Genomic DNA, 57,671 nt, shown 5'->3' with positions numbered 1-57,671 from the left:
ATTGCCAATGGCGGGACGCAAGCCGGAGTTTGATAAGGCGTATGCGCTGGAATCAGCAACGAAAGTCTTTTGGAAAAAGGGCTATGTGGGCGCCTCAATGGCCGACCTGACCAAGGCTATGGGGATTAATAAGCCAAGTCTGTATTCTTCTTTTGGCAATAAAGAGAAACTGTTTGTTCTTTCATTGGGGCAGTACCTGGATAGATATGCCAAAGATCGTATGCAGTTCCTGACGGAAGAGGGAGTGCCGTTGCGGCAGCGATTGCATAGTTATTTGCTGGCTACCGTTAAAGGTCAGGCCGGGGAGGGAACCCCGAGGGGTTGTTATCTGGCGTTTGGATTATCGGAAACTGCCGGTGACGCTTTGCCTTCTGATGCCATTGACGCTTTAAAAGCTGCTGACGCAGAAGCGGTAAAGCAACTGGTTGACTTGTTTCGTTCTGATAAAGAGTCCCAGGCTATAGGGCTGGATCGACGTGCTGAGGAGTGCGCTATGTACCTGATTACCTTGTTGCATGGCACAGCATCGGTATTGCGATCCGGGCGAGAACTCAAGGAGGTGGAACCCTCTTTGGAGCTTGCGCTCAATGGATTGGGGTTGGAGGCGTGATGGAAGTGAAAATTTAGACCCCTGAGTATTCAGAGGTCTAAATTGAGCTTTAGAAGCGGCGACGGAACATGGGCAGCGGTTGGTCTACCCCTGTTTGGTAGCTATCGCCAAAATCGCTCATCGAGTCTTTAAGGCTTGCCAGAGGCTGCTCGCCTTCAAATGCGTAGGCATTGAAGCCGCAGCGTTGTAAATAGGTCAGCTGGTCTCGCATAAACCCGCCTACTGCGCGTAACTCTCCGGTAAAGCTGTAGCGCTCGCGCAGCATACGGCCTGCGGTAAAGCCCCGACCATCGGCAAATGCCGGGAAGTGCACGGCAATTACCGGCAATTTGGCGGCTTCTTCCGCAATCTGCTCGGCACCTTCTTCACTGTCCAGCCAAATACCGACTTCTTCACTGCGGGATGCTAGCGCATCGCGATGCGCCAGCCACTGTCGCAGTGGCAGGATAATTTTGCCGGAGGGCAGGGTGCTTGGGTCCAACTCTTCCCCTGCTTCCAGTTGGGGTACCAGCTGCCATTCGTTGGTCTTTACTTCACCATCGATGATCAGTTCTGCGGGGTTGCCCGGCTGTGGGCCCAGTTTAGCTGGCTTTGGCATAAACTCTCTCCTTGAAGGGCTGAAGGCCGATGCGGTTGTAGGTGTCGATAAAGGGCTCTTCCGTTTGGCGTTGCTCGACATAGAGGTCGAGGATTTTGCTGATCACGTCTGGCACTTCAGCGCGGGAGAAGCTGGGGCCCAATACTTTGGCCAGGCTGGCCTCGTTGGATGCACTGCCGCCCAGCTGGATCTGGTAGAACTCTTCGCCTTTTTTGTCGACGCCGAGGATGCCGATATGTCCCACGTGGTGGTGGCCACAGGCATTCATACAGCCAGAGATATTGAGGTTGAGGTCACCCAGGTCGTACAGGTAGTCCATATCGTCAAAGCGACGCTGGATGGCTTCGGCTACCGGGATGGACTTGGCGTTGGCAAGTGAGCAGTAGTCACCGCCGGGGCAGCAAATCATATCGGTCAGGGTGCCGATATTCGGTGTGGCGAAACCGTGCTTGCGGGCCTGTTGCCAGAGTTCAAACAGTTTGTCCTGTTCGACGTCTGCGAGTACCACATTCTGGTCGTGAGTTACCCGAGCTTCACCAAAGCTAAAAGTATCGGCAAGATCGGCAATAGCCTCTAATTGGGCATCGGTTACATCACCTGGGGGTACACCAGTGGGTTTGGTGGACAACTTAATCGCGCGATAACCGGGTACCCGGTGCGGGTAGGTGTTGCGTTCAAGCCAGCGGGCAAAGGCTTTGTCGCTGTCAGCTTGGAGTTGCAGTGCAGCTTCAGCAGCTGATCCGTCAAACTCGCGATATTCCGGGGCAGTGAAGAAGGATTTAGCCCAATCCAATGCTTCCTGGGTTAACTTTTCAGCGCCGTCTTTAATGTGTTGCCACTCTTCTTCCACGCGGCGGCCGAACTCTTGCGGGCCGAGGGCCTTGACCAGAATTTTAATGCGCGCTTTGTACTTGTTGTCGCGACGACCCAGCTGGTTGTAAACGCGAACAATCGCTTCAAGGTAAGAGAGCAGGTCTTCTTCCGGCAGGAAGTCGCGGATGGTCTCGGCAATAACCGGTGTGCGGCCCTGACCGCCACCTACCAATACCTGGAAGCCAATCTCTTCACCGCGCTTGACGATCTGTACACCGATATCGTGTACACGGATGGCGGCGCGGTCCTGTTCTGAACCACTGACCGCGATCTTGAACTTGCGCGGCAAGAAAGCGAATTCCGGGTGGAATGTAGACCATTGGCGAATCAGCTCGCAGTAGGGGCGCGGGTCGGCAATCTCGTCGAGCGCAATGCCGGCGTAGGGGTCCGAGGTGGTATTTCGGATACAGTTGCCGCTGGTTTGTACCGCGTGCATTTCCACTTCCGCCAGCTCATCGAGAATAGCGGGTACATCTTCCAGCTGCGGCCAGTTGTATTGGAGGTTCTGGCGCGTAGTGAAGTGGGCGTAGCCTTTATCGTAGTCGCGGCTTACGCGAGCGAGACGGCGTAACTGGGCACTGTTGAGCAGGCCGTAGGGAACGGCAATACGCAACATGGGGGCCAGTCGTTGAATATAGAGGCCATTTTGCAGGCGCAGCGGCAGGAATTGCTCCTCGCTCAACTCGCCGGCAAGGTAACGTTCCGTTTGGCCGCGGAACTGGGCTACGCGATCGTTGATGATGGCGCGGTCCCGGTCGTCGTATCGATACATAACAGCTTGATTCCATTGCCTTTGTGCGCTGATGGTGGAGAAAGGGGCAGGCCCCGGACGATTCTCCGCTGGCGCATAACATACCAGCGCTCTTATGCAATAAATAACAATATTTTCCGCTATATCTGTAACTAACAGTTATAAGAGGTGGATGGTCCCTTCTATTCTTGTTAGCTGCTAAGTATTGGTGAAGCGCTGGCGGCTTGGTGGTAAAGGATTTCAGCCCGCTTTTACTGTAACTCAGTCAGTTGAGTGTAGCGACGTTGCCGGTGAGCTGATGTAACAAAACAAATTCGGGTAGGTGTGAATTGGTACCATCTTTCAGATTATAAGCGGTGATATAAAGTGCGGATGATCAGTCACATTTTGAAATTCTTGTAGATGAGTCGGTGGCTGAGTGCTTTTAGCAGTTAAAAAGGGCAATAAGATGGCTAAAGATATCCTTGCAGCGATGATTGAATTTGATGATTCATCAAAGTTCATGGGCGTAAGTAACGCTAACTTCAGTGTATTTGAAGGGGCAGTAGTTCGTGCCAAGGCCATGATGCAGGACTACCCTGACGATAAATATATCAAGATGCTGGTTGCGCCAGAGTACTATTTTTCAGGATATTCTTCTAAAGCAGTAACCAATCATATTGACTCTTTGAGCAAAAGCTCCAAGAGCGACATCTATTCCGGCTTACGCAGGGTTTCTCGTCAATACCCGAATATTTTGATTGTTGCAGGGACAATTGCTTATACAAAAGGAGGGGGTTGCTGTTTTTCTTCAGCCTCTTACTTGAGCATTGCTCCTATTCTGGCTGGTGGTAATTTCTTACTGAAAAAATATAAAGTTGGCAATGACCAGTATCAAACTGCTGATGCTTTTGCGACTAAGCAAAGTGACAGTACCTTCACTTACAAGGGCTTAACGTTTGGCATTGATATCTGTCTCGACCACAATAATAAAATCCTAAAGAAATCATTGGATGGAAAGTCTGTAGATGTCCATATACTGATCTCTGATGGCTCAAGTCCCACTCCCAACTCCCTGGCAACTAATAAAAATGGTGGCGGGGCCGTGGTATTTTGCAATATGAGGAGCATTAACAAGGGCAAAGGTGTGAATGGAATCATGTCAGTGTCCCCAAACAAGTTTGGCAACCTGAATGTCAATGTTGACAGTCGTACACAAGTCGCTAAAACGGGGCAGACCCTTGCTGGAGGGTTTCATATTGCCCTGTATTCTGGTCAGGCTTAATAGGTTAATTGGATGGTTATACTTGTTGCGAGGTTCCACCTTGCAACTGGTGGCTTGATTTGCTCTACTTGAGCTGTCGCTACTTGCGACTCAACTACTTTAAATAACAATAAAAGAATGGTCGGAGAGATTCGATGAATGATGAAGTAGCTGTAGTTTCTGAAGACGATAATGTAGTAGATGCGATTGCCGCTGTAGCACTGGTCGCAATTTTCGTAGCCACCTGTGTTTTTTGGGTGGCCACACGCTAGTTATTTCTGGCCTGGAGCCGTGCAGTCCCAGGCGGTCTTAATTGGTATTTAGTAGCAATAAAATAGATAGTATTTTGTTTATTTTATTGCTGCTTATGTAATAAAAATCTGGGTGCTCTCAGCCCATATTACTGAGAACTATTTTCACAATAAGTGCCAATCCGATTACAAATACGGCGGTAAAAACAACGCCGGCAATAACGTACGTCATAATACTGCCGCTTTGAAAATCCCTTTCGCGGTTTTTATCACTCTGCACGCCAATTGCGGCGGCCAGGGTACTGACTACCACCTGGCCAAAATTGGGCTTTTTCGCTTTCTTATTATTATCTTCCACGGGCTCACTCCTCGAGGTTGGGACGTAGCCAGCGCTCCAATTCCGGTTCGCTGACCCCTTTTCGTTTAGCCAGGCTTTGCAGCTGATCCCTGCCGATCTTGCCCACATTGAAGTACTTTGCCTGGGGGTGGGCGAAGTACCAACCGCTCACCGCAGCTGCGGGCATCATGGCAAAGTGCTCGGTAAGGCTGACGCCTGCATTTTGCTCCGCTTGTAGCAATTTGAACAGGGTAGCTTTTTCCGAATGATCGGGGCAGGCGGGATAGCCCGGGGCTGGGCGGATGCCCTGGTAGGCTTCCTTGATCAGCTCCTCATTGCTCAGAGTTTCGTCTTCGGCATAGCCCCAATATTCTTTTCGCACCAAACGGTGCAGTGTCTCAGCAAAGGACTCTGCCATACGGTCTGCCAGGGCCTTTACCATAATGGCGTTGTAATCGTCGTGCTTGGCTTCGTAGGTGTCTGCCAACTCGTCTGCGCCGATGCCAGTGGTAACCGCGAAGCCGCCCACATAGTCTATTTGGCCGGACTCCAGCGGCGCGACGAAATCTGCCAGGGAGCGGCACAGGCCATCGCCTCCGCGTTTCTGTACCTGTTGGCGCATATGGTGAAGGCGAGCCAGCTCCTCACTGCGGCTTTCATCCTTGTAGACGATGATATCGTCGCCGACGCTATTGGCGGGCCATAGGCCGAATACAGCCCGTGCGCGCAATAGCTTTTTATCGATAATCTCTTTTAACATGCGCTGGGCGTTGTCGTAGAGATCGGTAGCGGCTTCTCCCACAATTTCGTCTTCAAGGATTGCCGGGAATTTACCTGCCAAATCCCAGGAAATAAAGAAAGGCGTCCAGTCCATAGTGTCGAGCAGTTTCTCCAGAGGGAAATCGTCGATCACGGTAAGGCCCAGCTTGTTGGGTCGTGCTGGCTGGTAGTTTTTCCAATCAAATTCCGGGGCAGTATCCCGCGCTTCCTCGTAGGTTAAGCGGGTGTCATTGCGCTTGCGGTTGGCGGTGCGGGTGCGCACCTTGTCATACTCTGCCTGGATTTTTTCCACAAAGGCTGGGCGCAGCTCATTGGAAATCAGGCTGCTGGCCACGCCTACGGCGCGGGATGCATCGGCTACATACACCACCTGGTTGCGATGGAATTGGGGATCAATTTTTACGGCGGTATGGGCTTTGGAGGTAGTGGCTCCGCCGATCAATAATGGGATATCAAACCCCTGGCGCTCCATCTCGGCGGCTACGTGAACCATTTCATCCAGGGATGGGGTGATCAGGCCGGACAGGCCGATAATGTCACACTCCTTTTCCTTTGCTGTTTGCAAAATGGTTTCCGCTGGCACCATCACGCCGAGGTCGATCACTTCATAGTTGTTGCAGGCCAGCACCACGCCCACAATATTTTTGCCAATATCGTGCACATCCCCTTTAACCGTGGCCATCAGGATACGGCCGTTGGAGCGGCTGTCTTCGGTTTTTTCCGCCTCAATATAGGGTTGCAGGTAGGCTACCGCCTGTTTCATAACCCGGGCGGATTTCACTACCTGGGGCAAGAACATTTTCCCTTCGCCAAACAGGTCGCCGACGATATTCATACCGTCCATCAGTGGACCTTCGATCACATCCAGTGGGCGTGAGGAACTTGCACGGGCCTCTTCGGTATCTTCCTCGATATAGTTGTTAATGCCTTTCACAAGGGAGTGTGCCAAGCGTTCCTTCACGGGCAATTGGCGCCAGCTCAGGTCCTCTTTGCGCGCGGCTCCACTGCCATCCCCCTGGTATTTGGGGGCAATGTCCAACAGGGCTTCAGTGGCATCTGGGCTGCGGTTGAGGATCACATCCTCAACTTTTTCCCGCAGCTCCTGTGGGAGTTCGTCGTAAACGGCCAGCTGTCCGGCGTTCACGATACCCATATTCAGGCCGGCTTTAATAGCGTGAAACAGGAATACTGAATGAATGGCTTCACGTACCGGATTGTTGCCCCGGAAAGAGAAGGAAACATTGGAGACGCCGCCACTGATCTGGGCACCGGGCAGGTTTGTGCGAATCCAGCGGCACGCCTCGATAAAGTCCACCGCGTAATTATTGTGTTCCTCAATACCGGTGGCGACAGCAAAAATATTCGGGTCGAAAATAATATCGGTGGGATCGAAGCCGACTTCATCGACCAGCACATCGTAGCTGCGTTTGCAGATCTCAATTTTGCGCTCGAAAGTATCCGCCTGGCCATCTTCATCAAAAGCCATCACCACCACAGCTGCACCGTAGCGCAGGCACAGTTGAGCCTTTTCGATAAACTCCTCTTTGCCTTCCTTGAGGCTGATAGAGTTCACAATGGGCTTGCCCTGGATACATTGCAGGCCGGCCTCGATCACCTCCCACTTGGAGGAGTCCACCATAAATGGCACCTTGGCGATATCCGGTTCGGTAGCGGCAAGGTTGAGGAAGCGGCGCATAGCGGCGAGTGCATCCAGCATCGCCTCATCCATATTGAAGTCGATTACCTGCGCCCCATCTTCCACCTGGGCGGCAGCCACTTGCAGGGCGGTGTCGTAGTCCTCTTCAAGGATCAGGCGCTTAAATCGGGCGGAGCCAGTGACGTTGCAACGCTCGCCCACATTGACGAATAAGGCGTTTTCATCGGCGACAAATGGCTCCAGTCCGGACAGGCGCAGAGCAGGTTTTATTTCCGGCTGCTGTCGTGGGGGTATATCGGCCACTGCATCGGCAATTGCACGAATATGACCGGGGGTGGTGCCACAACAGCCGCCGAGGATATTAATAAATCCGCTGCGGGCAAATTCCGCTACGATTGCGGCGGTCTGCTCAGGGGTTTCGTCGTATTCGCCAAACTCATTGGGCAATCCCGCATTGGGGTGGGCGGAGACATTAGAGGTACAGGCGCTCGATAAGGCTTCCACATAAGGGCGCAATTCGGTGGCGCCCAGGGCACAGTTGAGCCCCACAGAAATTGGCTTTGCGTGGGCAACGGAATAGTAAAAAGCTTCGGTCGTTTGGCCGGAAAGGGTGCGGCCAGAGGCATCGGTAATGGTGCCGGAAATCATAATTGGCAGTTCGAAACCCAGCTCCTCAAAGAGCTGCTGCATGGCATAGATAGCGGCCTTGGCATTGAGGGTGTCAAAAATGGTTTCGATTAAGATCAGGTCGCTGCCGCCTTCGACCAAAGCACGGCCCGCTTCTACATAGTTTTCTACCAGTTCATCGAAAGTGACATTGCGTGCCCCTGGATCATTGACGTCTGGTGAAATACTGGCGGTGCGGGAAGTGGGGCCGATGACCCCGGCTACCCAGCGCGGGCGCTCTGGGGTAGAGAGTGCATCTGCTGCACGGCGCGCGATCTCTGCGGAGGCCCGGTTGATCTCTACCACCAGGTGTTCCATATCGTAATCAGATTGGGACAGCTGGGTTGCGTTAAAAGTATTGGTTTCGATAATGTCCGCGCCCGCCTCAAGGTACTCCCGGTGAATCTTTTCGATCAGCTCCGGGCGGGTCAGGCTGAGCAGGTCGTTATTGCCTTTCAAGTCGCGTGGGAAGTCGGCGAAGCGCTCACCCCGGTAATCGGCCTCTTCCAGCTTCTCCCTCTGGATCATCGTCCCCATAGCGCCATCCAGGATCAGGATACGCTGCGCAAGCGCGGCATTAATTTGCTCGAGACGTTGGTCGCGGGACTGCTGGGACATTTACCAATCCTTATATTGTCGATCTTTTGCCGATGGTGGGAATGGCGCCAATCTTAGCACAGTCACGCCCACTCACTGGCTGCGACTTACGCCTTTTTGGTTGATCCACCACAATAACAGAGCAGTTTTGATTAAAGTTGAGCAATTTATAGATACTTCACAGCGCCTAATCACTATAAATCCCTAGACGACCGGTCTAGTTTTGCGTAGAGTGCTAGGCATGAAAAGCAGCTATGAAGATACTCGCCAACATTTGTTGGATACCGGTTATACCGTGATGGCCGTAAAAGGTTTCTCCGGTGTGGGTTTGAGTGAAATTCTCAAAACCGCCGGTGTGCCAAAAGGGTCCTTTTATCACTACTTTAAGTCCAAGGAGCAATTTGGCGAGGCTCTGCTGGAAGATTATTTTCGCAGCTACCTGGAACAGATGGACGTTGCCTTTTCCTCCCGGGATCAATCTGCCGCCGATAATTTATTGGCCTATTTTGATGCTTGGCAGAAGAGTAGTGGGGAGCGTTACGATGCACACCGCTGCCTGGTGGTTAAGCTTAGCGCTGAGGTGGCAGACCTGTCTGAATCGATGCGGGTTATCCTCAGAGATGGGACTGAGCATATTATTCAGAAGCTCCAGAACTGTATTGAGCTGGCAGGGGAAGACGGTTCTCTGCCTAGCACCCTCAATGCCCGTGCCACCGCAGCTTCCCTGTACCAGCTGTGGCTGGGAGCCAGCCTGTTGGCCAAGTTAAACCGCAACGATACGCCAATGGCAGAGGCGATGCTGGCGACCCAGGAGATACTGGGAAAACACTGAGTTTTTTACTGAGCCCGCGAGGGGAAAACCGTTGCGGGTATTTTTATAGCGCCTTTCTAGACGACCGGTCTAATTTGGCGACTTTGACTTCCATTTTACGAAGTTATGGAGAATAGAGAATGCAATCGAGCGATATAAACCGCCGCCTGGTATTGGCATCCCGCCCCGAAGGTGCCCCTACGACAGATAACTTCCGCCTGGAGCATGCCCCTGTGGTCAAGCCGGAGGTCAGCGAGGTGCTGTTGCGCACAGTATTCCTATCGCTCGATCCCTATATGAGGGGGCGAATGAGTGATGCGAAGTCCTACGCAGAGCCTGTTTCACTGGGAGAGACCATGGTTGGAGGGACGGTGAGCCGTGTGGTCGAGTCCCGGTTGGATGGCTTCGAGGAGGGGGATTGGATACTCGGCTATAGCGGCTGGCAGGATTACGCCATTTCTGATGGTACCGGGTTGATTAACTTGGGTAAAAATCCGGATTACCCCTCCTTCTCCCTGGGAGTGCTGGGTATGCCGGGAATCACCGCCTACTTTGGCTTGCTGGAAATTGGGGAGCCAAAAGAAGGGGAGACTCTGGTGGTTGCAGCTGCTACCGGTCCTGTGGGTGCAACGGTAGGACAAATCGGCAAGTTGCAAGGGTGCCGGGTAATCGGTGTTGCTGGAGGTAAGGAAAAGTGCCGCTATGCGGTAGAGGAGTTAGGCTTCGACCTGTGCCTGGATCACCGAGCTGAAGATTTTACCGAGCAATTGGCTGCGGCTTGCCCTGCCGGTATCGATATCTATTTTGAAAGCGTTGGTGGCAAGGTCTTTGATGCGGTGCAACCGCTATTAAATGATTTTGCGCGGATTCCTGTATGTGGGCTTATCTCTCAGTACAACGCAACCTCATTGCCGCAAGGCCCGGATCGCACCAGTTTGTTAATGCGGGATGTACTGACCAAACGCTTAAAAATCCAAGGCTTTATTATTTTCGATTACTACGAACGTTTTCATGAAGCGGTACGTACATTAAGCCAGTGGGTTGCGGAAGGCAGTATTAAATATCTTGAGGATATGGTCGAAGGGTTGGAAGAAACACCCAATGCCTTTATCGGGCTTCTGGAAGGAAAGAACTTCGGCAAGTTAGTTGTGCGCATAGGAAATGATGATTGAAGCAAAGCTGACAAAGTTTATAAGGACAGAAATATGAAAATACTGATGGTTCTGACTTCCCACGATGAACTGGGGAATACCGGTAAGAAAACGGGGTTTTGGCTGGAGGAGTTTGCTGCACCATACTACACCTTCAAGGACGCCGGTGCTGAAGTGACCCTGGCCTCTCCAAAAGGCGGGCAGCCGCCTCTTGATCCCAAGAGCGATGAACCAGATTTTCAGACGGAGGCGACTCATCGCTTTCAGGCTGACGCCGATGCTCAGCAGGTTCTGGCCAATACCCATAAATTGGCTGATATGAATGAGTCTGATTTTGATGCAGTCTTTTATCCCGGGGGCCATGGTCCCTTGTGGGACCTTGCGGAAGACCCGGTCTCAATTACATTGATTGAGAACTTTTTTGCCGCAGACAAGCCGATCGGTGCTGTGTGCCATGCTCCGGGCATTTTCCGTCATACCCGCCGCCAGGATGGCGCTTACCTGGTGTCGGGAAAAGGCGTGACCGGATTTGCCAACTCGGAAGAGGCTGCAGTTGAACTGGTGGATGTCGTGCCTTTCCTGGTTGAGGATATGCTCAAGGGAAATGGTGGAAACTACTCCAAAAGTAGTGATTGGGCACCCTACGTAGTGGTAGACGGCAAACTGGTAACTGGTCAAAATCCAGCCTCTTCAGAGGAAACCGCCCAGACTCTTATGGGATTTATCCCGACCTAGGAGGGAGGGGGAGGCCGGTCGGTCGAAAGGGTTCCAACTGACCGGTTTCCCTTGAGTCTTTCTGAGAGTAGAATACCCGACAAAGAAGCTTGGTTATTTGAGAGCCTATATGTCTGATTTGAATGTCACTATTACTGAACCCGCTCAGGAATACCTGAAAGAGCTGTTGGCCAAACAGGACTGTGAGGGAATTGCCATTCGCATGTTTGTTTCCAGTCCCGGCACGCCTAACGCCGAGACCTGTATCGCCTACTGCCGCCCGGGAGAGGAGGAAGAAGGTGATGTGATGTTGGAAATGAACGGTCTCAAAGCTTACTTCGAAGGACGCAGCGTTCCCTATCTGGATGATGCTCGGGTCGATTACTCTTCGGACAAGATGGGCGGGCAGCTGACGATTCGCGCGCCCAACTCCCGTATGCCGAAAATTACCGATGACAGCCCTATCCAGGACCGTATTAACTATGTTTTGTACAACGAGGTTAATCCGGGCCTGGCAGCTCACGGTGGCCAGGTAAGCCTGGTAGAAGTGACCGAGGATATGTTTGCTGTGTTGAAGTTTGGTGGCGGCTGCCAGGGCTGTGGCATGGTTGATATGACTTTGAAGGAAGGCGTGGAAAAGACTCTCAAAGAGAAAATCCCCGAATTAGCTGGCGTGAAAGATATTACTGACCACACCGACAAGTCCCAGGCCTACTACTGAGTTCCTGAGACCATTCTGAGTCGGCCAAGTGGCTCAAAAGAAAAAGGCGAACCTTGTGTTCGCCTTTTTTATTGCTGTGAACCTCTCAGGTTAGATCCCGCGTAAGCCTCCCTACGAACTACTCCCACACTGTATATATTTGAAATATTCCTCGGTGCTTTTGAGGCGCTGGGGCAATGTAAAGTGCCGGTGCAGCGATCTAGTGATTGGTCATGCTCGTGATTGCTTGTGCGCCAACTCCAGGGAAGAACAATCTATGTTTGACCAAGTGGTGTTTGCCGGTGGCGGCGTGCGCTGTACCTGGCAGATCGGCTTTTGGGAGTCGGTTGCAAAGGAGATTGATCTAGAACCGAGGGTAGTCAGTGCGGTATCTGCCGGTGCCCTAGTTGCAAGCTTAGTTTTGATGGGGAGATCGCTTGACGGAGTGGATTACTTCGTTTCAGCATTTAAAGCCAATGGGAAAAATGTCCATTGGGGCAATATGTTTCGTAAGGACCCAGTATTTCCGCACTATACAATTTATCGTCAAGCATTAAGCGACTTATTTTCTGGGGGCTTTGATCAACTTAGGGAAGCCGCAGACTTACGTATTGGAGTCAGTACTTCGCCGAAATGGCTGCCTGGTCCGATCGCGTTAATGATTGGGGCAGCTATTGATTACTCTGATACTTATATTTTCCCGAACCTTCACCCCACTACTGCACTGAAATTGGGCTTCCGCCAATCTTTTTATAAGGTTCGCCACTGTTCGGATCCTTCCCAGTTAGAGAAGCTGGTTATTACTTCATCCTGTACGCCACCTCTGACACCGCGCCTGAAACAGGGCGGTGCAGAGGTTTTGGATGGAGGGGTTGTAGATAGTGTGCCTATTGGTGGGCTGGATACTGCTGAAGGACGGGTGCTCATTTTGCTAACCCGACGTTTCCCGCAGCTGCCGGACCGTTTTACGGTACAAAAATTTAACCAGGAATGGACATATGTTCAGCCCTCTGGGCATGTTCCACTTAATGTGTGGGATTTTGCCAGTCCGGAAGAGGTGAAGGATACTTTCCGTATGGGAGTTGCAGATGGGCGTGCATTTTTAGCGGCAATTAGTGGCGAAGGGCGGTTAATTGAGAGTCCTCCCTGACGTGACTGGGGAGATCTTGAATTACTGACCGGAAGATTACGATCTTAGGATTAGGATTAGGTTTGCACTGAGTGTTGAGATAAAAGCGCCTTCTGTCTCAATACCAACTTGGTTTGAAAAGTGAAGTCTTTTTGATATCTATTTGTATCAAGGTGGTTAGCAAGCTTGCTGATTGTGATGTGTAACAGTTGGGAGAGAGTCATTGGTTGCGATCTCGCTTTAACGCCTAGTGGCGATAGAGGCAAAGTTCCCTGGTCTAAGTTAAATTCAAAAGTTCCCGTATTTATTCCGATAGCCTCACTTAGAGGGTGTCGTCATGTTTAATCAAATGGTATTTGGTGGCGGCGGAAGCCGTTGCACTTGGCAGCTTGGTTTTTTGCTATCGCTAAGCCGTGAATTACCGATCCGGCCGAAAGTTGTTTGCGCTGCATCCGGAGGCAGTATGGTGGCGGCACTCATGCTTACGGATCGTTGCCGTGAGGGTGTCAATTACTTTCACTCAGCTTGCAAAAAAAATGAAAGGAATTTCTACTGGAATAATTCATTTCGCAAAGAACCAATTTTCCCGCACTTTGAGATCTACCGCAAAGGAGTGCATGAATTTTTTCACGATAGTCTTGAGTCTCTGCGTCAATCTGCCGACCTCAGGATTGCAGTGACTTATCCCCCGGAATGGTTGCCTGTGCCGCTCGCACTGACGCTGGGGCTGGCAATTTTCTACTCTAACAAACATATCTTTCACGACTTGCATCCAAATACAGCGTTACATCTGGGGTTTCGCCAAATGTTTCACCCCGTGAGTAAATGCAAAGATGGGACAGATCTTGAGCAGCTTATTTTGAGTTCCTGCTGTGCCCCTCCTATATCCCCAAGGCTGTCGCTTGGTGGTGCCGAGGTACTGGATGGAGCTCTGGTAGGTAATGCTCCGGTCGCCGGCTTGGATGCTAGCAAAGGGCGGGTTCTGATTTTGGATACAGGGAGCTTTCCACACCTACCGAACAGTTTCAGCGTGCAAAGGGGGGATCAGGTGTGGACTTATGTGCAGCCTTCCAGTCCGTTGCCCATCGGGATGTGGAATTTTGCTGACCCTAGTGCGATGAGGCACACCTTGAAAATTGGGGTTGCAGACGGTTATTCCTTTCTCGATGCGCTTGTGTCCGGTAAGGAACGCCTGGTGGAAATTTGAGTATTCAGTGAGTTCAGGGTCAAGACGATCAGTTGCACAATACTTGTGATTCGATTAGCTTATGCAATTAGTTGCATATTGTTGTCGTCATCAATATGTCATCATGAAGGCTGAAACTAATTGGTCATAAGTGTCGGCGGTAACGCAGAGAGCGGCCTGAAACTGCACTTGAGAGGATGTAAAACACAGAATGGACTCAGGAAGTTCCAGCCGGAAGGCTGCTGCAGGGAAGCGAGATCATGTTTGACCAAGTTGTTTTTGCCGGTGGTGGTGGGCGGTGTACCTGGCAGATTGGCTTTTGGGAGTCCATAGCCAAAGAAATTAGTCTTTCTCCGAAGGTGGTTACTGCTGTTTCGGCAGGGGGCCTAATGTCGAGCCTGGTGCTGATGGGTAAGACGGAGGAGGCTCGAGAGCATTTCTGGACCGCGTTCGAGACTAATGAAAAAAATGCTTATTGGGGAAACCTTTTTGGTAAAGAACCTGTGTTCCCCCAATATGGAATCTACCGCAATGCGATGTTAGAGCTGTTTTGGGATGGACTGGAGACCCTTCAGCAGGGCGCAGAGTTGCGAATTGCGGTTGTTCACCCACCAAAAGGTCTATCTGGAGGTTTGGCTTTTGGAGTGGGGGCCATGGCCTACTATGCCGATAAGCATTTTTTACGCAGCCTTCACCCCAAGATCGCCCAGCGCTTAGGTTTTAAGCAGCAATTTTATCGAGCCCGGGATTGTTCCAGTATTGAGGAGTTGGTGGACCTGATTTTGTGCTCCTCCTGTACGCCGCCATTCACGCCAAGACTTAAGTTGCGGGGGCGAACAGCACTCGATGGTGGGGTGGTAGATAATATCCCGGTGGCAGGATTGGATGATGGAAAGGGAAGGGTGCTGGTGTTGTTGACCCGTCGTTACGACCAGTTCCCAGACATATTTACACAGCGTAAAGGCGATCAGGATTGGACTTATGTCCAGCCCTCGAAACCGCCATTTATCAGTGTTTGGGACTACACAAGTCCAGAGCTGGCCCAAAAAACTTACGAGTTGGGGTGTGCTGATGGGAGAGAATTTTTACAAAAACAAGTGAGTGAAGAGGAAGTCTCCAATGAACAATTCCAATAAAAAAATAGCGGAATCTATTGCCCTATGGCATGAGATGGTCGCTGCACGAGATCTGAGTCGCTTGCCCGCGATCGTTGCAGAAGATGCTGTTTTCCGTTCACCGGCATTTTTTAAGCCCTACCACAGCTCCGCTGCTGTGTGCCTGATTCTCAATACGGTGATGCAGGTTTTTGAGAGCTTTGAATACGACCGTGAATTTACTACCGAATCGGGACACGATCTGGCTCTTGAATTCGCAGCCTCCATCGGTGATAAGAGCTTGAAGGGGTTGGATATTATCCGCTTTAATGATGAAGGCAAGATTATTGAATTTGAGGTGATGATACGCCCGCTCAACGCCCTGCAAAAATTGGCAGAGGAAATGTCCGGGCGGCTTTCCCAGTATGTGACTCAGTATAAGGATACTCAGCAGGCTTGATTTCTAGCAAGCAATAGAAAAGCACACAACTACTCAATTTATGGGTAATTGTGTGTTTTTCGTCAGTTTATTAATGCTTAAAATCAGCTGGTGGACTTTTGTCCAAAGCTTGATATTTCGCAGCTTGCAGAATCTGACTCTACATAGCGAACAAACATCTTTGAGTTAGCTGCTTTAGCAGCTAAGACTGTTGACCAGAATCGATTTTTACTTTCAGTGGTAGCTGAATCCAAATGGAAGGATGTACAGATGTTATTGGTGTCATCTGCAACATTGAAGACTTTAATTGCTCCGTTATCGGTGTAATTTTCAAGCTTCCAGTCTGATGGTATTACATCTATCTCTCCTGCAAACGCGGTAGATGAAAAAATAACTGTAAGTACTATCGAGTTAAGAATATTTTTATACATAGGATTTTTTTGAATCAATTTGTATGCAGGGTTGAGATGATATAAATTTTCTTGGGGGTTGGCTAGAATCTTATTCAGTTAGCAGCCAAGTATCATGTAATTTTCAGTTGAACTAATGAATATCAACCATATGAGGCGTTGTCGTGCTTTTCCTCGTTGGAATCGTGCTGCAAACAACATCATCTCTTCTCTTTCTACAAAGCAGACTTTTTCCCTTTATCACCCCTCAATGTCTTCGGAAGTGGTCTGTAAAACCCTTTCTGAGGTTGCTTGAAAGTTGGTGACAATTTCATTGCAGTTAACATAGGTCTCCGCATTTCTTGCTAACAAAAAGCTTGTAAGTAATATGCTCTGTAAGCGTCTACTTATAAGTTGTTTTCTCTTTGTATTCTGCAAGGTGCAGTGAGCATTATATAAGTGATTTGTTGAAATCAGGGCGATAGGGGTTTCAATAAGGGGGGGTAAATTTTAATACAGGAGTTCCATTTGGCTACTTTACTATGTAATGCCTGTGTTTGGTTGTTCTTATTCGTCTATTTGTTCGGGTGAACGGTCATTGTACGAATAGGGCTAGCCTTAATCGGTTGTTTTGGGGGCCGGTCTCTTTTGGGCGGTTAGTAATCGCTTGAATCGAAGTATTCAAATGCATCGATTCCATCCATATAGGCCCCATCGAATCCAGCATCAACGATCATATAAATGTAAGAGTCATCATTGCCGAAAATAATTTTTTGCCAGCCCTGTTGCCAATACTTCACGTAGTAATTACCGGGTTCACCTGGTACTTCTCCCAGTAACCATTCGGGTGGGGTGTTGTACCAATAGGACTTCCAATAGTAGCGATAATCTTGTGCTTCGCCGATATTGATATAGGCCAGCACCAAGCGCCGTCCACCATTTTCTTTTTCTTTGAGCTGCTCAATTTGTTCCTGGGTGTAAGTTTCGCCGTTAAAGAAGAAATCGATAATCAGGATGTCGTAATTGGTTTCACTTAATGCGTCGACAAACTCTTCAGGTGTTGAGTAAAGGCGTGGATTGATAATGTTTATAAAGTTGCTGGCTTCTCCGAGGCTATCAATGTCACGTGAATTTACATTGAATGGCTCATCGGGGTATGGAGGGATATTATCCAGGGCTTCACTGTCTGCAGCAAAAGAAATATACCCTGCATCTTCATTATCCTGATATGAATCGTCAACATTCCGGATAATGCTGGCAAAATCCGTTATTAGGATTCGATCTCCTTCATCTTTTGCCAAATCAAGATAAGTTTGCAAGCGCCGGGTTTCAGACGTGCTGGTTGGTTCATCGACAATGCCATTTGCCCCAAAAAACAGGGCTTCCTGAGCAATGCCGTCTGTGGCATTCAGGTAGGTTTCATCCACAGGCCCCGTGGTAGTTGTCGTCGTCGTAATTAACTCAACCCCATTTTGGGGAACAATGAGAAAGTGGCGATTGATATCCTTGGCGTAGGTGCTTATATCTTCTACCAGATAACGCATTTCCTTGTCGTAATCAGTAGATTTTTGATTTATGTCATCGGGAAGGTCATCAAGACTACAGCTTAGTATCATTAGCGGACTAAAAAATGACAAAAGTATCCGGCGCAAAATACATCTCCATTGCTACAAATGATAGTTTTTCTGACCTTAAGATATTGCTGTAGGCCAAAATCACTGGCACAAGCTCCTATCTTATGCTGCGGGGTAAGCTATCTAATTAATGCTGAATGATAACTTAACCGCCGCTCAGAAAAACTGTTTTTCTGCCACTGCGGCAGGAAATTGAAGAGGGTTATTTCCCCATATCCATTCTCTTCTTCGTCTTTGTAGTAGCTTTAGCCGTCAGAGGATCATCGGGCCAGTAATGTTTCTGGTATTTAATACGCAACTCCTTTTTTACCTCTTGGTAAGTATTGGCCCAGAAATTCACCAAGTCACGGGTAATTTGAACGGGGCGACGTGCCGGAGAGAGCAAATGAATCATCAGTGGATAGCGATTCTTTAAAATTGTTGGAGTTTGTGCCAATCCAAACAGTTCCTGCAGGCGCACTGCCAGAATAGGTGGGGTTTCTCCATAGTCGATACTAATCCGGGAGCCGCTAGGGACCAGGTAGTGGGTGGGGACCAAGTCATCAAGTTTTTGTTGTAGTCCCCACTCAAGCTGTCCTCGCAAGATGTTATGCAAGTCCAGCTGCCCCACCTGCTCAAGCCTGCTGAGCCCCTGCAAATGAGGAAGCAGCCAATTCTCCATGGTCTCCAAAAGAGCGTCATCACTCCAATTTGGTACTAAAGTGTCGCCTAGTAAATCCTCACACTCTTTACTTTGGCGCAGAAATTCAATTCGAAAGCGCAATTGGTTAGTTTCTGTATTCCAGGGGAGGGAAGACAGGCCTTTCTTACGTATGGCTTCCAGTAATGCGCGGCTGAGGGTTTCCTGTGGGATATCTGCAGCCGGCCGTTGGTGTAAAACCAGTGCCCCCAATTGCGTTTGCTGGAGGGCGATAGCCCGGCCGCTAGTCTCGTCCCAGCGAACTGAAATCTCTTCTTTGATTTGTGTGGCGAAGCACGACCGTAAAGCGGGCAAGGAGATTTCAGCTGCCAGTTGGATGCGTGCGTCGCGGCCCTGGCCATCTAGATCAGCAATGACCAGGTATTCGTTCAAGGAAAGGGCGTCATCATGGGAAAAGTGTGCACCTCTGCCACTGGAGAGTAGAAATCGACGGGCAGAGTCCTTGCGAGTTTTTGCGATCCGGTCTGGATAGGCCAGTCCAAGCAAGGCGCCAATTTCATCTGAATGGTCGATGGGTGGTGAAACGCAGTTTGCGCTTGGCACAATCTTCTTTAATTGAGAGCCCCAGCTTTTGGATTGCTGGCGTACTCTATGCACCGTGCCGCGATCTACCCGGTAATCAGAGCCTTGGGATTGAAGAGCCTGAATTCGCTTATTGATATCCCGATCCCATCGGGCCTCGCCACGGAAAATATCCCGTTCTGATAGCAGTGCTGCCAGTAGACAGGCCTGCTCCTGCAGGCCCCAGCCCACACTGCCAACTAACATATGTGCGAGGCGGGGATGGGCGCCAAAGGCCAGCATGGTGCTGCCGTGCGGAGTGATGCGCAGTTTGTCATCCAGAGCACCGAGTTGCTGCAAGAGCTGCTGAGCCTGAGCCATGGGGCCAGGGGGCGGCGTGTCGAGCCAGCTGAGCTCGCTGACATCAGTAACTCCCCACTTGGCTAATTCAAGTGCTAGGAGGGCGAGATCACTGCGGGTTATCTCCGGTGTATTTTTGGCGCTTAGTGACCGCTGCCGACCCTCGCTCCAAAGTCGTAGGCAGTATCCCGCATTGAGGCGCCCAGCCCGCCCTGTACGCTGAGTAGCTGAAGCTTGTGAAATCGTACTGGTCACCAGGCGGTTCATGCCGCAGTTGGGATTAAAGCGCGATTCGCGCATCAGCCCTGAGTCGATAACTATTCGAATACCTTCAATAGTCAGACTGGTTTCGGCCACGTTAGTGGCCAGCACAATCTTTCGTGTACCCGGAGCAGTTGGCGCTATTGCCTGGTCCTGTTGCTCGCGACTCAGGTCCCCGAAGAGTGGAGAGATAGTGATGGGCCCCTTCGGGGTCTTTTCCGTCAGGCGTTCCTTCAGCAGGTCTTCAACCTGCTTGATTTCCGCGACACCAGGCAAAAAGGCGAGAATACTGCCTTCTTCTTTATCTAAGGACTCGATAATTTTTCTGGTCATCAGCGCGGGGAGCTGACGCTTGTCTTCAAGCTCTTCTTTTGGATTCAAATACTCAATATTGACGGGGTAGCTGCGCCCCTCACTGGAAATGATAGGCGCGTTATTTAGTATCGAAGAGACACCGCTGGTATCCAGTGTGGCTGACATCACCAGAATCTTCAGGTCCTCGCGAAGATACTCCTGGGATTGTAAGCATAAGGCGAGGGAGAGATCTGCCTGCAGGCTGCGCTCGTGAAATTCATCGAAAATTACCAGGGCTGTTGCTTGAAGCTCCGGATCTGCTTGCAAAAGCCGAGTAAGGATTCCTTCGGTGACAACCAATATCTTGGTTTTACCGGTTGCTCGGCGCTCCCCTCGAACCTGGAAGCCAATAGTCTCGCCAACCTCTTCTCCTAGCTGAGCTGCCATACGAGCTGCTGCTGTCCGCGCTGCCAGGCGGCGCGGTTCTAACATAATAATTTTCCTTTCGTTTAACCATGGCGCGTCTAAAAGAGCGAGTGGTACAGCAGTTGTTTTGCCTGCCCCTGGTGGCGCCTGAAGAACAACATTACTGTGCTCATCTAATGTTTGGAGCAATTCGGGAAGGGTGCTTTGAATAGGTAATACTGACATGGGCGGGATTATAGTGACTTCACGATGTGGGGGATACCAAATTCAAGAACGATATCTGGCCCGAGCATAGATTTTTCAGCTTTGAGGAGCATGTGCGGTGGGCTGGCAATACTGGGACTAAAAGTGCATAAAGGAGGGGCTACTTTGTTGGTGCTATATTGCCCTCAGGCACCGCCATAATAGTTAAGGACAGCGCTATGACATTAAATATTCGCAGAGTGGTAACCGGGCATAATTCGCAAGGTGAGCCTGTGGTATTAATGGATGATCGAGGCTTATACACAAGCCAATGGCGACCCCAGATGTCTCAACAGCAGTTGTGGACAACAGAGGATCTACCTGTAGCGCTAGTAGACGATGGTGAGGACAAAGGGGCGCGCGATGTGGTCGGAACCACGATTCCCGGTGGTTCTGTCTTTAAGGTGGTGGAATTTGGTCCTGGAGTTACCCCTCGGTTACATCGGACCGATAGTATTGATTATGCAGTTGTACTTTCCGGTGAAATTGAGATGGAAATGAGGAAGGGGCTATCGGTAAAGCTATGCGCTGGAGACACGCTTGTTCAGCGTGGCACGGTTCACAACTGGGTCAACAGGGGTGAAAAACCCTGTGTAATCGCATTTGTTTTGTTGAGTTCTACAGGCCATGCTGCTTATGGCTAGGTTGTGTGGGCCTATGGTGAGCCTAATTCTTCTGTAATTAGTTGTTATTGATAGTTGGGTTGCTATTAGTTAATTTGGATTGTTTAGGCTAGAAAAAGCCAGCTTATAATAATTTTTTGGGGTTTATTTTGTCTTACTTGTTTTTATTTTTTGCGATTATCACTGAAGTTACAGCTACCTTGCTGCTTAAGGCTTCCAACGGCTGGGAAAAATGGTGGTTGGGAATGGGGTCTATATTTTTTTATTCTCTGGCGAGTCTATTTCTAGCTTTTGTGCTAAAAAATATGAATGTTGGGATGACTTATGCTATTTGGTCTGGTGTGGGTATTGCGCTTATTTGTGCAGCCTCTGTTTTTATTTGGCAGTAAAAATTTGATGTCTACGCTATCTGTGGTGTTGCTCTGATATTTATGGGGACGGCTCTGATTACGATAAAATCTAGTGTGTTTGAACATTAGGTTTTTTAGGTGAATATTTTTGGGTGGTTTTTAGAGGCGCGTTGCCTGAGAAAAGTTGGTGGCGTTGGTTTTGTAAAGTATGTGCATTGGTAGACTTTCTGGGCTTTTCCTAAAGTTGGTTTCGGGGTGAATTTTGACGTTCCTCTATTGTCACTTGGCTGAGTCTGGCTTTCATTAAGAGTGCTTGAGGTGTGAGGTAGATCTTATAACGCATGACGATGAGGTTGTCCTATTATATAAGTGGTTCTGAAATCTTACAAGATCTCTCTCAAGAAATGGGCATGCATTGGCCGGGCTAGGGATGGTTTATATGAAACAGGATGCTTGTGAAAATTATGAGACTGCAGTTGATTTGCAGCTAGCCTTGATTCGGATTTATATCGGATTCACTTTTATTCATCACTTCGCTGAGAAGTTTGGCCTGCTGGGCGCAGACGCTTACAATAATGTTGTGCATTATTTTGAAGGTATTGGATACTCACCTTCAATGGTAATTATTTCTGGCATTTTTGAATTTTCCGCATTTGTTGGATTTACCTTTGGTTTATTCACAAGATTTGCCGCTGCTGGAACAGCATTCTATTTGATAATTGCCTTATTTGAGGGGAGGCATAACCTTGCGGGTTTTTCATGGGTAAGCCATGTCAGTGGTATAGATATTAATGGCAAAATACAAACAGTTTATGGTGGTTGGGAATATCCACTTTTTTGGGCGTTTATTTGCTTTTCTTTTGTACTGACGGGGGGCAGAAAGTGGTCTGTAGATCAATACTTGAGGAAGACGAACTCTTTGATATTACAATTTCTCAGTAGGTGACGCGAGTTTTCTGTGGAAATGAGTGATTTGTAGTTAATCATGACTTGGTCAATGAGAGAGCTTTTGGACATTGATGATTAAACAAGGGATCTATAATGGAAAAAGGTGAGTCGATTTTCCAGGAGTTCTATCATCTTTGGTGTGATAGAAGTGGAGGGTCAAGGACCACGGTAGAGTATTTGACAGGCTTTGATTTAATGCAATATTCCAATCCAGTACCTGAATATCATTGCCGTGATGTACCAAAAGTTAGTCGTAGTGAGTTTGCAATTTTGCCTCCGGGGTGGGAAAGTGATTTTCACTCTACTCCGAACCCTCAGTGGGTTATTACTTTATCTGGTCGCTGGCGTACGACAACTCGAGATGGTGTTGTGGCAACCTATATGCCAGGAGATGTTCATTTTGGAGGGGATATCCTTGTCAGTGGGACAGATGTTGATCAGCAAGGACACTGTACAGTTAATCCCTCTAAAACGGATCCTGTAAAACTGCTTATATTAATTGTTGATTCATTGCTTGCTATTCCTGAAGAGTAAACATCCGTTTATTTGATAGATTCTAGGTTATATTTCATGTGGCTATTGAAAGTTTTTTTTGATTTGAAAATAGCATATTTACATTCATTTACTTCCCTGGTTTAGTGGGATACGATTTTCCTCGATATAATTTTATTTGTAAACTTTGGCTTTAAAGGCTGGGGAGGGTTTATGTCGGCAAAGGAGTTTTTTCGTAATGTAAGAGGTGCTTTGAAAGATTATTTTGGTAATAAGGCAATCGCACTTTGGCACACTTTTGATGATTCTGAGGTGGCGGCAGCTGGATATTACCAGTGTGTAGACCTTGACGGACGCGCCTGGTTATGGACTCCTCGTGGGATGGCAACAAACAGGTTAATTATAACCGCTCACGGGCTTCGCAGAACCAACACCAGTTTCAAAATAGAGTATAACGTTAACCTACATTTTTACTCGCGCGATAAATTTAGTGTAAATGACCCAGGTCTCGCCAGGTTTTATTCTCGAGGAGCCAATTCAGTTGAAGATCTAGGGATTAATGATCCTTGCTTTAACTACATTCTTACAAAATATACTAGTAGCGCTACAAATAGGCACAATACTAATAATGAAACTTATACTTCGGTTAATGCAATTATGTCGCACAATAATAGTGATAGTCGAAGACGTAGAATTCAAAATGCTAATAACATCGGAATGGTTGCCAAGGCGAATAGTATCCAGTCCTTTCAGCCGCCCAGTATTCTAACCATTAGAAATAGACAGTTTATGGCAGCAGTAAACCTGAAATGGGTTCTGGATACTCTGGAGAGAAAAGGGCATCATTTTAATGATATTGATTGTCTTTTCTGTAGAAATACTCTTTGGACAGGAGCAGTAGCTGTGATGTCCGGACTGTCTGGAGGGGATAAATATAGTGATGATGTTGCAATAAATTAGTACTAGAAGGATTTATTTTGTAGTGCCGGTAGGGTCTGTTTTTCATGTGGTAAGAACATTTAGTGATCTACTCGGTGCTTTGAGTTATTTCGTTGACATTTCTTTCTTTGTTGGAACTGTATGTTGATTACATAAAGATTGCTAGTAGGGATAATATGACCTTACTTTCTTCACCGAAAGTAAGGTTTTTATTTAAAAAAGAAAATTGGGGTGATTTCAATAAAGAAGTTGTTGTTGGGGGTATTTTAAGCGTTTTGTCATTCGGGGGCTAGCAAAGGACAGTAAACGTGAAAGCGTTAAAGAGCTGCTGGAAGTATCAAATGCTGAGGCCATGGTCGATACCATCTATGCGCAAATGGACCAGATGTTTGGAACTTCGTCAGTCAATTGGCGGTAGGGTCTTCAGAGCGCGAGCTTTTTGAGCAGCATATGAAAAAACTTGTACTTTTGTGAAGGAAGAGATGAATTGGGAGAAAATTAAAGAGCTAATGATTGATGTATGCCTGAAACATTACTCCGAAGAAGAAGTTCAAGATATACTGTCTTCCAGACTGAAACTGGCCAGTCGATGCTGGTTAAAATGCCTACGGTGATGAATGACTCAATGGCTATTTCGCAGCAGCAGATGGTGCAAAGTTTTATACCAAAGCTAAGGGAGCTTTCTATGGCCTTTAAGGCGGATTTAGAAGAACAAAGAAGCGTTGCGAGTGAGACAGTGCAAAATTGATACTTCAATACTTTCTAGGGGCTTATAAAAGTGGGGGGCCTAGAGAACCAGTGAGGGGAACCCCCTTACTTTATACCCCTAAACTGTTCAATTTGATTAGATTTGTAAGTGAGAAGGGATCGGATCGTCAGTGTCCCGCGGGTTAGCTAGTGCGGCTTCAATGGCGGCCTGTATCCCAAGGGCGGCAGTTTCTTTTGACATGCTGGGATTACCGATATTTTCGGGCAGTGCGGCAATCTGGGGTAGCTGAGGAAGGTGTATCCAGCCGGCGGGGATATTCAGCTGATTAGTCGCGATATAGTGAAGCGCGCCATACATCATATGGTTGCAACAAAAAGTACCCGCAGTATCAGAAATGTCGGCAGGAACACCAATATTGCGCATTGCCATAACCATTGCGCGGATAGGGAGTGTGCTGTGATAAGCGACAGGACCATTTTGTACAGTCGGCTCACCCTGCATTTCAACTCCCCGGTTATCTTTCAGGTTATATCTGGTGGAATCATTATAATTTTGTGCAATTCTCTCAGCCGTAATGATTGCACGGCCACTGTATTCTCCTAACATCACCACTAATTGCGGTTCTATTTTTTCAATAGCATCCGTGACAACTTCAATGCTTTCAAAGAAGTTGTTGGGTATCAAAAGACCATGAATATCACCATTGGCTATCCGTGTTCCGTCCAGCATGCGCATAACTGATTCCGCTGGATTTATCGGTGTGTTACCGAAGGGCTCAAAGCCAGTCAATAAAACTTTTGTCATAGAGATGTTATCGTAAATAGATACAGAAAGATTGATATATTGTTATTTGTCAAAGGTAGCGTTGTCTAGGCTACCTTTGACTGGTTCGTGGTCGGCTATTCAACTAAACCTAATTGCTCCAGGAAAGTGTATTTATCCCAGTCCACCCAGCTTTCCACCATTTTTCCATCTTTATATTTGTCGGTATGTACGCCAGTCCAACTACTGGTTTTTCCAGTTGCTTCATATTGTAGAAACTTTCCAGTATGGGTAGCGGTTATTCTCCAGCGAGTGCAGACGTAATCTCCCTCGGCAATTTGCAGCAGAATTTCCAACTTGGTAGTGGAGAACCCTTTGTGAAAATCTGTGACAAGTTCCTGCCACTCTTTTACTGATAGTGCTGAAGTATTGCCACCAGCATAGGGCATTTGATGATTTTTATAATCTGGTGCTAAATAATTGGTTGCTTTGTCGGGGAAGTTGTCCCCCCACAATTCCAGTATCGCTTTTGATGTCTCTTTGTGATTGTTCGCCATTTTTGTCCCACTGTAAGTTAGGTCGGAATTTGGTAGCCCAAGCATAGTTCAGTGAATTTAAGGGGGGAGCGAATCGAAGTGGGATTGGATTCAATATTGATAGTCGATTGATATGAGTTGGCGCAGATTACATGATAAATAAATATATTGAGTAACTACTTTAAGCTTTATAGGGTGTTGTGCGTTCTGCGAACTTTAATAGAGTATTCAACTGCTGGGTTTTAGAGGCACTAGGCTTTTTAAGGTCTGGTTAGGCCAGTTCTTTGTGGGTAAAACTATGACAAGTAGCGCAATCAAAGCCTTACTAAAGCGTCGTCGAATGCTACCCGTTTTGATACTTGGTGGAATTTTAATGGCTATGTCTCTGGTGGCCAGTCGACAGAAACCACAAAGATACGAAGGGCAAGTTCCGGAGCTGCTGGTGGAAGCCATCGAAGTGAAGCAAATGCCTATTCGCGCTGAAACTGTTGCTTTTGGAGAGGTGATGCCGAGCCTTATCCTTGAGGCAAACTCTGAAGTTGGTGGTCGAGTGGTTTCAGTGTCGGCTGATTTGGAACCTGGCGCAATAATATCTGCCGGGGCACCAATCCTAAATATTGACGAAACCAGCTATCAATTGGCCGTTGCTCAAGCGGAGAGTGACCTGGCTGTTTATCGCGCAAAATTGCAAGAACTGGAGGTTGAAAAGGCTAATATCCAGCGTTCGTTGGAAATAGCTCAGAGGACACTGGAATTAGGGGAACAGGAATTACAGCGAAAAGAGCAGTTGGCGGTTAAGGGGATTGTTTCTCGCTCAGCGGCTGATGCGGAGGAGCAACGGGTATTGAAGTTGCGACAAGAAGTTGAACTTCAAAAGGGTAATCTCTCCCTATTTACCACTCGTAGGCAGGTGATAAAAGCCCAGATAAGTCGTGCTGAAGCGCTGTTTGGTGAAAGTCGCTACCAGTTATCGCGAACCCGGATAAGCCTGCCCTATAACGTGCGGATCGGTGATGTCTATGTGGAGGCTGGCCAGTCTGTTGCCCATGGGACACCGCTGTTTGTCGCTTATGGTATGGATCAGGTGGAGGTTTCGGCCGAACTGACAATGGCTCAAATAGTGCCTCTTTTTCGGAGTATTGAATCTCCCAGTGATCAAACTCTCTCGCCTGACGACTTCTCAGATGCCTTATTGGGATTGGAGGCCAGGGTTGGATTGGTAGGTGGTATTAAACCGGTGGAATGGCGGGGTAGGGTAGTGAGAGTTGGAGGTACCATGGATACCACAAGCAGAACTCTATCCGTAGTGGTTGCAGTGGATAACCCTTATCGAAATATAGTAGCCGAGGGTCGGCCGCCCCTGTTTCGTGGTATGTATGCCCGGATTAAGCTTATTGCACCTCCTTTGCCAGCTTTGGTTATCCCTCGCAGTGCCATGCATGAAGGGCGGGTCTACTTGGCTGAAAATAATCAATTGAAGATTCGCACCATAACGGTGGACTACTACCAGGGTGATCTAGCTGTTGTGCGCTCTGGCTTGATGCCTGGAGATCAGGTGATAACTACTGATGTTATCCCAGCAATCAGCGGGACGGCAGTATCTGTCATCGATGTCAAAAAGGGAGTTTCAGACCTGACCGTGACAGTAGAGGAAGTTGGCGAGTGATTCGCTTTTTTGCGATCCACCCAACTGCTGCCAATTTGCTTATGGTGGGTTTAATGCTGGCTGGCTTTTTCGTATTGCCGTCGATGAAGCGAGAGACTATGCCGGAAATCGACAAGTTCGAAGTACAAGTCTCAGTATTTTATCCTGGTGCAGCTACCGCTGAGATCGAAGACAGTATCTGCCTCCCCCTCGAAGAGGCAACGGATGGCATCCCATTTATTGATGAGCGCCGTTGTGAAGCTGCAGACAATCTTGGCGTGATGAAACTGAAAATGCAGGAAGCAGGTGATATGGGGCAGTTTCTTGCCGACATTGAATCTGCAGTAGATGCGATAGACTCCCTTCCTGCTGAGAGCGAAAGGCCAGTAATAGAAGAGCTGGGACGTACCCAGCCGGTGGTGAGTGTTGCCCTAAGCGCAGATTTGCCTTTGATCCAGCTCAACCAATTGGCCGAGCACTATCGCCGAGAGTTGCTTCGTCATCCGTTGGTGCCCATTGTCAAAATTTCCGGTTTTTCAGACCATCAATTGCAAGTGGAAATTTCAGATTACAATTTGCGACAGTATGGACTGAGTGTTGCCGATCTTGCCGCAATTATCGATAAGCAGGCAATTGATATGCCCGCCGGTAAGGTAACTGCACCTGATCGGGAGTACCAGGTTCGTTTTACCGAAAAGCGGCGCACCGCAGCAGAGCTTGAAGAACTTATTGTTGTCAAAGGAATGGATGGCGCAGAGGTGCGATTGGGCGATATTGCCACTATCCAAGACAGTTTTGAAAAGGAGGAGGACAAAATCACTTTTGATGGGCAGCGAGCCGCATTGCTTGTTGTTCAGAAAAACAGCGTGGATGACAGTTTGAGGGTGTTGGAAGCGGTTCGCGAATTTGTCCAGGCGGAAAATGCCCATTTGCCGGAAGAAATGCGGTTGATTCTTACTCAGGATAGTGCCTCAATTGTTGCTGATCGTTTAAGGATGATTATTACCAACGCCTGGCAAGGGCTTATTCTTGTTGCGCTGACCCTTTATTTGTTTTTTAGCGGGCGATATGTGTTTTGGGTGGTTATGGGCCTGCCCGTTTCATTTCTCGGCGCCTTTGCTGTGATTACTGCTTTGGGTATATCCATCAATATGATCAGCTTGGTGGGGCTGCTGATTGCAATTGGCATCTTGATGGATGATGCCATTGTGCTTTCGGAAAGTATCGCCACCGAATACCGGGATGGCCGTACACCTCTTCAGGCGGTGGTTATCGGAACCAAGCGTGTTGCAAGGGGGGTTATCTCCTCATTTGTTACTACCGTGATCGTTTTTTCTGGATTAGCTTTTATCAAAGGGGACATGGGGCAGGTCCTCAAAGTTTTACCAGTTGTTTTAATCTCTGTACTAGTGGTTAGCCTGATTGAAGCCTTTCTTATTCTCCCCGCCCATTTGCGTCATGCCCTTTCGTACAAGGAAAACCCACCAGCCTGGAAAATCGCTTTTGCTCAGCGATTTGAGTTGTGGAGAGAGTATGTAGGGCGTGTCGCTGATAAAGCGGTGGAATACAGATATGCTTTTGTCGGCGGCGTAGTGGGACTATTTTTTGTTACGGTGAGTTTACTTCCTGCGGGGTTAGTTAAATTCCAAGGGTTTCCTACATTGGAGGGAGATTTACTACAGGCCCGAATTCTAATGCCCCAAGGAACCTCCCTCGTAGAAATGGAAAAGCTGGTGGCATATCAGAAGAAGGCCCTGTACTTAGCTGCTGAAAACCTCTCAGGGAAAGAGGTAGCGCCTCTTATCGAGCACATTAGTGTTACTTACGGGGTGAATGGCGATGCTTTTGAGAGTGGAGCTCATGTAGCCACAATAAATGTCGACCTACTGGCTGCAGAAGTTCGCCATACAAGTATCAGTGAGTTACATCAGGCCTGGAGTAAGGCTGCTGGTGATATCCCTGGTGCGATCGCGATTTTGTATAAGGAGCCATCGCCTGGTCCAGCTGGACGAGCTATTTACCTTCGCTTGGCCGGGCTGGATATTGATCAGCTAAAAGGAATATCTATACGTCTACAAAACTGGCTGCGCAGTTACGAAGGAGTGGTGAATGTACTGGATGACCTGCGTCCTGGTAAGCCACAGCTGACGGTCCGAATGCGGGAGGGAGTTTATGCTTCTGGTATTGATGCCAGTGTTGTGGCCACTCAACTGAGAGCTGCCTATCAGGGCACAGAGATTGATGAAGTGCAGTATCAGGGAGAGACTTACGAAATTCGTGTTCGAATGGATGAGCCATCTCGCAGTGCGCTGTCACGATTTGACGAGCTTGTCATTATCCACCCTGAAACAAGGCAGCGTGTACCCTTGATGGCAATTGCCAATATTGAAATGCACCGGGACTATGCGCGTATCCAGAGAATAAATGGTGAGCGTGTTGTTACGGTCTTTGCAGATGTTTTTACAGAGAGGGCCAATGCCAGTGAAATTCTGCTGGATACCCAACAGAACTTTTTTGCACCATTGGAGCAGGAATTTCCGGGCCTAAGGGTAACCATGAAAGGAGAGATTGAGAATAGTCTCATTACAGGTCTATCGATGGGTAAGGCCTTGTTGATCGGGGCAATAGGAATCTATTTACTACTCTCGCTTCAATTTCGTAGTTATACCGAACCTGTAATTGTGATGATGGCGATTCCCCTGGCTTTAATAGGTGTAGTCTGGGGACATATTATTATGGGGCAGAATATGACGATGCCCAGCATGATGGGATTTGTCTCTCTCACAGGAATTGTGGTGAATGATTCAATCCTGTTAGTAGAGTTTGTGAAGCTTCGTGTCCGAAAGGGAATGGACGTTCACTCGGCGGCGAGTCAAGCCAGTCGCGACCGGTTCAGGGCTATTTTCCTTACCTCACTGACAACAGTGGCCGGATTGTTGCCACTGATGTTCGAAACCAGCCTTCAAGCCCAGATACTGATTCCACTGGTGACCAGTATTGTATTTGGGATAAGTAGTTCAACCGTTTTGATTCTGTTAGTCCTGCCAGCCCTTTATGGCATTCTTAAGGACTTTGGCTTAACTGAGCGAATTCAGGAGCCGCTAGATCGATTACCTGAAGATGTCGCCGCTTCTACGACTTAAATAATCTTAATTGTTGAAGTGAAAAAGCAGCTGGAATGAGTGGTAGAAGAAGGAAGATAAAGAGAAAGCAGTGGTAATACTTTGAGCTCCGGGAAGAATTATTCATCAATTCTTAATTAGCGCACTTGTACGAGTATCCAATACAGGGTTTCGGAGTTGGTTTAAGTAGTCGAATGTTTCATGTACGTCACGGAATAAGTAGCGAATAGTCCTTGTTGTCCCCTTTACTTCAATTGATAATCAGGAAGATAAATTTGAACTTGCCTTCTTTTGTACAGATTCACTCTCAAAATGATTAGAAAATACAATAAAAATGACTATCCAAGTGTGCTGGATATATATGCCCGTTCAAAACTTGATGAGCTACGGTTTGAAAACCGGAGTTTTAATCTGTTGCCGCTGGATAAAGATCAAAAACGTTTGGCCCAGCTGATGGAGTCGGATATTTATGTGTACGAAAAAGGTGATGTTCTTGGCTATGGTGCACGGTATAAGAATGAGATTCGTGCACTGTTTGTGCATCCATCGTTTAGAGGTCAGGGGATAGGGCGGGAATTGCTGGAGTACCTGTTAGGGGAAATCAGTGGCTCTGTACATCTGCAGGTTGCCAAGACCAATGACCCGGTGAAAAACCTGTATAGGAAATATGGTTTTGTGGTGACCAGGGAGCTGCAAACTACCTACAGCGGGGTCCCTGTACTTGCCAATGAAATGGTTCGCCCCCCCAGCGCCAACTAAATATACAAACGCCTATGCTACAGGAGTGTCAGCAGGCGTTGTTCTCAAAACATTCCTCCAGAAACCTCCAAAAGGCATCCAGCTTGGCGGAGGCGGCTCTTCTCTGCTGATACACCGCAAAAAGTGGCCTGCTTGATTGCTGCCAATCCGGCAGAACCTGAACCAAGTTACCCGCCGCAATATCCCGCTCTACCAAATAATCGTAAAGGCAAGCTATACCGGCGCCAGATAGGGCTGCTTGATAGAGGGAATAGTAGTTATTACTTGAAAAGTAGGGCTTGGGGGCAATCGTGATCGATTCCTGCCCCTTCTTAAAAGTCCAGGAAAGTGGATCGCGGCTGTACTTGTAACACAGTAGTTGGAATTTATTGAGTTGGTCCGGGGAGGAAAAGGACTTAATCCTTGCCAGGTACTCAGGAGATGCTACCAGGAGCCGATCGTGCCGGCCGATTTGATGAGAGTAGAGCGTTGATTGGGGCTGTGCAGGTTGGGATCGCAATGCCAGGTCAAACCCTTCACCGGTAAGATCCCGAAGCTGATCATCCAGAATCAGGTCCAAACGGATATCTGGGTGCTCAGTTGTAAACTTCGGTAGCCTAGGTGCCAGCCAGAACTGCCCCAGAGCCGTTGGGGCGGTAATCCGCAACAATCCAGAGGGCTGCCCTTTGGAGCTGGTTAGTCGCTCTTCCACTTCCCGTAGATCATTAAGGACACGCTCTGTGGTTTCCAGGTAGTCCCGCCCCGCATCCGTAAGGCTTTGGGATCGGGTAGTACGGTGAATTAGCCGAGTACCCAGTCGCTGCTCAAGCTGTTGGATGGCCTTGCTCACAGCGGACACCGTGGACCCCAATTCCCGGGCGGCACGGGTAAATGACCCCAATCGCGCCACCGTAGTGAACACCTGAATTAAGTGGAACCGGTCCAAAGGAACCTCCAATAATTTCCTGGCAGGAAAAAGTGAATATCAAAATTATGCTATTAACGCATTTATAGGAAAAAGTCACAATATCTTGGCAGATCGACAAGTTAAGAAGGGTTTCTGATGAGAGTGATTGTATTGCTATGCCTGATTTTGGTTCCCAGCGCTTTTACGCTGGCCGAGGCACCGCCAAACAGCCAGCCATTTCACGTCAAGGGGGGTGATTTTAAGTTGCCAGTGGGTTGGCACTTTGGGGAGGTTGCGGGGGTGGTCCGCAGGGAGAATGGCCACTTTGTTGTGTTTCATCGAGGGTCTCATTCGCTGTTGGAGTTCGATGGACAGCGGCGTTTTGTTCGCGAAATTGGCGCGGGACTGTTTGAAAATCCGCATGGTCTTCGTATAGACCATAAGGGCAATATTTGGACTACCGATACTGCCACGCACCTGGTATTGAAATTTGCACCTGATGGCGAAGTAGCCATGGTATTGGGGAAGCGAGGTGCAGCCAGTGAAGGCTGGTTTGATCGCGACTACAACTTGGTGCTGTTCGATCAGCCCCAAGATGTTGCAGTGGATAGAAATGGATTTATTTATGTGGTGGATAAAGGCAACAGCCGCATCGTAAAGCTGGATAAGAATGGCCTTTTGGTAACCACCTGGGGTGGTCAGGGGGAGGCCCCTGGAGAGTTTAATTTCCCTCACTCCATTGTGATTGATTCTGAGGGGCAGTTATATATTGCCGATCGTGAAAACCGCAGGGTACAGATCTTTGATTCAAAGGGTAAATATTTAACTCAATGGAGAGGAATAGGTTACCCCTATGTCCTGTTTCTCAAAGGTGATGCTTTGTGGATGACAGATGCGCGGGCCGAGGAAGTGCGACAGTACGACCTGTCTGGTGATCTCAAGATGCGCTATCAGGGCCAGCCTGGGCGGGGACAGAAGCAATTTGGCTTCGTACATGGGATCTATGTGGATGACGACGGACTTTGGGTGTCCCATATCTTGAATTGGAGCATCAATCGCTTACTGCCAGCGGATACACTACCCGCTCCGGTCATGTAGCTTTTCTTTCAAAATTTACCTGGGAGTATTTATGCCTCACTGTGTTATCCAGTGTCCTTCTAACCTACTTGAGTCGGTAGATGTTGATAGCTTACTGACTTCTATCCATGCCGCTGCAGATCAGTCTGCACTCTTTGAGCCGGGGGATATTAAAGTTCGTTTGTTACCTGTCGAGCACTATTTGGTTGGACCTGAACCAGCACCGTTTGTACACCTGGAGTGCAGTCTGCTTTCAGGTAGAAGTATTGAGCAGCGACAAAGCTTGGCTCATTTACTAGCCAAGGCCCTATGTGCAGCCGTGCCCGATGTGGAGATGGTTTCTGTAGAGGTCCGCGAGATCGTGCGAGCTACATATTGTAATCGCGCTGCATTGGGGCTCGTTGCGTAGCTTATTTCCCATTTTTAAGTGTGCCGGGTTGAACTACAAGAAAGCTTCGGCAAAAGGTACTCATTCGCACAAGTGGAGGGCTTGGCCCCCACTTGCGCACTTTCAGGCCGGTTAGAGGCAGTAGCCCCCATCAACCTTCAGGTGTGCATTTCGCATACCGACTGAGTGATCTGTGGCCAGGTAGTGGATTGCTGGCACTATGTCATCTACCTCAAGTGCACGGCCCAGTGGCGTTACCATCATACTCTCTGTGAGATTTTGAATGTCTGATTGGCTCATGCCGGCTTTTTCCTGGATTTCGGTCAGTGTGACTCCGGGGCGTACGCTATTTATACGAATACCCCTCACCGCTAACTCTGCATTCAGGACCTGGGCATAACCTTCAATGGCAGACTTACTCGCGCTATAAGCGGAAGTTCCCGAAAAGGTTTTCTCTACGGCAATACTTGAAAGCAAAACCACGCTGGAGGGGTTATTCATCACCGGTAGTAATTTTTGCAGTGTGAAAAAAGGTCCCTTCACATTGATATCAAAAGTGTGATCGAAGAGGGCCTCATCGGTTTCTTCAAATATCCCAGGCCTGAAAATACCGGCATTCAAGATAAGGGCATCCAGTTTAACCTCATCGTTTTGTAATTTTTTTCCCAGTTGCTCAATTTGGTCGAGTTTTCCACTATCACATAGGTGGCATGTCAGCTGGCCGCTACTCCCAAAGAGGCCCGCGATATCCTCGGCTGTTTGTTCCAGTTTTTCAGCATTTCGGCCCGTGATGATGACTTGCCAGCCCTCGGATAAAAATTGTTTAGCTGTTGCGAGTCCAATACCGGCAGTGCCACCAGTGATTGCGATGGTTTTTGTTCTCTGCTGGTGTCCCATAGATCCTCTCTTGCGATTGTAATGGTGCAATGAATGGCAGTTGCCAAGATTAGGCTTAGGAGGATATGTTGTGAGACTGGTATCAATAAGGCACCGTTAGGGCAACACTTTGGTTCTAATTTGGAAGCAATGAGGCAGAATGCAGCATCTACATCAATACTTGGGACATTTGTACGTCTTCCGGTTGGTCATTGAGCAAGGCAGTTTTCAGGGGGCTGCTAATCAGCTGGGCTTACCTCGCTCATCAGTCAGCAAGAAGCTGGCACAGCTGGAGGGGTTTGTTGATCAGCGTCTATTGCATAGAAGTACACGGCAATTGCGCCTTACGGATGCCGGTGCTGCTTTGTTGGAAGCAACGGAGACTATGGCTCAGCTAATGAGCAATACCGAACACCTGATCCTCTCCCATCAGGATGAAGCTGTTGGTAGAGTTAAGATAAGTTGCTCTACCTTAATGGGGCAGAGGTACTTATTGCCATCCCTACCAATACTAAAGCAACGCTACCCAAAAATTACTTTTCAAGTGAACTTAAGCGATAGGGTTGTGAACTTATTGGATGAAGGCGTTGATATTGCCATTCGCACGGGGCACTTGCCGGACTCTTCATTGGTAGCACGCCGAATAGGTGAAAAGCGTTGGGGGTGGTTTGCCAGCCCGGATTATTTGGCGAGTAGGGGGGAACCTAATTCTCCGGATGATTTAAGTCAGCATCAATGCTTAGTGTTTAGTAACCAAACAACAACCATTGACCACTGGCACTTTTCTAACGATGGTAACGAAATAAAGACCATTGCCATTGATCCGGCGATGGTAGTCGATGATGGCCGTACATTGGTTGAATTAGCTACAATGGGTCAAGGTATAGTTATGATTGATCCTCTTCTGGTGCGCCGGGAATTAGCGGAGGGCAAGTTGATGCCTATCTTTCAGCAATGGAGAAGCCCTGAGCTGCAACCGATCCATCTAGTGTGCTTGGGAAGGTCTATAAGAAGTAAAGCGGTAGAGGTAGTTTGGCAGGCATTGGTTGAGGGCTTGCAGAGGGATTTAATTCAGCCTTAAAAGCAAATATGGCAGGGTTTTACGTATCATCTCTTTTTTTCTTTTGAATTTCCTGAAGCTTCTTTCTTTTTAATTCTCTTTTCTTTTGGTAGTAGCGCTTATCGACATATCTAAGCAGTAGCCATAAGACAAGTGCAGCAACAATGCCAATCAGGTACCCTTTCCCGTACATGCTATATGCGACCTTCTGCTGGCCAGATTGAAACCAATCTGGCCTTTCTCAAAGATGGATATCTAGTAGGCAAAATAGGGCAGGTAAGAACTCCAGTCGGTCCATGCGAGATGTTGGACGGTTCTGTTTATGCCATTGGTTTGCATATAAAAGTTCCACCGGCCCGCTTCCTTAACACCAATTACGTTTTTATTTTGGAGATTAATGGCCGCAAAGTTTGATTGAATCAAAATATAACGATTAGGGTCCAAGCCGCCAATTTTAGAGGCATCGATCAGCTGGGTGACATCAGTTCGTAAATAGCTTCTCTGCGCGCTAGCAAATACACTGAGAGGAGTATTATTAATGATTCCTTGATTTACCTGGTTATAACTATTAAATGGATGGGGTTGCAAATGCCCCATAGATAGCTGGCCGCCACCCCAGTCAAGAATAATCAAGCTGCAGCCAGTTTGGCGCTCAGTTACCCAAAAATCTGCATTTGCTGTATTGGGCCGCAATAGTGCTGTATATCGATTGACAGAGCTGTGCCCGCGGGTCGGAGTGGTGAGGGCCTGAATGTAGATCCTGCTGTCATTATTCGCTGCGCCGGGGCCGATACTGATATTCCCCATGTTTAGAGAAAATGGCACTCGAGCCAGCTGCGTTTGATGCCCTGGCTGGAGGCCGATCTGTAATCGGTAGTTTTGTAGGGCAGTTTGAGGGTCAGCTTTCAATGCCCTGAGTGCGTTACGTGAATTTATTTGATCTTGTAATGGCATGGCTTCAAACTCCTTTTCAATTATGTTTGTCATAATACCGCATTTTTTTGGCGGTTTCTCAAGGGTTTGAGATTGAGTCAATTACACATCATTGCGAGGTCATGAAATTCTTGATTAGTGAATAATTTTTGAATGGCGGTGTGTTAGGCGATGCTCCATATAGTTATGTATTTAAAATAGAAGTTTTTTGTATTGGGGGAGCTTTTGTTTGGATGTAGGGTGCTAATTGGACGGTGAGCGTCTTTATTGGTGCTTATATGTTTATGTCCCAGGGTGGCTTTGTAGGTGTGGTTTATAGAGATGTTAATACGCTCAGTATGAGTGATTTTGACATGTGTCACACTAAGGGGGCTTGATTTGGTATCTATAAATGTGGGGTGGTGGGTTGTTAATTGGTGCATGTTATACTGCGATTTAAATATTTAGCTATTTAAACTGGGGCTCCAAGAGTGATGTTGAGTGCGAGAAGGTTGATTGACAATTATGAAAGCAAATCAGGGAAGTATTTCTCTATATTTATTCAGTGTTTGATAGTCGCATCGTTAGTTTCATTTTCAATTAGTACTATCCCGGATTTAACTCAAAGTCAGAAGGGTTTTTTGCATGCCTTTGAGGTTTTCTCGGTGATAGTTTTTACTGTGGAATATCTAGGTCGAGTATATGTCGCAAAAAATAAGTTGAACTTTATATTTAGTTTTTATGGTTTGATTGATCTTCTGGCATTCTTGCCATTTTATATTGCTTCGGGGTTGGACTTAAGGGCGCTTAGGGTTGTTCGGTTATTTCAAGTTTTTAGGGTTCTTAAGCTATTGCGTTATAGTAAAGCTGTGGCTAGATTTAGCCGTGCATTTCGTATGGTCAAAGAGGAGTTAGTTCTGTTTGGTGTGACTGCACTGATTTTACTTTATTTGGCTGCGGTGGGTATCTATTATTTTGAGAATACTGCCCAGTCAGAACAATTTAAATCTATCTTTCATAGCTTGTGGTGGGCAGTAACAACCTTGACCACAGTAGGATATGGCGATATGTACCCAGTTACTCTCGGAGGAAGAGTATTTACTTTCTTTGTTCTTTTGATTGGTTTGGGAGTGGTTGCGATTCCCACAGGGCTCGTTGCTTCCGCCTTATCTAAAGCTAGGCTCGAGGAAATGGATGACAATTAGGCGCGGTAATAGAGTATGGCCTCGTAGATTGGGAGGCCATACTTGGGTTTAATCAAATTCAATAGCTTTGTTGTTAATGAATAGTTGGGTATCGACCGGTGTCGCGCTAGCAACGGTTTGAAGGGACATGCAGGCTTGCCGGCAACAATGCATAAATTCCACCAGTTTTTCTTCGGGCTCATCGCTTTCAATAATTAAGTGTATCTCTACCTTGTCACCTTTACCGAATACGTTTTCAGGTCTGATGCCCCCCAAGTTTAAAGTCGTTGAGAATTCAGTTTTCTGTTCTAGCCTTACATTCTTTAGATTAATTGCCGCGAGTTTTGCTAGCATTTCGATGTGAGACATCATGCAAAGGGCTAGACCTGCAGAAAAGTACATAATTGGAGACGGGGCACTGCCTCTACCGCCAACTGCTGTGCCTTCATCACAGATCAGTTCCCAGGTTCCACCATTAGGAACATTGGAAAATATGGTGGCTTTCTTTAGATGATGCCCCTCAGGCATTTGCTCGACATTAATATGAGCGTGAAATTTAAGTAGTTCGCCCTGCTTCACTTTATCGAGGTGAGGCGGAGAAAAAGTGACTTGGTGGGCATCTTCATCTAATTTGCGAGCAATAGTAGAGCTCGACATTTCCCACTGAATTGAGTCCATTTCGAAGCTCCTGGCTTTTGTTTGATTTGACTGAGAGGTAGGATAGTGTAGATTCAGATATACTGCTAAAGCTCGGAAATAACTGTATCAGCTGTATAGAGTAAGGTGGGATGGCAAGTAGTCCCACCACTTATCGGATAATAGGGGAGCTAGTCGAGTAGAGGGAGCGCGGTAAATAGTGCAAGTTGATGTGCGTAAGCCATCGCATCTTCCCTGGAGGGAAAGATCTGAGCCTGAATGTAATCTCTCCTATTGCTATGGAGAAAAACCAATATAACCTGCCAGCTGGAAAGGTTACTTTTACGATTAGTATTGTGAGGTGAGTAAGGGATAACTTTAACTCCCTTAAAAGCTTCTAGAGATTGCGTTTCCGTCCAGCAGTGCCAAAGGGCTTGCCGCTTGGAGATATAGCTTTTCGATTCTCCATCGATGTAATGTGTTGCCTTGAAGGAAAGGGTGGCTATAGATAAAAGTGTACACAGAGCGGTGGCAAGCCAGGAGATGGTAGAGCCACCATCAAGGGCAAAACTAAGGCTGACTATCAGCCAGGTCAGAGTAAACCCACCAATAATATAGGTGGCCACCTTGTTGGACTGCAGTTCCATGTTTGCCGTCTTCCTATTTTCCTCTAGGTACAAGATTAGGCGCCAGAATCCGACTACAACTAACTAAGCCGCTAATGCACACTTTGCTGGCTTGAGGGAATATATGACAGATGTGTATCACGGCACGGCAAAAGTACCCCTTTTGTAGGGGCTTTATCAAGTGGGGAGTGTAATTTAATAAAGGGCAGATATTACAATTATCAGCAAATGATAGGAAAGAGGCCCGTAAGGGGCCTCTTAAGAAAGTCTGTCTAAGAAATGCGCACTTTAAGGGGCTCACGTAGTTGCTCAGCCATGCTCAATAGCAGAGTCTCGGTAGTTTCCCAATCGATACATTTATCGGTAACAGAAACTCCATATTCCATATCGTCCAAATTTGGTAGGATTTTCTGGTTGCCAGCCTTCAGGTTGCTTTCCACCATAATGCCAATAATCGACTGATTACCATCGAGTATTTGGTGGGTCACGTTGTCGACCACGAGGGGTTGTAACTCATGGTTTTTATTGGAATTGGCATGACTGCAATCGACCATAATGTTTGGCACGATATTGGACTTGCGCAGCTCCTGCTCGCACATCGCAACACTTACCGAGTCGTAATTTGGTTTGTCATTACCTCCCCGTAGTACCACGTGACCGTATGGGTTGCCTGCAGTATGGATAATTGCGACTTGACCGCGCTTGTTGATACCGAGGAAGCGATGGGGGTTGGCAACAGACTGAAGGGCGTTGATAGCGACTTCCAGGCCACCATCGGTACCATTCTTAAAGCCTACGGCAGAGGAGAGGCCGCTGGCCATTTCCCGGTGAGTTTGTGACTCAGTAGTACGAGCGCCAATAGCAGACCATGAGATCAAGTCTTGCAGGTACTGGGGGGAAATCGGGTCCAGAGCCTCTGTTGCGGTGGGCAGTCCCAGTTCGGCGACGTCCAGTAGCAGTTTACGGCCAATATGCAGGCCTTCCTCAATCTTGAAGGAGTCGTTCAAATGGGGATCGTTGATCAGGCCTTTCCAGCCAACTGTAGTGCGGGGCTTCTCAAAGTAGACACGCATTACAATCAGCAGAGTATCGGAGACCTTATCTGCAATCGCCTTCAAGCGCTTGGCATAATCCATTGCTGCGTCCACATCGTGTACGGAGCAAGGCCCGATAACCACCATCAGGCGGTGGTCTCTGTGATCAAGGATGTTGCGCACGGCGGCGCGCCCTTTGGCGACGGTCGCCTCAGCGGCATCGCTAATGGGGAGTTCTGCTTTCAGCGTCTCCGGGCTGATCAGTACTTCCTGGGAGACAACATTTAAGTCGTCGAACTGCTGTGTGGTCATGGCGTCTTCTGGTTTCTCTATTCCTTGGTGCCGCGCTGCACCTGCAGGCGGAGTACCTATCCTACTTTGCCATACAGAATAGGGCGAGGGTTTCATTTGCAACCAAATATTTGGCCCTTTTTTGGGATGGCCATTATCCTTCCACTTAAAGACAGGTTGGCAAATAGTAAGAGGTATTCAGGGGCTCCTTAAGCGTGGATTACAGGCGACTTCGCCATGTTGGGACTAACTGAAGCTTCATCATATTCTATAGATCGGCATTACTATAGAAGAGGTGGCGAAACATTGCTCTTTCTGGCGGAAATATACTCGTACCGGAATGCCACGAAATAACCTAGTAAATCCAGAAAGGTTCAAGCTGAAGGTAACCGCAACCGTATTGTAGATCTCGCAAAGGGCTTAGACGTTGCTCGTATCATCTAGTGTTCCCAAAGTCTGCAAAGATACTAGCTGAGCTATCCCGACGCTTCATAGAAAACAGCTTTATTCATAATCAGGGTTAATTGAAGAGTACTCATGAATGAAGCATGAGAGATGCGGTGAGCTATCGGAGCTGGTCATATTAGCGGTCAAAATCGTGATCCGGGCGCTGAGTGAGTTTAAAGGCAGTTGGATGCCGGCTCCCAATCGCCAGTGAGATCCCCGCACTTCTTTATTGGTTTACTGAGCGATTAAGGCATTAGTACATAACCAGTTAATCTGCCTCTTTTAACCCTTGGTGTTTTATGTCCAGCATCTCTCCAGCTTCTAGGGTAATAAATCGTTTAGCCACGTTCTACATTACCAAAAGGCCTGCAAGTTATTACGGGATTTTTTACATTGGTCTAGTAGGTTAACCAACCGGCGGTATGTCTTGCTAGGATTTGATAAGCAACTCCCTTGAGAAAGATCATTTTTAATTGTCAATAGATGTAGCAAAGTTGCACTTTTTGAAGCTCAGGATCTTGGTGTTTGTAAAAGTGTAGATTCTATTCTTTTGTCGTAACTACTCCCCCGCCAAAAATATCTCTTTTGCCAAGCAGTAATTTAGGTGTAACCAATTTTTTTCAGGATGCGATAAGTATCTGATAAGTCAAATAAGTAATTATTCGGTTTGCTGTCAAATAGGTGTAGCGTTGAGGCAAGTTGGGGCTAAAATGTCCCTGCCCGAAGATTTACATCTATTTAAGTTTCTACTGCCTACCAATCCATGCAGCATTCTGGCTTTCGCAAGCTAAAATCCCTAAAAACTTGATAGACATCAAGAAACTTCAAAGCTTGACCTTCTAAACTTTCACTTGAGATGAATTATCTCAAGCGAAATAGGGGGATATCATTATGTCTGTTTCTTCCAAAGATATAATACTGGCAATCTGTGCCGTCTTACTGAGCGTACCGATCTCCTTGAATCAATCCGAAGAACCAAAGCTATTACTAAGCCTGGCAATCGAAATACAAAGAGTGGCCGACGAGATAGTATTTTCTGGCATACCAGAAATTACTTATAAGCAAGGCTATCAATATAGAGCACGAGATACGTTATCTTCAAGGAAATACGATGCAGATGTAATTTAGATCTGGGATGTAGATCACCGTATTTATTTGTTTATGTTACTTGCCTAACTTAAGTAAAAGTACTTTATGTCCAATACAATCATAGACAGGATTTCTACCCAGCAATAGGTATCACAAAGGTTGCTAATGATGAAAGGATGTTACAAATTATTAGCCGATTCTTGGGTGTATCTATGCTTTAGTGTAGTGCTATTTTTTGCTTTACCTAATGGTGCGCAGTCGATGGTGCCAGTTAGTGAAGAGCAACAAAGGGAAATTATACTCCAGGTATTTCCTGGAGCTACCAAAATTACCAATAAAGAACCTCTGGTTGATGGGCAGTTCTTAATTCGGCGTATTTATAAAGATAATGTTGAAATCGGATATGCCTTCAACACCAATGATATTGTAAAAATCCCAGCCTATTCGGGTAAGCCCATCAATACTTTGATTGTGATGGGAAAGGATGGGGAGTTTTTGGCTGTTCAGGTGCTTGAGCATCATGAGCCTATTCTATTGGTGGGTATTCCAGAGCAGAGACTTTTTGATTTTGCAAATAGATATCAAGGCTTGAGTGTTACTGACCATATTCGCGTAGGTAATGATAGTAGTGAAGAAAAGCACCATATAGATATGGTGTCCGGTGCTACTGTTACAGTTAGGGTGGTAAATGAGACTATTATGCGTGCTGCTCGAAAAGTTGCGCGTCATTTAGGTCTTGCAGGGCTTTCCCTTAGAACTGTAAAAGTTCGAGCCAGTATAAAATCAGAGAAATTTTCCGAAGCCGATTGGGGCAGTTTGACGGAAGATGGTTCAATTCGGAGGCTTTTACTTAAGCGTAAGGATGTCGATTTAGCTTTTGTAGGCACCAAGGCTGAAAACCAAACGGCTAAAAATCCTGAAGAAGCAGAGAAAGCATTAATAGATCTATATTATGCGCCGGTTAATATACCGTCTGTTGGTAGAAATTTATTAGGTGATTCTCAGTATGACTGGCTAATGAGCGAGATTAGTCCTGGTGATAGTGCGATTGCAGTGATGGGAAGGGGCGATTACTCCTTCAAGGGTAATGGCTACGTTCGCGGTGGGATCTTTGACCGTACCCAGTTGCTACAAAACGGTAAGGTCATCAGTTTTCATGACTCAGATTACTATAGACTTGATGATGTTTACATTGATGGTTTCCCCGGATTTGAGGAAATGGCGATCTTTGTTATTCGGGACCATTATGATTTTGATCCAGGAGAAGCCTGGCAGCTGGAATTATTAGTTCGTCGTCAGATTGGAGCGCTAGATAGCGTATTCACCAGCTTTTATGGTGATTATTTAACTCCGGAAAAATACTTGTCACGTCCTGAATTAATCAGTTCTGATTTAGAGCCAGAATCTGAAGCCCTATGGGTCAGCATCTGGCATGAAAAGGCATTCCAGATCGGGATATTGTCCGTAGCACTATTTGTGCTACTTGGGATTGTCATTTTTCAGGATATTCTCGTCCGCTATCCTCGACTGATACAGAATCTTCGTCAAGGGTACCTGATATTCACACTTGTCTTTATTGGGTGGTATACGTTAGGGCAGCTCTCTGTAGTTAATGTTTTTACTTTTCTACATGCGTTCCAGGGGAATTTTCAATGGGACTTGTTCCTGCTTGATCCCATACTTTTCCTTCTCTGGAGCTTTGTTGCAATGACTATGTTGCTGTGGGGGCGGGGAATTTTCTGTGGTTGGTTATGTCCATTTGGTGCCTTACAGGAACTTGTTAATGAAGCCGCTCGGCGGTTAAAAATTAAGCAGTTCGAGATTCCTTTTGCCGTACATGAGCGCCTCTGGGCAATCAAGTATGTGATTCTTCTTGTGTTATTTGCAGTATCTTTGGAATCTCTGTCTGAAGCTGAGTATTACTCTGAAGTAGAACCATTTAAAACCACTTTCCTGCTGAAATTTAATAGGGAGTGGGGGTACGTGGTTTATGCCGCTGTGCTACTTATAGTCAATATTTTTACCCGCAAGGTGTATTGCCGTTATATCTGCCCACTTGGGGCAGCCTTGGCTATTCCTGCTCGCCTACGTTTATTTGACTGGCTGAAACGCCGTAAAGAGTGTGGTCAGCCGTGCAGGGTATGTAGCAATGAATGTGAAATACAGGCGATTCATCCAGATGGTTCAATCAATGCCAATGAGTGTCATCACTGTTTGGATTGCCAGGTAACTTATTATCGAAATGACAAATGCCCGCCGTTGGTGATTAAAGCTAAAAAACAAAATAGGCAAAAAGCGGCAATGGAAAGAATAAAAGCTCTGGATGTGACTGAGTCGGTACCAAACACTTAATCCTTTTAATGGGGAATGTGAGAATGATAGATCCGAAAGATAAAGACCTACCTACGGTTGATACGGAAAACTCGCAGCTAACAGAGCATGTGAAAGTTAGCAGGCGTTTATTTCTCAGTGGTTCAGCGGCATTGGCGGGTATCGCAAGTACGCTTGGGGCAGGAGTTGGGAGTACTTTATTATCCTCCAGTGCTCAAGCTTCCACTAGTGATGATGGTTCAGTTCGCCCAGGGGAGCTGGATGAATACTATGGCTTCTGGAGTGGAGGGCACTCTGGCGAAGTGCGTGTTCTCGGGTTGCCATCCATGCGAGAGTTGATGCGAATTCCAGTATTCAATGTAGATAGTGCAACTGGTTGGGGTATTACTAATGAGAGCAAAGCCATCCTGGGAGAAAATGCCCCGTTAAATGGTGATAGCCACCACCCACATATGTCGATGACCGATGGTCATTATGACGGTAAGTATGTTTTTATTAATGATAAAGCAAATACTCGAGTTGCGAGGATTCGCTGCGACATTATGAAGACTGACAAAATCACCACCATTCCGAACTGTCAGGCTATTCATGGGTTGCGGGTACAAAAAGTACCTTATACCAAGTATGTATTTGCCAACGCTGAATTCCGGATTCCCCATCCAAATAATGGCCTAAACATGGATGATGTACCGGGTTATTACACTCTATTTAGTGGTGTAGATGCAGAAAGTATGGATGTGGCATGGCAGGTAATAGTGGACGGTAACCTCGACAATACCGATGCGGACTATACAGGGAAGTATGCATTCTCTACCTGTTATAACTCAGAGGGTGCGATTGATCTCACCGGCTCTATGAAGGCGGAACGGGACCATCTGGTTATTTTCAATATTGAGCGTATTGAAGCCGCCGTAAAAGCGGGCAGGTTTACCACTCTGGAAGGCTCAAAAGTGCCGGTGCTAGATGGTCGAAAAGGTTCTGATCTAACACGCTATGTACCGGTTCCCAAAAATCCTCATGGTATTAATACAGCTCCGGATGGAAAGTATGCAGTAGCCAATGGGAAGCTATCGCCTACGGTGACAATGTTCCAATTGGACAAGTTTGATGCCTTGTTCGAAGATAAAATAAAACTGCGCGATACCGTTGTTGCTGAAGTAGAGCTGGGGTTAGGGCCATTGCATACCGCATTTGATGGTAAGGGCAATGCCTTCACTACATTGTTTATTGATAGTCAAGTATGTAAATGGAATGTGGAAAAAGCCATTCATGCATATAATGGTGAAAATGTTGATTACATTTTGCAAAAATTGGATGTTCATTATCAACCGGGTCACAATCATACCAGTATGGGAGAAACCCGTGATGCCGATGGCAAATATTTGGTATCACTACAAAAATTCTCCAAAGACCGCTTCTTACAATGCGGGCCCTTACATGCCGAGAATGACCAGTTAATTGATATATCTGGCGATGAAATGAAGCTGGTACATGATGGCCCAACTTATGCGGAGCCCCATGACTGCATGATTGTACATCGTTCCAAGGTAAAAACCCGGAAGTTGTATGACCGTAATGACCCTACGTTTGCCGCCACTATTGCGATGGCAAAGGCTGATGGCGTCGATGTTTATAGCGAAAATAAAGTAATACGCGATGGCAAAAAAGTGCGTGTTTATATGACCTCAGTCGCACCCGTTTACGGCATGAATGAGTTTCGGGTAAAGCAGGGAGATGAGGTTACTGTGGTTGTTACCAATCTTGACCAGATTGAGGATGTTACCCACGGATTTTGCATGGTAAACCATGGCGTACAAATGGAAATAAGCCCACAACAAACTGCCTCCGTAACCTTCACTGCTGATAAACCAGGAGTTCAGTGGTTCTATTGCAACTGGTTCTGTCATGCGCTGCATATGGAAATGCGTGGTCGCATGCTGGTGGAACCTGTTTAACAAGTATAGATACCCGGCAGGGCTAAATTCCTGTCGGGTTTATTTGAGGAGTGTCCATTCTGAATTTTTCCAGAAAAATTTTGGGCCTTATAGCTCTTTTGGGTAGCTGCATGGCCAATGCAGCTGTCATTTCCCTAACCCCGCAGGATGATTTGCAACTAGCACTGGATCGGAGCCAAGTGGGAGACACCCTGATATTGGGAAAGGGGATATATCTAGGAAACTTTATCCTTCGAAATACAATAGAGCTAACTTCGGAAGAGGGGGCCGTAATTGATGCAGGTGGCAAGGGCCATGCATTACAGATTGAAGCAGAAAATAGCTATGTGCATCATTTGCAAATTATAAACTGGGGAGAAGACCTGACAAGTCAGGATGCCGCAATCCTTTTGTCGAGTTCTGCAATCGGAAGTCGTATTGAAAAAAATAGTCTACATGGTGGCGGATTTGGTATCTGGGTGGATACGACCCGTGCAGCTAAGATTTTAAATAACAAAATACGAGGTAATCCAGGATTACGGGCAGCTGACCGTGGTAATGGTATTCACTTATTTAATGTGTCACAGGTTTTGGTTAAGGGAAACGAAATTTGGGGAACTCGGGATGGCATCTATATCGACAGTAGCAATAACAATGAGTTGATTGGTAATTACTTACACGACTTGCGCTATGGCGTGCACTACATGTATTCATACCACAATTTACTACAGGGTAACCTAACTGAAAATACCCGTACTGGTTACGCTTTAATGCAGTCTAAATATCTGAAAGTGCTAAATAATCGTTCGGTAAATGATGTGAACTACGGAATCTTGATGAACTATATCACGAATTCAGTCCTGCGAAATAATGATATTAGAGGCATCCAGAATCGCAACAATCCTCATATGCAAAAAACGAGCATTAAGAGGGCGAAAATAACTGGGCTGGAAGGCAAGGCGCTATTCATTTACAACTCACTATTCAATCAATTTGCTGGTAATAGGTTTGCCGATAGCGATATTGGTATCCACCTGACAGCGGCATCTGAAGATAATGCACTAAAGGGGAATTCTTTTGTAAATAATAAAACTCAAGTTAAGTATGTATCCAGTCGTAGCCAGGATTGGGTAGGAAATTACTGGAGTGATTACCTGGGTTGGGATATGAACGGAGATGGTGTCGGTGATATTAAATATGAGCCGAATGATAGCGTTGACCAGATTTTGTGGAAGTTTCCATCAGCAAGGCTTTTGCTCAATAGCCCCGCAATAGAAACCCTACGTTGGGTGCAAAGACAATTTCCGGTGTTTAAAGGTCCTGGAGTGATTGATAGTCAACCATTAATGACTGAGACAATATGGAAGGAAGCAGAAACGAAACTTTCTGATGAGAGCGACTTTCTGCAGGAGCGTATTCAGGCAGGTGCAGAATAATGGGCCAAACAGGGAATATTGTTGAATTACAACAAGTAGGGAAGAAATACAGAGAAATTAGGGCTTTACAGTGCCTTGATCTGTATTTGAAAGCGGGTGAGGTTTTTGGCCTATTTGGACATAATGGAGCCGGCAAAACAACAATCATCAAATTGATTTTAGGGTTAATAGGTGCTTCCTCTGGCCGAATCAGTGTCTTTGGCAAAGATCCGGCTCAACAGAGCGGGCGTGAATTTCGTAGTAAATTGGGATTCTTACAGGAGAATGTCAGCTTCTATGCTCAACTTACGGGTTTGGAAGTCTTGGAATATTTTGCTCAGTTAAAAGGAGCCACTCGAAAACAGTGTATGGAGCTACTTGAGCAGGTAGGCTTGAAAGATGCCTATGATCGGCGTGTTAAAACCTACTCTAAAGGGATGCGCCAACGCCTGGGGCTAGCGCAGGCATTACTGGGTAACCCGCGCTTATTGCTATTGGATGAGCCAACCGTTGGCTTGGACCCAATTGCCACTAGGGAGTTTTATCATACTATTGATCACTTAAAGCATCAGGGATGTACAATTGTACTTTGTTCGCATGTGCTACCAGGCGTTGAGAAATATTTAGATCGGGCGCTTATTTTGCGGCGGGGTAGGGTTCTGGCTACTGGTAGTATTGAGCAACTGCAAGACCAGGCAAGTCTACCTGCGGTATTCCAGCTAAAAGGACAATCCGGCTTGCTAGAAGAGCTGCCTCAAGAATTGAGGCCTTTGACCCGGAGTTATAGCAAGGGCGCAGAGCTGCTTGTACCTATGGATGAAAGAATGCAAGCTCTGCGGATACTTACGAAGTTAAGAAGTATTGATAAGATCGATATTCAATTACCCTCTCTCGAAGACCTATACACCTACTTTAATCAGCAGCGCTTTGACCAGGAGGGTGTTTTATGACGGGCCCGATATTTGTCGTTGCCGCAAAGGAGTTTCGAGATGGCCTGCGTAACCGTTGGGTGTTATCAATATGTATTATATTCTCGGTATTGGCAACAGGCTTGGCATACTTTGGAGCTGCAGCAGCGGGAAAGGTTGGTTTTAGCTCTCTATCAACAACAATTGTTAGTCTTGCAAGTTTAGCGGTATTTACTATTCCCCTGATCGCAATGATACTGTCATATGATGGCATTGTTGGTGAAGATGAAAGTGGTACTCTACTGCTATTAATGACATACCCTCTGTCCCGTACTCAGCTCCTATTAGGGAAGATGTTAGGGCAGGGCGCGATAATGGCATTTTCAACACTGGTAGGTTTTGGTTCTTCCGCAGTGATGATTGGACTATTTTCCGTTCATACTTCCTGGAGCGAATTACTGATACCTTATATGGTATTTATTTCGTCTGCAGTTCTGCTGGGCTGGATATTTATTGCTATTGCCTATGTAGTTAGTGCTAGTGTATCAGAGAAATCCAAGGCGGCCGGTATAGCTATATTGATATGGTTTGTTTTTGTGCTGGTGTTTGATCTTGGCTTATTGGGGTTGTTGGTATCAACTGAGGGCAATGTAAATGCCGATCTGTTTCCCTATTTGCTATTAGTTAATCCAACGGACATCTTTCGGTTGGTTAACATTACTTATTTTGCGGATCAAAATCTCAGTGGATTTATGGCGCTTGCGAATCAATCCCAATTTTCATTATTCGGGTTGCTGGGTGGGATGTTGGTTTGGTTAGTGTTACCCACTAGTTTGGCACTGTATATTTTTAGTCGCCGTGAGTTATGAATTGGGAGGGTGAGATGAAATATCTATTAGCGCATGCTTTTGTGATCAGAATATTGTTTCTGCTATTGATATTGGCTGCTTCATTAATAGGTTGTACAGCGGACAAGAAAATTTCTTTGGCTCATCAAGTAGTAGCGATTGAAAATGGTGAAGAATGTCATTTATGCGGTATGATCATTACCAACTACTCTGGCCCTAAAGGCCAGCTAATTAGTAAAGGGCAAGAGGGAAATCTCAAATTCTGTTCCACCCTCGATATGTTTGCCTTTATTGTAGATCCTGAAAATAGCCATAATATTCAGCAGGCCTTTGTACACGATATGGCGGTGACACCTTGGGACCGTCCTGATGAGGAAACCTATATAGATGCCCGCAAGGCCTGGTATGTGATAGGGCATGCGAAGCAGGGCTCCATGGGGGCAACATTGGCAAGTTTTGCTAGGCAGCAGGATGCCCAAGCTTTCGCTGATGTAGAGGGCGGCGAAGTGTTGAGTTTTGATCAAATCAATTTACAGACTTTGGTAGACATGTCCAGTGTGCATAAAAGCCCTATTTAGGGAGCTGTTGAATATCCTGTGTTATCGCTGCAGGCCTCAAAGGTTCGCCTTGCTGGGCTTTGAAAGCGACCCCGTGATTGTGAGCTGTTCAGGGAGCTAGAAGCATCGCTGAACTATTCATGGGCTCCTGAGCTTTGTTATGGAGACTTCAAACCAAGGGTAAGTGATGTGCTGTCTAAACTGACTAATCGGTAAAGGTGTTGTCGACATATTGATGAAGAATTAAGCAGATCATATTCTTTGTGAGTATTTTCTTTAAAGTTTGATCGTTAGTTTAAATGAGTGATTTTTCATTTACGGGTTGTTACTTGTGGGGTTCGGTTTTTATATTTTCTGGCAATGGAGAATTTCTGAGGTCCTTTGAAGGTTAAAGATTAAACGCTAGTGTCTAAAGCCTGGAGATGTGAAGTGGTTATTTGTAAGTTAAAAATCGCAATATAATTAGATCTAGGGTGCTGAGTAGAGGGCTTCTAATGTCAATAATTTTTCGAATGTTTTAACGATAAGGTTCCATCTATTTGTTCAGCGAAAATTGTGTTTTTGTAAACATTTAATTATCAAAAATAATTGACCATTAAAGAGCGGCATGAGTAAAGCTAGAATTTATATGAAATGTGAATCAGGCTGACCAAATCAAAGAACTGGTTCACGGCGCCATTCGGGGCATACCTATAAGCTGCGCCGGTAAATTCAGCATCTTTAAATGACAAATAATGTTTATACGTACCAATAGAAATTCCCACCCTCAAAAGACATTAAAGAGTCCTTTTGTACTATTGCTAACTGCCATGCTTTTTGGCTGCGGCGGCGGTGGTGGCAGTAGTAGCGATGAGGCAACTCCACAGGAGGGTTCTGGTGGGGGAGTAGTAGATACTCCCTCAGGGGGGAGTGCCAGTAACACTCTACCCATTGCCAATGACCAGCTGGTAGAGATGGCTGCACATGGCCGCCTTGCTAAATCCGTATTTCTTGCCGCTTATGATGCAGATTTAGATTCACTAGACTATTCCATCCAGTCTGAACCGGCTCATGGTAGTTTAACGGGCAGTGGGCGACGCTGGGAGTACCTCCCAGCGACAGATTTTACTGGTACCGATAGTTTCTCTTATTTAGCGTCAGACGGAAGCGGTGCAAGTAATATTGCAACGGTTACTATTGAGGTCGCGGCAAATGATTGTGTCAGCGGTTTCTTGGAAGGACCTGCAGACAGCCTGTTGGTACATGTTCCTTCTCACTTGGAATTCCGTGATGTAGCCGGTGGAAACTCTGTGGTTGTTGAGGGTACGGCATTAACAGAAAGTGCATCTTCAGATCCTGATTTAGAAGGGCGCACAATGTTTGTCAGTCGCAATGATTTCAACAGCGCTGACATGACTGTAGACCTTCCCGAAAAAGATGATCTGACTTATTTTAGTTTGTCATTTAAGTTTATTCCGGATAGCAATGAAGGCGATGAAGTAATAGTTCGGTCTATTGCTGATCCTACAGGCAATAACAATGCGGGCAGTTTTTATGTAGGTACCAGCGGTGGTGATATTGTAGGACAGTTAGGGAGTCAGGATAGCCAACGATTTTCTAACGGCGAGAGCACTTTAAAAACTCGTAGCTGTAATCATGTCGCTATTACAGTCGATAATGGCACATTGACTACCTATTTAAATGGTGAGGCATCTTCTTCGGTTTCTATTGATAGTGATAGTTACTCCAGCTTGGGCGATATGCTGCAATTCGGGCCCTTTGCAGGAAAAATTTGGGATGTACGGCTCTATGAGCGTGTGTTGACATATGATGATGTCATGGATTTGGGGGGCAGCAAGTGTAATGAATCCATGATTGCTGCCAGTCCCTACGATGGCTACAACAATTACCTTTGTTCTACCTATCAGTGCCAGTGGTGGTCCGATGATACTGATAAGACCATGGCTAACTTTGAGCACTATATAGTGGCTCAAGAGAGGGTTTGGGAAAGGAATATCTTTGAGGCCGGAATGTACGGCAAAGGTGAACTTTGCACCTACTTCAGCGATGAAGGATCTACCCGTGATCTGGAGTTGAACGACGCGATTAGCAATACTTTTGTTAAGGATTATACCCTTGAAGATAATCCGCTTACCCAGTCTAATGCCCAGCACTGGATGCATGAGAACTTCCATTCTTATCAGGGCCGCTTGAATAGGGTTACAGGTGAATCGAGCGGTAAATATACTTTGGAATCCTCTGCAAGCTGGGGAGCAGATCATAATATCCCGGGCGTTAAGGATAGCCTGTTGGGTTACTATACTCTCCACCCGCATATTTCCCTTTGGGCCATACAAGACTCTCCCGTTGATCATCAATACGGTTATGACTTTAAAGGCGGGCATCAGTACGGCGCTTATATTTTCTGGTCTTGGCTTACAAATTATGCGGTTAGCAAGGACCTGATGGGAGGTGTTTTTCGCAATTCCAGAGATGGGCTCAACGACCTGGAAGCAGCCGATGCTTACTTAACAGCCCAAGGGCACGACATGAAAGCCCTGTTTGCCGATTTTGCTGCACAAATTACGACTTGGGATATGGTTGAGAGTGAGGCCTATCAGATTTCGGAGGCAGCCTCTTTGAGTAGAATGTTGAGTGAGCACCCCGATGCCAGTACCCACGATAATAAGTACACTCAAACATTTGACCAGGAAGGGACGGGTAATAGCTGGACCGATATGGATACTGGTTTTGTACCAGGCTCTTGGGCTTTTAACGCCTTTAAAGTGGAAGGCATCACTGAAGATAGCAATTACACCATTGCTGTCAGGGTCGATGCTGACAATAACCCAGCGCATGCTGACTTCCGTGGTCGTGCAGTGGTTTATAACCCGTCTACCGGCTCTCGCAGTTATTACCCTTTTGATATTGACAGTTCCGGAGAAGGTTCAAGCACCATAGTGCCGGTACCTGCAAATTACGAGCTCTATGCGCTGGTAGTCACAACCCCTGATACCTTTAGGGACTTTGAGTTCTATGACTATGATTTTGCTATCTACCCGTCTGGCGGCGACGTGGATATTGACCCTGTGGGTGAGACGGCAAATGAGGATGTTGTAAAAGTTGTAGTCATGGCTGGCCAGTCCAATATGGAAGGCAACAACACTCGGTTAGATCGCTTGCAGGAGCTGATTTGTCATGCCAATGTGGATTATACCTATGGCGATGTTGACTGTGGTTCTACGGCGATTAGCGATGAGCAGATCACGGAGCAGTTTATCAACAATAGTGATTCACTGACTGACTATAACCAAAGGCTTAGTGAGGATGGTGAGGATTCTGTGGTCCAGAAACTTGGGCAATTCCTCTGCCGTGCGGGTAGTCTCGACTCCTATTCAGGTGAAACCTGTGATAGCCGTGATTTTGACCTGACTGACAGACTCTTCGCCACCATTAGTAGCTATTACTTCTCCTCAAGCGATGGTTCGTATGGGTATAACTACGATGCCTGGATGCAAATGAGTACTGCTATGGAAGTGGCTGAGATTTATGCCGATGGCCACCTAGACGCAGATCTTGAAGGTGCTCTGGATAATGTTAACGTACTCCAGTATCAGGGTTCATTGAGTGATACAGGTTCTCTCTCATTCTCTGAGCGTTATGGTGAATTGTTCCCCAATTACGGAGTGTCCACCAACCGCTATGGACCAGAACTCACTTTGGGGCACTACCTTGGCGAAGAGACGGAGAATGATCTGCTACTTCTGAAAGTGGTGCAAGGTGGTACTGACTTGCGAGTTGATTGGAAGGTGCCGGGTTGCCATGACTCCGCAGCTAATGAGTGGACCGAAGATGAGGACAATCAGGACTCACTTTACACTGCCATGTTGGAGAAAATTGAAGCTTTGCGCGATTCTGAAGTGCTAGCCAGCTACTTCCCGCAATATGAAAATAAAACGATTGAGATCGACACTTTTATCTGGTTCCAGGGCTGGAATGACGGGGGGCAAGCGGTAAATGAAAATAATTATGAGGCGAACTTGACCTGTTTGGTGAATGGTTTACGAGAAGCGCTTAATGATTATGATTTACCTATAGTTATTGCTAAAAGTCACTATGGTAATTCAAGTGGAACTATCCAGACCGCCCAGCAGAATGTTGCAGATACTACCTACAATGTTGAGGCTCATGAAACAGATGATCTCTCTGGTTATTACCATTTTGATCCAGCGGCACATTTAGCGATAGGTAAGAGAATGAAAGAAGAGATGGATAACTTGCATTGATTTAGGACTCATTTACAGGGTTTAAGTAGTGGATAAAACCATCTTTCTTAAGGTTTTATCCGCTCTGGCTTTGCCTTCAAGGCTTACAAGTTAACTCCAATATACTCTCAGGTTGCCTTGCTTTGGTATATCGCTTCTTGCCTAGGCCAAGCGAGGCTCCCAGGATCTCAATTAAGTCGTTCTTTCTTCATATCATTACAATTCCTTCAAATAATCTCTGCCTTTTTCTGGGCCGGGAAAGCCAGTAGTGTTACTAGTAGAATCTTCCCTGATTAATGGCACTTACTATTCGAAACCAAGAAAAATAAGCTTTGCTGTATTTGTAAAAACGCCCAGTCCGATTATAGATTAGTCTCTATATATACGGCTAATTATCTGCTTCTAAAACCGGAGGCGAATGATATGTGGAAATTGTCGCTAAAAATTTCGAATTACTCACCCTGTTCAGATACTCAAGTTGATGCAGTAAGTGCGGAAACATTGAATTACTAGGGAAAATTAGGGAGCCTCTGATCAATGAAGCGTTTTTCTAGAATTAAGCTGAATTGTTTGAAAAATTCACTTTTCTACGCAAAACGCTTAATTTTCGCGTAATAGCCCCTAATTTTTCACCTAAAATCCCCAGTTGGCGGATTTCAGGCGCACCACCCCTAGGTGGCCAAGTATTTTCTCCCTATTAGTAAGTTAGTAAAGCCTGCTAGCAAGCACAGCCGCTCAGTATTCTTTAACAGTCCCCGATAAGCGGACCTTGTCATAACCAAATACCCGTTTAATGTAGCGAAAGGGGTGCTCAACCTTCGCTCTTATCTGCGCCTTGATCTTTTCCGCCTTACGGAGTGCATCACGCCCAGGAAGAGTTTTCAGCTTGCTTGGCTTCATTGCTATGTACCAATCCACCTTCCGCTCTTTCAACTCTTCAAATCCAGCTTAATCCAGGACAGCTTAATCCAGGATATCCAAAGAATGGAGAGTCGGAAGCTAGACAAGAATTTTTTCGCCACCACTTGGTAGCCGGTATATCTGTCTCAAAATAGATGGCAGTTTGGCGTTAAAAGATCATTTGGGGAGTCCATAGGGAATCAGGCGGGGTGTAGAGTCGGGAGCGATGGAATCTAGGGGCAGCTGATAAGCGGATTCCTGTAATTTAGCAGGGGGTGGGGCTAAGAAAGCGCTGGCAATCGCGCAGCCCGTGTACCCAGCGTTTATTTTGCTGCGCACAGACCTGGCGTACCGCTTCCGCCGAGCCCACCAAGCGTTTAAAGCGGCTTTCAAAATTGCGGTTTAGGTAGAGCCAGTGTTTTGGCGAAATACCCAGCCGATTTAAAATAGGTGGGATGTTTTCGGGAATAGCGCCGCGCTTTTTAGGGTGCAGCTGCCGGCCACTCCAGTCTACCAGCTCTAAATAGTGATCCAGCTGAAAAGGCAAGCCTTTAGGCATATCCCGGCGCTCTCCGCCCACCAGCGGCAGTAGGCTTTTGGGCTGCTGGCCTGAGATGGCTGTGTGGATGCGTTGCTGGATCGAAGTGTAATCGGATTCTTCTGGGGTTTTAGCGATACCAGCACGGATAGGGTTGAGGTCCACGTAAGCCAGGCAGGCGGCAAGGGCTCTTTCATCCAGCAAGGCCTGAGACTTGAAACGCCCTTCCCAGAAACGACCGGTGCAGTTGTCCTCGGCATTGGCCTGGCGGGCGATGGACTCGTTCAGGCAGCGCATAAACCAGCTGATATCGACCAGGCGCTCGCGCCAAAGGGATGTCACCTCCTGAAGTTTTTCCAGCTCGACGGCATCCAGGGCTTCACCGCGAAGATAACGTTGGCTCAGCGCAGAACCTTTGAAAAGTTGTTGCCAGCGTTCAATTATCTCGATAGTGGACCATGAGTTTGCTGTGGAGGTATCGATATAGAGCACAATATGGGTGTGATTACTCATTACCGCATAGGCAGCGATATCGAGAGCAAAGATTGAGGCCAGCTTATGCATCCTGGCCTCAATCCACCGGCGCCGGTGCTCATAGTCTTTGCCGGATTTAGCATCCCTACCGCAAAGGAACGCTCTACGCACACAGCGGGAGACACAGTGATAATAGGGTGTCGCATCGAGAGAGATTTGCGTGCTGCGCGGAAGAGTCATGGATTTTTATCTTTGACTGTACTTATATCCAGTATTTTGATCATTCTGCCTGTGTTGTGTCAATTGACTTGACGCTTTAAGCTTCTGCTTTGGGGTATTTTGGTGGGTGTCCAGAATTGTCAAATAGTGATCCAGCTGAAAAGGCAAGCCTTTAGGCATATCCCGGCGCTCTCCGCCCACCAGCGGCAGTAGGCTTTTGGGCTGCTGGCCTGAGATGGCTGTGTGGATGCGTTGCTGGATCGAAGTGTAATTGGATTCTTCTGGAGTTTTAGCGATACCAGCACGGATAGGGTTGAGGTCCACGTAAGCCAGGCAGGCGGCAAGGGCTCTTTCATCCAGCAAGGCCTGAGACTTGAAACGCCCTTCCCAGAAACGACCGGTGCAGTTGTCCTCGGCATTGGCCTGGCGGGCGATGGACTCGTTCAGGCAGCGCATAAACCAGCTGATATCGACCAGGCGCTCGCGCCAAAGGGATGTCACCTCCTGAAGTTTTTCCAGCTCGACGGCATCCAGGGCTTCACCGCGAAGATAACGTTGGCTCAGTGCAGAACCTTTGAAAAGTTGTTGCCAGCGTTCAATTATCTCGATAGTGGACCATGAGTTTGCTGTGTAGGTATCGATATAGAGCACAATATGAGTGTGATTACTCATTACCGCATAGGCAGCGATATCGAGAGCAAAGATTGAGGCCAGCTTATGCATCCTGGCCTCAATCCACCGGCGCCGGTGCTCATAGTCTTTTCCGGATTTAGCATCCCTACCGCAAAGGAACGCTCTACGCACACAGCGGGAGACACAGTGATAATAGGGTGTCGCATCGAGAGAGATTTGCGTGCTGCGTGGAAGAGTCATGGATTTTTATCTTTGACTGTATTTATATCCAGTATTTTGATCATTCTGCCTGTATTGTGTCAATTGACTTGACGCTTTAAGCTTCTACTTTCGTGGGTGTCCAGAATTGTCGGCGTCCTCTACTTTGGTGGGTGTCCAGAATTGTCCCATTTGGTGGGTGTCCAGAATTGTCCCAAGAATTGTCCCATCGGTCAGGATTAGCGGAACTACAGAAAAGTATGTTCTTCGCGAAGCGATGAAGGGAGTTCTTCCGGATGTTCTATATAAAAAGCAAAAGTTTGCATTCATGGCTCCTCCGGTAGAGACCGTTACCGGAGCTTGGACTTGGGTGCAACGAGTTATTGAGAAATTTCTCAGCCCAAAGGAGGTTAATTTAGCTGGATTGCTGCGATACTCGGAAATAGATACTTTAATTGAAGAGTATAAGTTACCGGCCCTACATCGATCAAAAAAGGTTCAATTGGATGCCATGCTCAATCATATCTTGGGAGTGCAAATATTATATAAGCGTTTTATTGAGGCTGATCTGCCATTGTTGGCGCAAGAAAAATCTTCTCTTCTTGGTTGGAGTTTAGATCGTATGGATAAGTATCGTAAAAGTTAGAGGATATTAGTTGTGAGGTAAATCTCACTACTAACGCAGT

50 protein-coding genes are annotated in these 57,671 nt (G+C 47.0%); 32 read left to right on the top strand and 18 right to left on the bottom strand.

From position 1 onward, the window contains the following. Positions 1 to 7: 7 nt before the first annotated feature. Positions 8 to 610, top strand: a complete 603-nt coding sequence (locus ACJJIE_RS07350) for a TetR/AcrR family transcriptional regulator (protein ID WP_282933152.1) — start codon at positions 8 to 10, stop codon at positions 608 to 610. 49 nt (positions 611 to 659) lie between these two features. Here the strand turns inward: ACJJIE_RS07350 and ACJJIE_RS07345 are convergent, their stop codons facing one another. Both ACJJIE_RS07345 and ACJJIE_RS07340 read right to left on the bottom strand, forming a co-directional pair. Further along, on the bottom strand, positions 660 to 1,208 hold the full coding sequence (locus ACJJIE_RS07345; protein WP_444894120.1) for a DUF934 domain-containing protein: 549 nt from the start codon (positions 1,206 to 1,208) through the stop codon (positions 660 to 662). Next, the gene (locus ACJJIE_RS07340; RefSeq protein ID WP_282933150.1) at positions 1,192 to 2,853 is read right to left on the bottom strand and encodes a nitrite/sulfite reductase; all 1,662 of its coding nucleotides are present in this window, start codon (positions 2,851 to 2,853) and stop codon (positions 1,192 to 1,194) included. The genes ACJJIE_RS07345 and ACJJIE_RS07340 overlap by 17 nt, the downstream gene beginning before the upstream one ends. A 427-nt stretch (positions 2,854 to 3,280) precedes the next feature. On the opposite strand from ACJJIE_RS07340, the gene ACJJIE_RS07335 reads away from it, so the two are divergent. Beyond that, entirely contained in the window at positions 3,281 to 4,096 is an 816-nt protein-coding gene (locus ACJJIE_RS07335) for a hypothetical protein (protein ID WP_444894119.1), read from the top strand. A 369-nt stretch (positions 4,097 to 4,465) separates the two neighbouring features. Here ACJJIE_RS07335 and ACJJIE_RS07330 read toward each other — a convergent pair whose 3' ends face one another. Both ACJJIE_RS07330 and metH read right to left on the bottom strand, forming a co-directional pair. Beyond that, positions 4,466 to 4,684 (bottom strand): DUF2970 domain-containing protein, encoded by a 219-nt coding sequence (locus ACJJIE_RS07330; RefSeq protein WP_282933148.1) that lies wholly within the window; start codon positions 4,682 to 4,684, stop codon positions 4,466 to 4,468. A 4-nt stretch (positions 4,685 to 4,688) separates the two neighbouring features. Further along, positions 4,689 to 8,384 carry a methionine synthase gene (metH, locus tag ACJJIE_RS07325; protein ID WP_282933147.1) on the bottom strand — a complete coding sequence of 1,232 codons (3,696 nt, stop codon included), beginning with the start codon at positions 8,382 to 8,384 and terminating at the stop codon, positions 4,689 to 4,691. A gap of 220 nt (positions 8,385 to 8,604) precedes the next feature. Between metH and ACJJIE_RS07320 the strand changes: the two genes are divergently transcribed. The 8 genes from ACJJIE_RS07320 to ACJJIE_RS07285 all read left to right on the top strand — a co-directional run bounded on the left by ACJJIE_RS07320 (position 8,605) and on the right by ACJJIE_RS07285 (position 15,608). Next, positions 8,605 to 9,195 (top strand): TetR/AcrR family transcriptional regulator, encoded by a 591-nt coding sequence (locus ACJJIE_RS07320; protein ID WP_282933146.1) that lies wholly within the window; start codon positions 8,605 to 8,607, stop codon positions 9,193 to 9,195. A gap of 119 nt (positions 9,196 to 9,314) precedes the next feature. Further along, on the top strand, positions 9,315 to 10,346 hold the full coding sequence (gene curA / locus ACJJIE_RS07315) for an NADPH-dependent curcumin/dihydrocurcumin reductase (RefSeq protein WP_444894118.1): 1,032 nt from the start codon (positions 9,315 to 9,317) through the stop codon (positions 10,344 to 10,346). Between the two features lie 33 nt (positions 10,347 to 10,379). Further along, entirely contained in the window at positions 10,380 to 11,060 is a 681-nt protein-coding gene (locus ACJJIE_RS07310) for a type 1 glutamine amidotransferase domain-containing protein (RefSeq protein ID WP_444894117.1), read from the top strand. Positions 11,061 to 11,169: 109 nt separating this feature from the next. Further along, positions 11,170 to 11,760 (top strand): Fe-S biogenesis protein NfuA, encoded by a 591-nt coding sequence (gene nfuA / locus ACJJIE_RS07305; RefSeq protein WP_282933143.1) that lies wholly within the window; start codon positions 11,170 to 11,172, stop codon positions 11,758 to 11,760. Positions 11,761 to 12,016: 256 nt separating this feature from the next. After that, positions 12,017 to 12,889, top strand: a complete 873-nt coding sequence (locus ACJJIE_RS07300; protein WP_282933142.1) for a patatin-like phospholipase family protein — start codon at positions 12,017 to 12,019, stop codon at positions 12,887 to 12,889. 316 nt (positions 12,890 to 13,205) lie between these two features. Beyond that, positions 13,206 to 14,075, top strand: a complete 870-nt coding sequence (locus tag ACJJIE_RS07295) for a patatin-like phospholipase family protein (protein ID WP_282933141.1) — start codon at positions 13,206 to 13,208, stop codon at positions 14,073 to 14,075. A 239-nt stretch (positions 14,076 to 14,314) separates the two neighbouring features. Next, positions 14,315 to 15,190, top strand: coding sequence for a patatin-like phospholipase family protein (locus ACJJIE_RS07290; protein ID WP_444894116.1), 876 nt, complete (start codon positions 14,315 to 14,317; stop codon positions 15,188 to 15,190). Beyond that, entirely contained in the window at positions 15,174 to 15,608 is a 435-nt protein-coding gene (locus ACJJIE_RS07285) for a nuclear transport factor 2 family protein (protein WP_282933139.1), read from the top strand. Before ACJJIE_RS07290 ends, ACJJIE_RS07285 begins: the two co-directional genes overlap by 17 nt. Positions 15,609 to 15,691: 83 nt before the next feature. Here ACJJIE_RS07285 and ACJJIE_RS07280 read toward each other — a convergent pair whose 3' ends face one another. From ACJJIE_RS07280 to hrpB, 3 genes are all read right to left on the bottom strand, one after another. Further along, on the bottom strand, positions 15,692 to 16,036 hold the full coding sequence (locus ACJJIE_RS07280) for a hypothetical protein (protein WP_282933138.1): 345 nt from the start codon (positions 16,034 to 16,036) through the stop codon (positions 15,692 to 15,694). Between the two features lie 596 nt (positions 16,037 to 16,632). After that, entirely contained in the window at positions 16,633 to 17,628 is a 996-nt protein-coding gene (locus ACJJIE_RS07275) for an endo alpha-1,4 polygalactosaminidase (protein WP_444894115.1), read from the bottom strand. A 184-nt stretch (positions 17,629 to 17,812) separates the two neighbouring features. Continuing rightward, positions 17,813 to 20,377, bottom strand: coding sequence for an ATP-dependent helicase HrpB (gene hrpB / locus ACJJIE_RS07270; protein WP_444894114.1), 2,565 nt, complete (start codon positions 20,375 to 20,377; stop codon positions 17,813 to 17,815). Between the two features lie 197 nt (positions 20,378 to 20,574). Here hrpB and ACJJIE_RS07265 point away from each other — a divergent pair, with 197 nt between their 5' ends. The 6 genes from ACJJIE_RS07265 to ACJJIE_RS07240 all read left to right on the top strand — a co-directional run bounded on the left by ACJJIE_RS07265 (position 20,575) and on the right by ACJJIE_RS07240 (position 24,495). Next, positions 20,575 to 21,039, top strand: coding sequence for a cupin domain-containing protein (locus tag ACJJIE_RS07265; protein WP_444894113.1), 465 nt, complete (start codon positions 20,575 to 20,577; stop codon positions 21,037 to 21,039). Positions 21,040 to 21,167: 128 nt separating this feature from the next. Next, positions 21,168 to 21,407, top strand: coding sequence for a DMT family transporter (locus ACJJIE_RS07260; RefSeq protein ID WP_444894112.1), 240 nt, complete (start codon positions 21,168 to 21,170; stop codon positions 21,405 to 21,407). Positions 21,408 to 21,807: 400 nt separating this feature from the next. Then, a complete protein-coding gene (locus ACJJIE_RS07255; RefSeq protein ID WP_444894111.1) occupies positions 21,808 to 22,314 on the top strand; it encodes a DoxX family protein in 507 nt (168 codons plus the stop codon). 95 nt (positions 22,315 to 22,409) lie between these two features. Continuing rightward, positions 22,410 to 22,850 carry a cupin domain-containing protein gene (locus ACJJIE_RS07250; protein ID WP_282933132.1) on the top strand — a complete coding sequence of 147 codons (441 nt, stop codon included), beginning with the start codon at positions 22,410 to 22,412 and terminating at the stop codon, positions 22,848 to 22,850. A 171-nt stretch (positions 22,851 to 23,021) separates the two neighbouring features. After that, entirely contained in the window at positions 23,022 to 23,768 is a 747-nt protein-coding gene (locus ACJJIE_RS07245) for a putative adhesin (RefSeq protein ID WP_444894110.1), read from the top strand. 499 nt (positions 23,769 to 24,267) lie between these two features. Beyond that, positions 24,268 to 24,495 carry a DUF2059 domain-containing protein gene (locus ACJJIE_RS07240; RefSeq protein WP_282933130.1) on the top strand — a complete coding sequence of 76 codons (228 nt, stop codon included), beginning with the start codon at positions 24,268 to 24,270 and terminating at the stop codon, positions 24,493 to 24,495. Between the two features lie 96 nt (positions 24,496 to 24,591). Here the strand turns inward: ACJJIE_RS07240 and pcp are convergent, their stop codons facing one another. Together pcp and ACJJIE_RS07230 are read right to left on the bottom strand one after the other, a co-directional pair. Next, positions 24,592 to 25,260 (bottom strand): pyroglutamyl-peptidase I, encoded by a 669-nt coding sequence (gene pcp, locus ACJJIE_RS07235; protein ID WP_444894109.1) that lies wholly within the window; start codon positions 25,258 to 25,260, stop codon positions 24,592 to 24,594. Between the two features lie 95 nt (positions 25,261 to 25,355). Then, complete coding sequence (locus ACJJIE_RS07230; RefSeq protein ID WP_444894108.1) at positions 25,356 to 25,775, bottom strand: ester cyclase; 420 nt, start codon at positions 25,773 to 25,775, stop codon at positions 25,356 to 25,358. Between the two features lie 277 nt (positions 25,776 to 26,052). On the opposite strand from ACJJIE_RS07230, the gene ACJJIE_RS07225 reads away from it, so the two are divergent. The 3 genes from ACJJIE_RS07225 (at position 26,053) to ACJJIE_RS07215 (ending at position 31,280) form a co-directional block, all read left to right on the top strand. Continuing rightward, positions 26,053 to 27,420 carry an efflux RND transporter periplasmic adaptor subunit gene (locus ACJJIE_RS07225; RefSeq protein WP_444894107.1) on the top strand — a complete coding sequence of 456 codons (1,368 nt, stop codon included), beginning with the start codon at positions 26,053 to 26,055 and terminating at the stop codon, positions 27,418 to 27,420. Beyond that, positions 27,417 to 30,542 carry an efflux RND transporter permease subunit gene (locus ACJJIE_RS07220; RefSeq protein WP_444894106.1) on the top strand — a complete coding sequence of 1,042 codons (3,126 nt, stop codon included), beginning with the start codon at positions 27,417 to 27,419 and terminating at the stop codon, positions 30,540 to 30,542. The genes ACJJIE_RS07225 and ACJJIE_RS07220 overlap by 4 nt, the downstream gene beginning before the upstream one ends. Positions 30,543 to 30,833: 291 nt before the next feature. After that, positions 30,834 to 31,280, top strand: coding sequence for a GNAT family N-acetyltransferase (locus ACJJIE_RS07215; protein WP_444894105.1), 447 nt, complete (start codon positions 30,834 to 30,836; stop codon positions 31,278 to 31,280). A gap of 28 nt (positions 31,281 to 31,308) precedes the next feature. Here ACJJIE_RS07215 and ACJJIE_RS07210 read toward each other — a convergent pair whose 3' ends face one another. Beyond that, entirely contained in the window at positions 31,309 to 32,205 is an 897-nt protein-coding gene (locus ACJJIE_RS07210; RefSeq protein WP_444894104.1) for a LysR family transcriptional regulator, read from the bottom strand. A 117-nt stretch (positions 32,206 to 32,322) separates the two neighbouring features. Here ACJJIE_RS07210 and ACJJIE_RS07205 point away from each other — a divergent pair, with 117 nt between their 5' ends. Both ACJJIE_RS07205 and ACJJIE_RS07200 read left to right on the top strand, forming a co-directional pair. Further along, entirely contained in the window at positions 32,323 to 33,264 is a 942-nt protein-coding gene (locus tag ACJJIE_RS07205) for a peptidyl-alpha-hydroxyglycine alpha-amidating lyase family protein (protein ID WP_282933123.1), read from the top strand. A gap of 31 nt (positions 33,265 to 33,295) precedes the next feature. Further along, a complete protein-coding gene (locus ACJJIE_RS07200; RefSeq protein WP_444894103.1) occupies positions 33,296 to 33,652 on the top strand; it encodes a 5-carboxymethyl-2-hydroxymuconate Delta-isomerase in 357 nt (118 codons plus the stop codon). A 111-nt stretch (positions 33,653 to 33,763) separates the two neighbouring features. Here ACJJIE_RS07200 and ACJJIE_RS07195 read toward each other — a convergent pair whose 3' ends face one another. Continuing rightward, the gene (locus ACJJIE_RS07195; RefSeq protein WP_444894102.1) at positions 33,764 to 34,528 is read right to left on the bottom strand and encodes an SDR family NAD(P)-dependent oxidoreductase; all 765 of its coding nucleotides are present in this window, start codon (positions 34,526 to 34,528) and stop codon (positions 33,764 to 33,766) included. Between the two features lie 139 nt (positions 34,529 to 34,667). Here ACJJIE_RS07195 and ACJJIE_RS07190 point away from each other — a divergent pair, with 139 nt between their 5' ends. After that, a complete protein-coding gene (locus ACJJIE_RS07190; RefSeq protein ID WP_444894101.1) occupies positions 34,668 to 35,588 on the top strand; it encodes a LysR family transcriptional regulator in 921 nt (306 codons plus the stop codon). Between the two features lie 234 nt (positions 35,589 to 35,822). On the opposite strand, the gene ACJJIE_RS07185 is transcribed toward ACJJIE_RS07190, so the two are convergent. After that, a complete protein-coding gene (locus ACJJIE_RS07185; RefSeq protein ID WP_444894100.1) occupies positions 35,823 to 36,554 on the bottom strand; it encodes a hypothetical protein in 732 nt (243 codons plus the stop codon). Between the two features lie 419 nt (positions 36,555 to 36,973). Here ACJJIE_RS07185 and ACJJIE_RS07180 point away from each other — a divergent pair, with 419 nt between their 5' ends. Further along, positions 36,974 to 37,684: an ion transporter gene (locus tag ACJJIE_RS07180; protein WP_444894099.1), complete on the top strand. Its 711-nt coding sequence runs from the start codon at positions 36,974 to 36,976 to the stop codon at positions 37,682 to 37,684. A gap of 48 nt (positions 37,685 to 37,732) precedes the next feature. Here ACJJIE_RS07180 and ACJJIE_RS07175 read toward each other — a convergent pair whose 3' ends face one another. The 3 genes from ACJJIE_RS07175 to ACJJIE_RS07165 form a co-directional block, all read right to left on the bottom strand. Next, entirely contained in the window at positions 37,733 to 38,341 is a 609-nt protein-coding gene (locus ACJJIE_RS07175; RefSeq protein WP_282933117.1) for an OsmC family protein, read from the bottom strand. A gap of 149 nt (positions 38,342 to 38,490) precedes the next feature. After that, positions 38,491 to 38,946, bottom strand: coding sequence for a hypothetical protein (locus tag ACJJIE_RS07170; RefSeq protein WP_444894098.1), 456 nt, complete (start codon positions 38,944 to 38,946; stop codon positions 38,491 to 38,493). Positions 38,947 to 39,197: 251 nt separating this feature from the next. Next, positions 39,198 to 40,271 carry a 3-deoxy-7-phosphoheptulonate synthase gene (locus ACJJIE_RS07165; RefSeq protein WP_282933115.1) on the bottom strand — a complete coding sequence of 358 codons (1,074 nt, stop codon included), beginning with the start codon at positions 40,269 to 40,271 and terminating at the stop codon, positions 39,198 to 39,200. A 1,317-nt stretch (positions 40,272 to 41,588) separates the two neighbouring features. On the opposite strand from ACJJIE_RS07165, the gene ACJJIE_RS07160 reads away from it, so the two are divergent. From ACJJIE_RS07160 to ACJJIE_RS07125, 8 genes are all read left to right on the top strand, one after another. Further along, complete coding sequence (locus ACJJIE_RS07160; RefSeq protein ID WP_444894097.1) at positions 41,589 to 41,825, top strand: hypothetical protein; 237 nt, start codon at positions 41,589 to 41,591, stop codon at positions 41,823 to 41,825. A 126-nt stretch (positions 41,826 to 41,951) separates the two neighbouring features. Next, on the top strand, positions 41,952 to 44,138 hold the full coding sequence (nosR, locus tag ACJJIE_RS07155) for a transcriptional regulator NosR (protein WP_444894096.1): 2,187 nt from the start codon (positions 41,952 to 41,954) through the stop codon (positions 44,136 to 44,138). Between the two features lie 23 nt (positions 44,139 to 44,161). Further along, positions 44,162 to 46,072, top strand: a complete 1,911-nt coding sequence (nosZ, locus tag ACJJIE_RS07150; RefSeq protein ID WP_444894095.1) for a TAT-dependent nitrous-oxide reductase — start codon at positions 44,162 to 44,164, stop codon at positions 46,070 to 46,072. Between the two features lie 110 nt (positions 46,073 to 46,182). Continuing rightward, a complete protein-coding gene (locus ACJJIE_RS07145; RefSeq protein WP_444894094.1) occupies positions 46,183 to 47,487 on the top strand; it encodes a nitrous oxide reductase family maturation protein NosD in 1,305 nt (434 codons plus the stop codon). Continuing rightward, a complete protein-coding gene (locus ACJJIE_RS07140; protein ID WP_444894093.1) occupies positions 47,487 to 48,416 on the top strand; it encodes an ABC transporter ATP-binding protein in 930 nt (309 codons plus the stop codon). The genes ACJJIE_RS07145 and ACJJIE_RS07140 overlap by 1 nt, the downstream gene beginning before the upstream one ends. Next, positions 48,413 to 49,243, top strand: coding sequence for an ABC transporter permease subunit (locus ACJJIE_RS07135; RefSeq protein WP_444894092.1), 831 nt, complete (start codon positions 48,413 to 48,415; stop codon positions 49,241 to 49,243). The genes ACJJIE_RS07140 and ACJJIE_RS07135 overlap by 4 nt, the downstream gene beginning before the upstream one ends. 14 nt (positions 49,244 to 49,257) lie before the next feature. Beyond that, positions 49,258 to 49,800 (top strand): nitrous oxide reductase accessory protein NosL, encoded by a 543-nt coding sequence (locus ACJJIE_RS07130; protein ID WP_444894091.1) that lies wholly within the window; start codon positions 49,258 to 49,260, stop codon positions 49,798 to 49,800. Between the two features lie 713 nt (positions 49,801 to 50,513). Continuing rightward, positions 50,514 to 54,044 (top strand): sialate O-acetylesterase, encoded by a 3,531-nt coding sequence (locus tag ACJJIE_RS07125; protein ID WP_444894090.1) that lies wholly within the window; start codon positions 50,514 to 50,516, stop codon positions 54,042 to 54,044. Positions 54,045 to 54,758: 714 nt separating this feature from the next. Here the strand turns inward: ACJJIE_RS07125 and ACJJIE_RS07120 are convergent. From ACJJIE_RS07120 to ACJJIE_RS07110, 3 genes are all read right to left on the bottom strand, one after another. Then, positions 54,759 to 54,923 (bottom strand): hypothetical protein, encoded by a 165-nt coding sequence (locus tag ACJJIE_RS07120; protein WP_444894089.1) that lies wholly within the window; start codon positions 54,921 to 54,923, stop codon positions 54,759 to 54,761. Between the two features lie 265 nt (positions 54,924 to 55,188). After that, positions 55,189 to 56,175 (bottom strand): transposase, encoded by a 987-nt coding sequence (locus ACJJIE_RS07115; protein ID WP_444894088.1) that lies wholly within the window; start codon positions 56,173 to 56,175, stop codon positions 55,189 to 55,191. A 6-nt stretch (positions 56,176 to 56,181) separates the two neighbouring features. After that, the gene (locus tag ACJJIE_RS07110; RefSeq protein WP_444894087.1) at positions 56,182 to 57,027 is read right to left on the bottom strand and encodes a transposase; all 846 of its coding nucleotides are present in this window, start codon (positions 57,025 to 57,027) and stop codon (positions 56,182 to 56,184) included. 127 nt (positions 57,028 to 57,154) lie between these two features. On the opposite strand from ACJJIE_RS07110, the gene ACJJIE_RS07105 reads away from it, so the two are divergent. Further along, on the top strand, positions 57,155 to 57,631 hold the full coding sequence (locus ACJJIE_RS07105) for an asparagine synthase-related protein (protein WP_444894086.1): 477 nt from the start codon (positions 57,155 to 57,157) through the stop codon (positions 57,629 to 57,631). Positions 57,632 to 57,671: the final 40 nt, after the last annotated feature.

It is taken from the genome of Microbulbifer maximicatervae (SeqCode), from assembly GCF_052467325.1.
This window is presented reverse-complemented; position numbering and strand designations above follow the sequence as displayed.

Excerpts from the sequence above, each read along its gene's own strand:
- curA (WP_444894118.1), top strand. The coding sequence starts at position 9,315 with ATGCAATCGAGCGATATAAACCGCCGCCTGGTATTGGCATCCCGCCCC.
- ACJJIE_RS07285 (WP_282933139.1), top strand. The coding sequence starts at position 15,174 with ATGAACAATTCCAATAAAAAAATAGCGGAATCTATTGCCCTATGGCAT.
- ACJJIE_RS07310 (WP_444894117.1), top strand. The coding sequence starts at position 10,380 with ATGAAAATACTGATGGTTCTGACTTCCCACGATGAACTGGGGAATACC.
- ACJJIE_RS07335 (WP_444894119.1), top strand. The coding sequence starts at position 3,281 with ATGGCTAAAGATATCCTTGCAGCGATGATTGAATTTGATGATTCATCA.
- ACJJIE_RS07175 (WP_282933117.1), bottom strand. The coding sequence starts at position 38,341 with ATGGACTCAATTCAGTGGGAAATGTCGAGCTCTACTATTGCTCGCAAA.
- ACJJIE_RS07245 (WP_444894110.1), top strand. The coding sequence starts at position 23,022 with ATGTCGGCAAAGGAGTTTTTTCGTAATGTAAGAGGTGCTTTGAAAGAT.
- ACJJIE_RS07250 (WP_282933132.1), top strand. The coding sequence starts at position 22,410 with ATGGAAAAAGGTGAGTCGATTTTCCAGGAGTTCTATCATCTTTGGTGT.
- ACJJIE_RS07140 (WP_444894093.1), top strand. The coding sequence starts at position 47,487 with ATGGGCCAAACAGGGAATATTGTTGAATTACAACAAGTAGGGAAGAAA.
- ACJJIE_RS07215 (WP_444894105.1), top strand. The coding sequence starts at position 30,834 with ATGATTAGAAAATACAATAAAAATGACTATCCAAGTGTGCTGGATATA.
- ACJJIE_RS07300 (WP_282933142.1), top strand. The coding sequence starts at position 12,017 with ATGTTTGACCAAGTGGTGTTTGCCGGTGGCGGCGTGCGCTGTACCTGG.
- ACJJIE_RS07225 (WP_444894107.1), top strand. The coding sequence starts at position 26,053 with ATGACAAGTAGCGCAATCAAAGCCTTACTAAAGCGTCGTCGAATGCTA.
- ACJJIE_RS07345 (WP_444894120.1), bottom strand. The coding sequence starts at position 1,208 with ATGCCAAAGCCAGCTAAACTGGGCCCACAGCCGGGCAACCCCGCAGAA.
- ACJJIE_RS07350 (WP_282933152.1), top strand. The coding sequence starts at position 8 with ATGGCGGGACGCAAGCCGGAGTTTGATAAGGCGTATGCGCTGGAATCA.
- ACJJIE_RS07205 (WP_282933123.1), top strand. The coding sequence starts at position 32,323 with ATGAGAGTGATTGTATTGCTATGCCTGATTTTGGTTCCCAGCGCTTTT.
- nosZ (WP_444894095.1), top strand. The coding sequence starts at position 44,162 with ATGATAGATCCGAAAGATAAAGACCTACCTACGGTTGATACGGAAAAC.
- ACJJIE_RS07185 (WP_444894100.1), bottom strand. The coding sequence starts at position 36,554 with ATGACAAACATAATTGAAAAGGAGTTTGAAGCCATGCCATTACAAGAT.
- ACJJIE_RS07115 (WP_444894088.1), bottom strand. The coding sequence starts at position 56,175 with ATGACTCTTCCGCGCAGCACGCAAATCTCTCTCGATGCGACACCCTAT.
- ACJJIE_RS07180 (WP_444894099.1), top strand. The coding sequence starts at position 36,974 with ATGTTGAGTGCGAGAAGGTTGATTGACAATTATGAAAGCAAATCAGGG.
- ACJJIE_RS07295 (WP_282933141.1), top strand. The coding sequence starts at position 13,206 with ATGTTTAATCAAATGGTATTTGGTGGCGGCGGAAGCCGTTGCACTTGG.
- ACJJIE_RS07145 (WP_444894094.1), top strand. The coding sequence starts at position 46,183 with ATGGCCAATGCAGCTGTCATTTCCCTAACCCCGCAGGATGATTTGCAA.
- ACJJIE_RS07195 (WP_444894102.1), bottom strand. The coding sequence starts at position 34,528 with ATGGGACACCAGCAGAGAACAAAAACCATCGCAATCACTGGTGGCACT.
- ACJJIE_RS07255 (WP_444894111.1), top strand. The coding sequence starts at position 21,808 with ATGAAACAGGATGCTTGTGAAAATTATGAGACTGCAGTTGATTTGCAG.
- ACJJIE_RS07110 (WP_444894087.1), bottom strand. The coding sequence starts at position 57,027 with ATGACTCTTCCACGCAGCACGCAAATCTCTCTCGATGCGACACCCTAT.
- metH (WP_282933147.1), bottom strand. The coding sequence starts at position 8,384 with ATGTCCCAGCAGTCCCGCGACCAACGTCTCGAGCAAATTAATGCCGCG.
- ACJJIE_RS07160 (WP_444894097.1), top strand. The coding sequence starts at position 41,589 with ATGTCTGTTTCTTCCAAAGATATAATACTGGCAATCTGTGCCGTCTTA.
- ACJJIE_RS07340 (WP_282933150.1), bottom strand. The coding sequence starts at position 2,853 with ATGTATCGATACGACGACCGGGACCGCGCCATCATCAACGATCGCGTA.
- nfuA (WP_282933143.1), top strand. The coding sequence starts at position 11,170 with ATGTCTGATTTGAATGTCACTATTACTGAACCCGCTCAGGAATACCTG.
- ACJJIE_RS07165 (WP_282933115.1), bottom strand. The coding sequence starts at position 40,271 with ATGACCACACAGCAGTTCGACGACTTAAATGTTGTCTCCCAGGAAGTA.
- ACJJIE_RS07130 (WP_444894091.1), top strand. The coding sequence starts at position 49,258 with ATGAAATATCTATTAGCGCATGCTTTTGTGATCAGAATATTGTTTCTG.
- ACJJIE_RS07240 (WP_282933130.1), top strand. The coding sequence starts at position 24,268 with ATGCCTGAAACATTACTCCGAAGAAGAAGTTCAAGATATACTGTCTTC.
- ACJJIE_RS07265 (WP_444894113.1), top strand. The coding sequence starts at position 20,575 with ATGACATTAAATATTCGCAGAGTGGTAACCGGGCATAATTCGCAAGGT.
- ACJJIE_RS07200 (WP_444894103.1), top strand. The coding sequence starts at position 33,296 with ATGCCTCACTGTGTTATCCAGTGTCCTTCTAACCTACTTGAGTCGGTA.
- ACJJIE_RS07120 (WP_444894089.1), bottom strand. The coding sequence starts at position 54,923 with ATGAAGCCAAGCAAGCTGAAAACTCTTCCTGGGCGTGATGCACTCCGT.
- ACJJIE_RS07170 (WP_444894098.1), bottom strand. The coding sequence starts at position 38,946 with ATGGAACTGCAGTCCAACAAGGTGGCCACCTATATTATTGGTGGGTTT.
- ACJJIE_RS07320 (WP_282933146.1), top strand. The coding sequence starts at position 8,605 with ATGAAAAGCAGCTATGAAGATACTCGCCAACATTTGTTGGATACCGGT.
- hrpB (WP_444894114.1), bottom strand. The coding sequence starts at position 20,377 with ATGTCAGTATTACCTATTCAAAGCACCCTTCCCGAATTGCTCCAAACA.
- ACJJIE_RS07125 (WP_444894090.1), top strand. The coding sequence starts at position 50,514 with ATGTTTATACGTACCAATAGAAATTCCCACCCTCAAAAGACATTAAAG.
- ACJJIE_RS07135 (WP_444894092.1), top strand. The coding sequence starts at position 48,413 with ATGACGGGCCCGATATTTGTCGTTGCCGCAAAGGAGTTTCGAGATGGC.
- ACJJIE_RS07290 (WP_444894116.1), top strand. The coding sequence starts at position 14,315 with ATGTTTGACCAAGTTGTTTTTGCCGGTGGTGGTGGGCGGTGTACCTGG.
- ACJJIE_RS07190 (WP_444894101.1), top strand. The coding sequence starts at position 34,668 with ATGCAGCATCTACATCAATACTTGGGACATTTGTACGTCTTCCGGTTG.
- pcp (WP_444894109.1), bottom strand. The coding sequence starts at position 25,260 with ATGACAAAAGTTTTATTGACTGGCTTTGAGCCCTTCGGTAACACACCG.
- nosR (WP_444894096.1), top strand. The coding sequence starts at position 41,952 with ATGATGAAAGGATGTTACAAATTATTAGCCGATTCTTGGGTGTATCTA.
- ACJJIE_RS07230 (WP_444894108.1), bottom strand. The coding sequence starts at position 25,775 with ATGGCGAACAATCACAAAGAGACATCAAAAGCGATACTGGAATTGTGG.